Source organism: Burkholderia sp. AU44665 (assembly GCF_030504405.1).
In the GTDB taxonomy this organism is placed as follows: Bacteria; Pseudomonadota; Gammaproteobacteria; order Burkholderiales; family Burkholderiaceae; genus Burkholderia; species Burkholderia semiarida.
The window spans coordinates 1-56669 of the sequence record NZ_JAUJRI010000028.1 but is presented as its reverse complement, the minus strand read 5'-3'; the positions used below and the strand labels follow the sequence as shown (position 1 = coordinate 56669).

Sequence of the window (56669 nt, the reverse complement as noted above, 5' to 3'; positions counted from 1 at the left end):
CCCGTGACGTACGAATGGCTGGCCGAGCACAGCGGCCTGTCCGACGACGTGCTGCATGGCGCGCTGCTCGCGCTGGAACTGGCCGGCCGCGTCGCGAGCGTCGCCGGCGGACGGTTCGCGCGGCTTGACGCGGCGCCCACCCCGTCCGCGCGGAGCGTGCTACATTCCCCGCCATAGGGGCGGCCCGGCCGCCGACGCTACCCAAGGAATGCCATGCCCGCGCTGAATCTCGACACCGACGCAGATCGGATCGCCGAGCGCCTCGCCGATCCCGGCACGTTGCTGGTCGCCTGCCTGTGCGCCGAGTGGTGCGGCACGTGCCGCGACTACCGGACCGCCTTCGACCAGCTCGCCGACGCGCATCCGGATGCCTGCTTCGCCTGGATCGACATCGAAACCCATGCCGACCGGCTCGACGATCTCGACGTCGAGAACTTCCCGACCATCCTGATCGAGGATGCCCACACCGCGCGCTTCTTCGGCACGGTACTGCCGCACGCGGCGATCGTCGAGCGCATGCTGTCCGACCTGAGCGCGGTGCCCGGTGCGCCGCACGCACCGAAATTGCGCGACGTCCTGACCGTCGAAGCCTGAATTCGCGGGCCGGCGCGGCAGGTTTCGCGCAGGTTCGCGCGCTCCGCCGCGCCGGACGCTTGCCGCCGTTGCGGCCCCCCTCTATGATGAGCCGCTTTTTACACGCCGAGCCGCCGTCGCTGCCGCGTGTGCTATAAAGCGGTCGTAAAAGGGACCCACGCCGGCGAACCCGGTCTACCAACACACACCTGTCATGTCCAAAGCACTGATCATTGCGGAAAAGCCTTCTGTCGCGAACGACATCGCACGCGCTTTGGGCGGCTTTACCAAGCATGACGAGTATTACGAGAGCGACGATTACGTCCTTTCGTCCGCTGTCGGCCACCTGCTGGAAATCGCCGCCCCGGAGGAGTACGAGGTCAAGCGCGGGAAATGGAGCTTCGCGCATCTGCCCGTCATTCCCCCGCATTTCGACCTGAACCCGATCGCAAAAAGCGAGTCGCGCCTCAAGGTGCTCACGAAGCTGATGAAGCGCAAGGACGTCGACCGCCTGATCAACGCATGTGACGCGGGGCGCGAAGGCGAGCTGATTTTCCGCCTGATCGCGCAGCACGCGAAGGCGAAGCAGCCGGTCCAGCGTCTGTGGCTGCAATCGATGACGCCGCAGGCGATCCGCGACGGTTTCGCGAACCTGCGCAGCGACTCGGACATGCAGCCGCTCGCCGACGCCGCACGCTGCCGCTCGGAAGCCGACTGGCTCGTCGGGATCAACGGCACGCGCGCGATGACCGCGTTCAACAGCAAGGGCGGCGGCTTCTTCCTGACCACTGTCGGCCGCGTTCAGACGCCAACGCTGTCGATCGTCGTCGAACGTGAAGAGAAAATCCGCCGCTTCGTCCCGCGCGACTACTGGGAAGTGAAGGCCGAATTCGCGTGCGCGGGCGGCTTCTACGAAGGCAAGTGGTTCGACCCGAAATTCAAGCGCGACGAATTCGATCCGGAAAAGCGCGACTCCCGCCTCTGGAGCCTGCCGGCCGCCGAAACGATCGTCGCCGCCTGCCGCGACCAGATCGGCACGGTGTCCGAGGAATCGAAGCCGTCGACGCAACTCTCGCCGCTGCTGTTCGACCTGACGAGCCTGCAGCGCGAGGCGAACAGCCGCTTCGGCTTCTCCGCGAAAAATACGCTCGGCCTCGCCCAGGCGCTGTATGAAAAGCACAAGGTGCTGACCTATCCGCGTACCGATGCGCGCGCGCTGCCGGAAGACTATCTTTCGACGGTCCAGTCCACGCTCGAGATGCTCAAGGAGAGCCACAACTATCTGCCGCATGCGAAGCAGGTGCTCGACAAGGGCTGGGTGAAGCCGAACAAGCGGATCTTCGACAACTCGAAGATCAGCGACCACTTTGCCATCATCCCGACGCTGCAGGCGCCGAAGTCGCTGTCCGAGCCGGAGCAGAAGCTGTACGACATGGTCGTGAAGCGCTTCCTCGCGGTGTTCTTCCCGGCGGCCGAATTCCGCGTGACGACGCGGATCACCGAAGTCGCGGGCCATCACTTCAAGACCGAAGGCAAGGTGCTCGTCGAGCCGGGCTGGCTGCAGGTGTACGGCCGCGATGCCGAAGGCGCCGACGCGAACCTCGTGCCGGTGCAGAAGGACGAGAAGGTGAAGACGGACGAAATCGCCGCCGTCGCGCTCGTGACGAAGCCGCCCGCACGCTACTCGGAAGCGACGCTGCTGTCCGCGATGGAAGGCGCGGGCAAGCTGGTCGAGGACGACGAGCTGCGCGAGGCGATGGCCGCGAAGGGTCTCGGCACGCCGGCGACGCGCGCGGCAATCATCGAAGGCCTGCTCGGCGAGAAGTACCTGCTGCGCGAGGGCCGCGAACTGATCCCGACCGCGAAGGCGTTCCAGCTGATGACGCTGCTGCGCGGCCTCGGCGTGAAGGAACTCACCGCGCCCGAGCTCACCGGCGAATGGGAATACAAGCTGTCGCAGATGGAGCGCGGCAATCTCGGGCGCGACGCGTTCATGCAGGAAATCGCCCGCATGACGCAGCAGATCGTCAAGCGCGCGAAGGAATACGATTCCGACACGATCCCCGGCGACTACGCGACCCTTCAGACGCCGTGCCCGAACTGCGGCGGCCAGGTGAAGGAAAACTATCGCCGCTTCGCGTGCACGAAGTGCGACTTCTCGATCTCGAAGATCCCGGGCAGCCGGCAGTTCGAGATCCCGGAAGTCGAGGAATTGCTGCAGAAGAAGGAAATCGGGCCGCTGTCCGGGTTCCGCAGCAAGATGGGCCGCCCGTTCTCGGCGATCCTGAAGCTGTCGTTCGACGACGAGACGAAGAACTACAAGCTCGAGTTCGATTTCGGCCAGGACCAGGGCGGCGAGGAAGGCGAAGCGCCCGACTTCTCCGCGCAGGAACCGGTCGGCGCGTGCCCGAAGTGCAAGGGCCGCGTCTTCGAACACGGGATGAGCTACGTGTGCGAGCACTCGGTGGCGAACCCGAAGACTTGCGACTTCCGCTCGGGCAAGGTGATCCTGCAGCAGGAAATCACGCGCGAGCAGATGGGCAAGCTGCTGGCCGACGGCCGCACGGACCTGCTGCCGAACTTCAAGTCGTCGCGTACCGGCCGCAACTTCAAGGCGTTCCTCGTGAAGCAGCCGGACGGCAAGATCGGCTTCGAGTTCGAGAAGAAGGAGCCGAAAGCGGCCGCCGCGAAGAAGACGGCCAAATCGGCGACGAAGGATGCCGAAACCGTGACGGAAGGTGCCGAAGAGAAACCGGCGCCGGCCCGCAAGACCGCCGCGCGCAAGACGACGGCGCGCAAGACGGGTTCGTGACGGCCCGGCCGCCGCGCGCCGCTTGCGGCGCGTCCGGCTCCGGCGCGCACCCATAAAAAACGCGGATCGATCGATCCGCGTTTTTTCTTCGTGCCGGCCGTCTTGCTACCGGGCGGGCGCCGGGCCGTTACAGCGGCGACGGCATCGCCACGCGCGTGCGCGGCGAGCGCGCAAGACGCGGTTGCAGGTTCGGATCGGTCGTTTCGGGCTGCTCGGCACGCATCTCGACGCCGATCGGCGGCGGCGTCGCGCCCTGCGCGGCCCATTGCTCGCCCATCGTCGCGTCGGTCGAGTGACTGAAATGCTCGACGAGATGATCGATGAACGTACGCACCTTCGCCGGCAGATGGCGCCGGCTCGGGTAGGCGATGTTGATCTCGACCTGCGGCAGCCGGAAATCCGGCAGCAGCCGCACGAGCGCGCCGCGCGCGATGTCGCTGCCGATCAGGTAGCTCGGCAGGATCGCGACGCCCATCCCGAGCAACGCGAACTGGCGCAGCATCGCGGTGTTGTTCGCGACGATCACGTTGGTCGGGCGCACGCGCACTTCGCCGTCCGGCCCCGTGAACACGCGCTCGTCGCCCCAGTATTCGGTCGGCAGGCTCAGCGCCGGGTGCTCGGCGAGCTGTTCCGGATGCGTCGGCACGCCGTGCTTCTCCAGATAGCTGGGCGTCGCGCACACGGTCATGCAGCCGGTGGTCAGGCGCCGCGTGACGATGCTCGCGCTGCGCATCTGGCGCGTGACGACGATGCCGACGTCGAAGCCTTCCTCGACGAGATCGACCTGCCGGTCGACCAGCGTGAGATCCGGCACCACCTTCGGGAAATTCTCCGTGTACGACTGCAGCACGGGGGCGAGGTTGTGCAGGCCGAACACGACCGGCGCCACGATGCGCAGCGTGCCGACCGGCTCGTGATTGCGTGCGACGACCATCTGCTCGACGTCCTCGAGCTCGTCGAGGATCTGGCGGGCACGCTCCAGATAGACCTGACCCGACTCCGTCAGGGAGAGGCTGCGCGTGGTGCGGTTAAGCAAACGCGTGCCGAGCCGGCCTTCCAGATCGGCGACGTGGCGCGTCGCGACCGCGTTGGAGATATCCATTGCGCTCGCGGCCCGCGCGAAACTGCCGAGATCTGCAACCTTGACGAACACGCGCATCGACTGCAAATGATCCATAAACGACTCCTGCCGCTGTTACAACTTCAAAAAGATGAAGCAAATGCGTAATTCTCCTACGACAGCGGAAATGATGCAGAGTTGCTCAACAACGGGCCGGTTGACGATAAAAATAGTCAAAAATCCTCGCCTTTCGCGGATAGTTGATCCAATTATTCTGCTGCGAGCAACAATTGGGTGAACCTCGTCGAGTAAGCGGCCGAATCAGGAAGGACGTGTTTGATGCGACACAACAGCGCACCCTTGCGCACGGCGCGCGAGCAGTGCCGGGGGTGGCTGGCGCCCATTGCGGCGGAGCGTAACAACCTGTTAAAAAGACCCCACGAAGGCGGCCGGCGTAGCATCATGTCGGCCCCGGCCGGGCGGAACAGGTGCGCAGGATGCGCCGCCGCCCGTGCCCGCTTTCAACGCGCGACACCCCGTTCACCATGAAAATTGCCATCCTCGACGACTACCAGGACGCCGTCCGCAAACTGAACTGCTTCGAGATGCTCGCCGGCCACGACGTAAAGGTCTTCAACAATACGGTGCGCGGCCTGGGACAGCTCGCCAGCCGTCTGGCGGAAGTCGAGGCGCTCGTGCTGATTCGTGAACGGACCCCGATTACCTCGCAGTTGCTCTCGAAGCTGCCGAACCTGCGCATGATCAGCCAGACCGGCCGCGTGTCGAGCCACATCGATCTCGACGCGTGTACCGACCGCGGCATCGCGGTGCTCGAAGGCACCGGTTCGCCCGTCGCGCCGGCCGAGCTGACCTGGGCGCTCGTGATGGCCGCCCAGCGCCGCATTCCGCAGTACGTCGCGAACCTGAAGCAGGGCGCCTGGCAGCAGTCGGGCCTGAAGACGTCGGCGCTGCCGCCGAACTTCGGCCTCGGCCAGGTGCTGCGCGGCCAGACGCTCGGCATCTGGGGCTACGGCAAGATCGGCCGGCTCGTCGCCGGTTACGGCAAGGCGTTCGGGATGAACGTGCTGATCTGGGGCCGCGAGCATTCGCTCGAGGCCGCGCGCGCCGACGGCTACACGGCCGCTGAGAGCCGCGAAGCGCTGTTCGAGCAGAGCGACGTGCTGTCGCTGCACCTGCGCCTGCACGACGACACGCGCGGGATCGTGAAGCAGGAAGACCTGATGCGGATGAAGCCGACGTCGCTGCTCGTCAACACGAGCCGCGCCGAGCTGCTCGAGGAAAACGCGCTCGTCAACGCGCTGTCGCACAACCGGCCGGGGATGGTCGCGATCGACGTGTTCGAAAGCGAGCCGATCCTGCAGGGCTACAGCCTGCTGCGGATGGAAAACGTGATCTGCACGCCGCACATCGGCTACGTCGAACGCGAAAGCTACGAACTGTATTTCAGTGCCGCATTCCGCAACATTCTCGCGTTCGACGACGGCGACATGTCGAGCGTCGCCAACCCCGAAGCGCTGACGCCGATCCGCAAGCGCTGACCGCGCGGGCCGCGCGCGTCGCGTGGCCCCGTTGCCCGATTGCCGCCGTCAGGCGGCGACGCGGCCGCCCGTCATCGCGTCGACGCGCGTGAGGAAGTGCTCGCCGTCGCGCCGCCCGAGATCGTACGCATGCCGCATCTGCGACGGGCTCGTGTAATCCCAGCTCGAAATCGGCACCTTGCTCGACGGCTGCACGTACAGCCGCCGCTGGTCGCCATGCGCGACCGTGAACATCTGCGGACGCGGATACAGCCGCGTGACGAGCACCAGCACGTCGCCCGGAGACGGATCGAGCGCATCGACCGGCACGTTGTCGACCATCCCGCCGTCGAGCACCGGCCGGCCGCCGCGCCGCAGCACCGGCGTGAACGGCGGCGTGCAAGACGACTGGAGGATCAGGTCGGCGAGTTCGTCGACGTGCGCGCAGGCCTGTGCGCGCACGAATTCGGGCCGAAAGCCGAGCGTGCGCCCGAGCGTCGGGTGCAGCGTCTTGCGCACGTACTTCTCGATGTTGTACGCGACGAGGCCGGCCGCGACCGCGCTGCGCGCACCGAGCCAGCGCGGCACGTGCGACACGCCGATGCGGATTTCCGGCGCCGCGGCGAGCTTCGCGAACGGCTCGCCGTAGATGTCGAGCAGCGCCTGACGATAGATCCGGTAATGCGGAAACACCGGCTCACGCCCGAACAGGTTGCCCCAGTACGCATTCTTCCGGTTGTGGCGCAGCGCCTCCTCGTAATAGCGCATCACCCATGCGGCGTCGCGCGTATACAGCATGCAGGCGGTCGCCGCGCCGGCCGAGATGCCGGTGATCACGCGCGGGCGCAGGCCGAGGGCCGGCTGCGCGACGTCCCAGAAGCCGGCCTGCCACCAGCACCGATTGCCGCCGCCCGCAAAGACGATCTGGTCGAACATCGCGCCGCTCAGCTGACGAGCGCGTAGGTCGACGTCGCGTGGACGGCCATCTTGCCGTCCTCGTCGAACAGCTCGACTTCGCCGAACACGAGGTTGCGGCCCATCCGCAGCACGCGCGCGGTGACGAGCACGTCGCCCTTGCGCACGGGACGCATGAAGTTCGTGTTCAGCGACACCGTCGTCATCGGCCGGAATTCGCCGAGCGCAGCCGAGATCGCGACCACCATCGCGGTGTCGGCGGCCGCCGTGAACACCTGGCCGCAGATCACGCCGCCCGAATGGCGGAACTCGCCGGAAAACGGCAGGCGCAACGTGACGCTGTCGTCGCCGATCGACACGGGGACCAGACCCAGCGAGCGGACCCACGGGGCCAGCAGGCGATCCAGCAATTCGCGGACTGCGTTTTCGTCCATCTTCGAATGTCCAGAAAACGTTGCGCGACCGCCGCGCAACGCGTGTGGCGTCATCATACCGGGAGCGCGCAAACTGCGACCGCTCGTTACTGCGCCGGCAACCGCCGCCGGCGTGACGAAATATTTTCGGGAAATTCGCAGAAAGGGCTTGCCATGTCCCGAAAACCCCGGCATAATCTTTCTTCTGTTGGGGGCGTTAGCTCAGTTGGTAGAGCAGCGGACTCTTAATCCGTAGGTCGAGTGTTCGAGTCACTCACGCCCCACCAGGAATTTCAAAGGCCGGTCAGCGAAAGCTGACCGGCCTTTTCCGTTTTGGCGCGCCGTATTCGCAGCGCGCGCCTTTCGCGGTACGCCGCCGCACGTCCGTCGCGCATCGTTTCCGCTAGAATCGTCCGACAAATATCACACGACCGGCGCGGGGTTGGTCATTTGCCCGCCGGCACTGAGAGAACATGGGACGTCAGACATGGAAGCATGTGAACGAGACGCGACCATTCAGAGGGCATGGTTGCGCCGATATCGGCCTGTCCGTCGCGATGGGCCGCTCACCCGGACCGGCCCCGATCCGCGCGACGCCCGAACCGGATCGCGTCATGCCGGGTAAGGACGCGCTGGTCGCACTGATGATCGGTGTCGTGCTGTTCGTGCTGGCCGGCGTGCTCGCCGTCACGGCCGGCCGGGAACCCGACCGCCTGGTCCGCGCGCCGGGCACGGTCGTGCGCATCGTCCAGGACAGCGATGCAATGCGCGCGTACCGGCCGATCGTCGCGTATCTCGCGAACGACGGCCGGCGCCGCGAAGTCGCCGGCAATACTGCATCCGCGGTGCCCGCGTACGACATCGGCGAGAACGTCGACATCCTGCTCGACCCCGACCACCCGGAGCGCCCCGCGCTGATCGACGATTTTGCGCAACGCTGGCTTCCGGTGGCCGTGCCGGCGCTGCTCGCCGTCGCGTCGTTCGCCATCGGCGGCCTGCTGCTCGCCGGCGAGCGACGCCGCCGGCAGTCGGGCCCGGCGCCGCGCCACGTCGAACGCAAGCCGGCACGGCGCCGCTGGGATGTCGCGATCGCGCTGATTCCGATCGCGATCGGCACGGGTTTCCTCGCCGGCGCCGGCGCGGCCGGGCTGCGTCAGTGGCAAATCGTCCACCACTATGCGCGTTCGACCGGCCATGTGGTCGAGATCGCGAAAAACGGGCGGCCGTCGCGGTCGCGCACGTCGCTGTATTCGGCCATCGTCGCGTTCACGACCGACAGCGGGCGGCTGATCACATTCGCCCAGGGCTCGGCGTCGTCGCCGCCGGGCCTCCACAAAGGCGATGCGGTCGACGTGCTGTACGATCCCGTCACGCCCGAGCGTGCGCTCGTCGACCGCTTCTGGGATCGCTGGGGCCTCACGGCCATCCTGTTCGCGATCGGTGCGCCGTTCCTGGCGGCCGGGCTGTTCGCCGCCGCGACGTTATGGCCCGACCATCGGCCGCACGAAGCCGAGGCCGCTCGATGACCCACGCGCGGTGCGGCAACCGCCGCGCCGCGCGCGTCACCGCTCCCTGAACGCCTCTACCTTCGCGCGGTTCCCGCACGTGCGCATGTCGCACCACCGCCGCCCCACGCCGCGGCCGCGATCGACGAAGAACCACGTACACCGGCCGCATTGCCGCACGCGCGCGAAATCGTCGCTGCGCATCAGATCCTCGAAACCGAGCGCAGCCGCATCGATCCAGCGCGACGCAGCGCGCGCGTCCGGTCGCCACGCGAAGCGGCCGCCAACCGCATCGAACGCACTCCGCCCGATCGCCTCGCGGATCGCCAGCGCAAGCCGCTCGGCAGCGCGCGCGCCCGCGCCGCCGCCGCCCGCGGCCGTCAGGTGCACGATCGCGGCGTACGCGTCGTCGCGAAAGCGGTGCAGCGCCGCCAGCTCCTCGGGGCCATCCTGGCGCGGATGACGCAGCAGCCGCGCCAGATCGTCGGGCGCCAGCAACCCCGCTTTCCCGGCCCACGCACGCACGGCCGGCCAGTCGACGAGTTTGTCCTCGTCGCGCGTCTTGCCCGTGTCGGCCACCGTGTTGAGGAAGTCGAGCGCCGGATGGCCGCCGACGAAATCGGCCGCGCGCCATTCGTGCCCGTGCCGCGCCGGGTCGGATCGAGTAACCATTTATTTTCACCTATCGGTTTCATATCCGGAAAATCCGGCGTAACCTGTTAACAACCAAAACAGGTTAGCACGGAGAAGCCGATGCTCGAACTTCCGAACCGCTTCGATTTCGAAGGCCACCGGATTGCATGGGGTACGCTCGGCGAAGGCCCGCCGCTCGTGCTCGTGCACGGCACGCCGTTTTCGTCGCAGGTATGGCGCCGGATCGCGCCGTGGCTCGCGCGGCGCCATCGCGTGTATGTCTACGACCTGCTCGGCTACGGCCAGTCCGACATGCCGGACGCGGACGTGTCGCTCGGCCGCCAGAACGCGCTGTTCGGCGCACTGCTGAACGAATGGACACTCGCGCGGCCGCGTGTGCTCGCGCACGACTACGGCGGCGCCACGGTGCTGCGCGCGCACTTTCTCGACGGCATCGCGTATGCGGATCTCACGCTCGTGAACCCGGTCGCGATCGCGCCGCAAGGGTCGCCGTTCGTGCGTCACGTCGCGCAGCACGAAGCCGCGTTCACCGGCCTGCCCGCGTACGCGCACCATGCGCTCGTGTCGGCCTATATCGGCCAGGCGGTCGCGCGACCGCTGAGCGACGAAGCACTGTCGATCTACCGTGCACCGTGGCTCACGCCGGCCGGCCAGGCGGCGTTCTATCGCCAGATCGCGCAGATGCGCCAGCGCTACATCGAGGAAGCGGAAGCCCGCTACGCGCCGCCGGACTTTCCGGTGCGCATCGTGTGGGGCGAGGACGACGCATGGATTCCGCTCGAGCAAGGGCAGGCGCTCGCCGATCGCGTCGCGAACGGCAAGCTGATCCGCGTCCCGCACGCGGGCCATCTGGTTCAGGAAGATGCGCCGGAGGCGATCGTCGCCGCGGTGCTCGACGCGCACGCGCCACGCTGACCGCCAGCCACCTCGCGTCGCGTCGTCAGAACACCGGCACGCCTTGCGCGAGCGTCGCGACGAACTTCGCGGTACGCGGGTCGCGCGGCCGGCCGAACAGGTCGCGCGATGCGCCGGCTTCGACGATGCGGCCATCGGCGAGGAACACCGCGTCGTGCGCGATCGACGCGGCCAGGCGCAGGTCGTGCGTGGCCATCAGCATCGTCGTGCCTTCGCGCGCGAGCTGGCGCAGCACCTCGACCACTTCGACGGACAGCTCCGGATCGAGCGCCGATGTCGGCTCGTCGCACAGCAGCACCTGCGGAGACGGCGCGAGCGCGCGCGCGATCGCCACCCGCTGCTGCTGTCCGCCCGATAGCGTGGCCGGCCATGCGTCGGCCTTGCCCGCGATGCCCACCTTGTCGAGCAGCGCGAGCGCCCGCTGGCGCGCCTGCTCGCGCGGCCAGCGCTGCACGGTCACGAGCCCCTCCATCACGTTCTGCACGACGCTCAGGTGCGGAAACAACTGGAAGTTCTGGAACACCATGCCGGTCTGCCTGCGCACCGCGAATACCGCGTCGCGCGACGGCCGGCGCCCCGGCACGAATGCGATGTGCGCATCGCCGACCGCGAGCGCGCCCGCCTCCGGCACTTCGAGCAGGTTCACGCAGCGCAGCAGCGTGCTCTTGCCGCTGCCGGACGGGCCGATCAGCGCCGTTACGCTCCCCTGCTGCAATGCGAGGTCAATTCCGCTCAACACGCGATGCGAGCCAAACGACTTGTCGATGCGCTCGAGACGGATCATCGCAACTCCGCGTGGAACAGCGCATGCCGGCCGAAGCGGGTTTCGAGGCGACGTTGCAGCGTGGACAGCACCGAGCTGAACAGCAGATAGATCAGCGCGGCTTCGGTATAGAGAATCAGCGGCTCGTAGGTCACGGCCGCGATGCGCTGCGCGGCCTGGAAGATCTCGGGTACCGTCAGCACGGCCGCGAGCGACGTGTCCTTCACGAGCGAAATGAACGAATTCGACAGCGCGGGCAGCGCGACGCGCGCGGCCTGCGGCAGGATCGCGCGGCGCAGCGCCTGCGCGCGCGTCATCGACATCGAGTACGCGGCCTCCCATTGCCCCTTGGGGATCGATTCGATCACGCCGCGAATCACTTCCGCGTTGTACGCGCCGACGTTCAGCGAGAAGCCGATCACGGCGGCCGTCAGCGGATCGAGCACGATGCCGACGCTCGGTAGCCCGTAGAAGATCACGAACAACTGCACGAGCAACGGCGAGCCGCGGAACAGCCAGATATAGAAACGCACGACGGCCTGCGCCCAGCGCGGCCCGAACAGCCGCGCGAGCGCTGCGCCGAACGCGAGCAAAAGGCCGATCGCGAACGACGCGAGCGTGAGCGGAACCGTAAACACGAGCCCTGCAACGAGCAGGGGGCGCAGCGATTCCGCCATCAGGTGCAGCCAGGCCGGCATCGTTCAGCCTCGCGTCACGGCTGCGACACGTCGCGGCCGAAGTACTTCTGCGAGATCTTCGCGTAGGTGCCGTCCGCCTTGATGTCCGCGAGCGCCTTGTCGATCGCGGCCACCAGGACGGGGCTGCCCTTGCGCAGCAGCACGCCGGACGCGTCGCCCGCGCCGCTCGTGTCGGTCGCCGCGATCTTCAGTTTCGCGTCGGGCTTGTGCTTGCGGAAATCGAGGTACGACAGCGAATCGTTGATCGTCGCATCGACGCGTCCGGACGTCAGCAGGTCGATCGATTCGTTGAAGCCCTGCACGGGCACCACGTCGGCGCCGTGCGCGGCCGCGAGCTTGCCGAAATTGCTGGTCAGCGTGTTCGCGGATTTCTTGCCCTTCAGGTCGTCGAACGAGCGGATCGTCGTGTTGTCCGCGCGCACGATCAGCACCGCGTGCGACGTGATGTACGGCGTCGAGAAATCGTATTTCGCCTTGCGCGCGTCGGTGATCGACACTTCGTTCACGACCGCGTCGTAGCGGTTCACGTCGAGACCCGCGATCAGCCCGTCCCATTTGCCTTCGACGAACTGCGGCTTCACGCCGAGACGCTGCGCGATCGCGGTCGCGATGTCGACGTCGAAGCCCGTCAGCTTGCCCGTCTCGTCGTGGTACGTGAACGGCGCGTAGGTGCCTTCGGTACCGATGCGGAACACGCCGGCCGACTTGATCTGCGACAGGTCGTCGGCAGCCAGCGCGCTGGTGGCCGCGGCGGCCTGCAGCAGCGCGACGATCAGGATGGAGCGGAGGAATTTCATGGTGCGGACCCCGAATGATTGGAGAGAATCATCCCGCCGGCACGCCTGCGCCGTTCGAGAGGTCCGCGAATTCTACCGATGCGGGAAGGCCCGGCAAAAACGCAAATCGGCTAACGATATGAGCCGATCGAATAACGACCACGCCAACCTCGATGCCGACGCGGGCCCCTTACACGTCGCTTACCATGGCAACGAATACGTCTTCGTATTCGTGAAGCTCTTCATCGCTTCCTGCACACCCTCCTTGTATCCGAGCCCCGAATCCTTCACGCCGCCGAACGGCGTCAGTTCGAGCCGATAGCCGGGCACCTCGCGCACGTTCACGCTGCCGACTTCGAGCTCGGTGATGAAGCGCGTGATGTGGTCGAAGCGGTTCGTGCACACCGACGACGACAGCGCGTAGTCGGTGCTGTTCGACATCCGGATCGCTTCGTCGATGTCGCGAAAGCGCAGGATCGGCGACACCGGCCCGAAGGTTTCATGCTTGACCAGCGGCATGTCGGGCGTCACGCGGTCGACGACGGTCGGCGAATACAGCGCGCCGTCGCGCACGTTGCCGACCAGCAGCCGCGCACCGCGTGCGATCGCGTCGTTCACCTGCTGCTCGCAGAATTGCGCGGCCGCTTCGTCGATCACGGTGCCCATGTCGACCGACGGATCGGACGGATTGCCGTACGACCATGCGCGCGTCTTCTCGACGACGAGTTCCGTGAAGCGATCGGCCACTGCCTCGTGCACGAGCATCCGCTTGATCGCCGTGCAGCGCTGCCCCGAATTCCTGTACGAGCCCGACACCGCGAGCGTGCTCGCCTCGTCGAGATCGGCGTCTTCCATCACGATGATCGGATCGTTGCCGCCGAGTTCGAGCACCGCGCGCCGGTAGCCCATCCGCGCTGCGATCGATTTGCCGATCGACACGCCGCCGGTGAACGTGATCAGGTCGATCGCCGGGTTCGTGATCAGCTCGTCGGCGATCTCCTGCGGGTCACCGGTGATCACCTGCAGCATCTGCGGCGGCAAGCCGGCTTCGTACAGAATGTCCGCGAACAGGTAGCACGACAGCGGCACCTTCTCCGACGGCTTCACGACGATCCGGTTGTTGGTCGCGACCGACGGCACGATCTTGTGCGCGACCTGGTTCATCGGGTGATTGAACGGCGTGATCGCCGAAATCACGCCGAGCAGCGGGTCGCGCTGTGTGTACACGCGGCGCTTCTTGCCGTGTGGCGTCAGATCGCACGAGAAGATCTGCCCGTCGTCCTTCAGCACTTCGCCGGCGCCGAACGTCAGCACGTCGGCCACGCGGCCGGCTTCGTACGTCGAATCCTTGACGCACAACCCGGCCTCGGCCGTGATCAGCGCCGCGATCTCCGCGGTGCGCGCCCGCACGATGTCGGCCGCGCGGCGCAGGATCGCCGCGCGCTCGTGGCGCGTGAGCGTCGGCCGGTACGCCCGCGCGACCGCGAAAGCGCGGCGCACGTCGTCGAGCGTCGCCTTCGGCACGGTGCCGACCAGCGCGCCGTCGTACGGGTTGCGCACGTCGATCACTGCGTCGCGGTAGATCCTTTCACCATCGATTCGCAGTGCTTCACGACGAGGCGTGCGGACATCCGTCGATGCTGCGATGGCGTTCATCAGTGTCTCCTGGCGGATGCGTCCGCGTCACTGCAGATGGTTGAGCGCGATGTCGACGATGTCGAAGTTGCGTAGCCGCGCGCGACCCGCGACGGCGGTCGCGACCGGCTTGCTGAAGATCAGCGGCACGATTTGCTCGGAGATCCCGCCGTGCGAGCGCAGCGGCACGTCGAGGCCCGACAGGTCGTGCTTGATGCGGCGCGTGCCGAGCACGACGTCCTGCTTCGAGATCACGATCAGGTCGCCCATCCGCGCGGGCGGCAGCTCGAAGCGCGCGCAGCCTTCGGCGCCCGTCAGCACGACCTCGATGCCGTCGACCGCGGCGAGCCGTGCGCGCAGCGCATCGGTGTCGGCATCGCCCGGCACGTAGACGGTCGCGAACGAACCGAGCGCACCGTGGTGCACGACGTACGGATCGGTGATCGGCAGGATCACGCGCGCCGTATCGTGGCCGAGCCATTCGTCGAACAGCTCCTGCAGGTAGATCACGTTCGGCTCGCCGGTCGCGTCGTCGTGCTTCGCGTTCATCCCGTGATCGGCGGTGATCGCGACGATCGCGCCGAGTTCATCCAGACGCTTCAGGTACGTGTCCATCATCGCGTAGAACGCGTTCGCGCCTTCCGTGCCGGGCGCGCACTTGTGCTGCACGTAGTCGGTGGTCGACAGGTACATCAGGTCGATCGGGCGCGTCTCGAGCAGCCGCACGCCGGCCGCGAACACGAATTCGGACAGATCCGCGCTGTACACGCTCGGCACCGGCTTGCCGACCAGCTCGAGCACGCGGTCGATGCCGTTTTCCTCGACGCTCGCCTCGTCGGCCTTTTCCGACGAGAAGCAGATGCCCTTCAGCCCCTTGCCGAGCAGGCGGCGCAGCTTGTCCTTCGCGGTGACGACCGCGACGCGCGCGCCCCGCTCGGCGAAGGCCGCGAGCACGGTGGGCGCGACCAGGTACTTCGGATCGTTCATCAGCACCTCGGCGCCGGTGTCGCGATCGTAGAAGTAGTTGCCGCTGATCCCGTGGATCGCCGGCGGCACGCCGGTCACGATCGACAGGTTGTTCGGGTTCGTGAAGCTCGGCACCACGCATTCTCCCTTCAGTGCCGTGCCTGGCTTCAGCAGCGTGCGCAGGAACGGCGCGACGCCCGCCTCGGCGGCCTCTTCCAGATATTCATACGCGCAGCCATCGACGCAGACGACCACCACGGGCCGGCTCATCCAGTTGTAGCGGCGGCCGTTCACTTCCACGGAGACGGGCGTTTCAGTCATGACGTTCATTCCTTTCGGGGCGAAGCGGTGAGCCGTCGGCGCCCGTGCCGCGCCGAACGAGTGTTTCGATGCTTGACATTAAAATGGACGATTTGTAGATTGTCAACAACATGCAAAAAGCAGGAAGCAACGCGATGGCGCCCGGACGATCCGAATGACGACTTCAAGCGGTGTTATCAGGAGGTCAAAAAGCGCGCCTACATTCGGTATCCGGGCAAGCGGACCGAAGTGCAGACGCTCCGCGTCGGCTGCATCGGTCGCGTCGGCGAAGCCGGGATTCCGCGCGCTGTCGCGGCGATCGCCGACACGTCGAAGGCGATAGATGTGCGCCGCAGCCGCCTATCGGCCGAAGCGGCTGCATGACGATGTGGCGCGACGTACCGGCCGCATGTGCATGCGGCCGCCCGTTTTTCCGGCTGTGCGCCGCACGACCCTTTATCGACGAATGCTCCGATGCGCCCCTTCTGGATCGAACAAGCGCTGTTCAACGACGGCGATCTCGCCCCCGCGCTGCAAGGTGCGACGCGGGCCGACGTGTGCATCGTCGGCGGCGGCTTCACGGGCCTCTGGACCGCGATCCAGGCGAAGCAGCACAACCCCGCGCTCGACATCGCGATCCTCGAGGCCGACCTGTGCGGCGCCGGCGCGAGCGGCCGCAACGGCGGCTGCCTGCTCACGTGGTCGGCGAAATTCCTGACGCTGCGGCGCCTGTTCGGCGAAGCCGAGGCGATCCGGCTCGTGAGGGCGTCGGAAGCGGCCGTCCAGCACATCGCCGACTTCTGCCGCGCGCACGGCATCGATGCGGACCTGCGGCTCGACGGCACGCTGTACACCGCGACGTCGCGCGCGCAGGTCGGCACGCTCGCGCCGGTGCTCGACGCGCTCGCCGCGTGCGGCATCCACAGCTACGAACATCTGCCGCCCGCCGAAGTCGCGCGCCGCTCGGGCTCCGCACGCAATCTCGACGGCGTGTACTCGCCGATCGCCGCGACCGTGCATCCCGGCAAGCTCGTGCGCGGCCTGCGCCGCGTCGCGCTCGATATGGGCATACGGATATACGAGCGCACGCCGCTCGTCGACTTCACGCCAGGGCAGCCGGCCGTCGTGCAGACGCCGTCCGGCAGCGTGCACGCAGGCAAGCTGGTCTTCGCGATCAACGCGTGGATGGCGAGCCGCTTCCCGCAGTTCGAACGCACGATCGCGGTCGTGTCGAGCGACATGGTGATGACCGAGAAATGCCCGGCGTTGCTGGAGCGGACGGGGCTCGTGGACGGCGTGTCGGTGCTCGATTCGCGGATCTTCGTCTACTACTACCGCACGACGGCCGACGGGCGGCTGATGCTCGGCAAGGGCGGCAACACGTTCTCGTGGCGCAGCCGCATCGCGCCCGTGTTCGACCGGCGCTCGCCGTACGAGGCGCAGCTCACGCGGAGCCTGCGCGCGTTTTTCCCGTCGCTTGCGGGCGTGCCGATCACCGCAAGCTGGAACGGGCCATCGGACCGCTCGGTAACAGGCTTCCCGTTCTTCGGCCGCCTCGACGACGCGCCGAACGTGTTCTACGGCTTCGGCTATTCGGGCAACGGCGTCGGGCCGACCTACATGGGCGGGCAGATCCTGTCGTCGCTCGTGCTCGGCCTCGACAACGCGTGGACGCGCAGCCCGCTCGTGCGCGGCCCGCTCGGCCAGTTTCCGCCGGAGCCGATTCGCTATGTCGGCGCGCATGTCGTGCGCAATGCGATCCGCCGCAAGGAGCGCGCGGAAGACGAGAACCGGCAGCCGTCGGTCGTCGATACGTGGCTCGCGAAGTTGGCGAGTGCGGCGGGGAAGGCGGACAAGGCGTAACGGGCGGGGCGAATGCGGCGAGGAACGGGAGAGGCCGGCGGCTCGCCGGCACCATCATGTCGCCAGCCTCTGTCGAATCCGCACATCGACCGAACAACAGGTGAGGAAATCCCGCTAATAGAAAAAGTCCGATTCCAGGCGCCGCTTTTGTTTCGAAACGCAAAATCCCCCATGAGGACAATCACGCATCGACAAGACATGTCCCAGCTAAAATAAAACTTATAAAACGGCGCGCCAATCAATACGCTTTATTTTTGTCATTTCATTATCTCGATTTTATTATCAAAAACAGCATGACAGGATTCAAACGATCCGACAAATAGAATCCCGCTTTTTCTTTCATGCACTCATCAACAACCATTGAAATCTTGATTAGCGATTCCCGATCCGTCTCGAGAGGGTCGCAGTTCGGACATGTCGCGATTGCAGTCGATGGGGTCGTATATGGCCGAGCGCACCCGGGATGGGGCGCAGATAACATCCTGAACTACTTAAATCGCCAGCAGACCAAGATGCAACGCGATACGATCGGCTATCTCCTTCATACATCCAGGGATGAGAAAAGGATCATCGTTTCCGAGATAAAACGCCGGCTACACGAAAACAAACCATACTCTCTCGTCGACAACAATTGCTCCTCGAACATAGCCGAAGTACTTGGCAAAGCGGGAACTCTGGCTCACGACCCGAGATGGCAACTCCCGAGTATCATAGCGCCTGCGGATTTGATGACCGGTCTGCGCCATTCGAAACGCCTGATTGGAATCCGACGGTATCCGAAAAAATGACACGCCTGCTGCTACTTGTCGCGCTCACGATGATGATCGGTGCGTGCTCGAAATATAAAGACGAGAAATGGGCGGCACTTCGCGACATGCCGGCCTTCGCCGAGCCAAACGACGACAGAACGCATCCGATCTTCACGGTCAGGAAAGGCGAATCCTGCGTCCCGGTGGCGGATCGGGCTGCGAAGATTTACGCGTACACGCAAGTGCGCTGCGAATCCGGAACGGGTTGGGTGCTCGACGACTTCTTTGATAAGCAGCGCGGCAAATGATCGGCGGCGAGCGATCCCCGCATTCGAATGAATATCATCAATGTCCCGCGGAGCGCGCGCCTTCAGCGCTCTGCCATGCAAGCGGGCGATGCGCACCCACTCCGCGCCGCGTCACCGTGCGGTAACCGCGAACGCGGCAATTCACGCGCCCGCCTTCGCCCGCGCCGCCTTGCCCGTCGCGGGCAACCCCTGCTCATGCATGCGGCGCATCCGTGCGAGACCATGCGCGACGTGCTCGCGCACGAGCGCGACGGCCTTTTCCTCGTCGCCGGCCGCGAGCGCCTGCACGATCCTGTCGTGCTCGGCCGCCGACACCGCGATCGCATCCTCCTCGGCCTCGATCGCCGCCTGGCGCAGCAGGCCGAGCTGGCGCACGAGCCGCCGATAGGTATCGACGAGATGCGTATTGCCGACGCCGACGACCATCGCGTCGTGAAACTGCACGTTCAGCTCGGTATAACGCGTGACGTCGTGCGCCTTCGCGGCGTCCTTCATCGACTGGACGATGCCCTTCAGCACCTTCAGCGTGTCGGGCGAGATGCGCTTCGCGAGCGCGCGCGCGACCGACTCGTCGAGCATCGCGCGCACTTCGTAGATCTCCTCGGCCTCGCGCAGTGGCACGACGCGCACGGTCACGCCGCGGTTCTTCTCGTTGCGCAGCAGGCCGGCCTGTTCGAGCGCGCGGAACGCTTCGCGCACCGGGCCGCGCGACACGTTCAGCTTCGTCGCGATATCGACTTCGTTGAGCTTTTCGCCGGGCGCGTATTCGCCGGAGACGATCGCGCGCTCGAGCATGTCCTGAACGATCATCGCGAGCGACTGGCTTTGCAGGAGTTCGATGGCGCTGAGCGCGTTCGGGGCGGTCATGGTCGGGCAGGCGGCGGAGCTGTCGGTGAAAACGGGGGCGCCATATCGGCGAATGATCGTTGTATACCGTCGCCCCGGCATATTGTCCACAGTTTTCAGTCGCCAAAAGCCCATCCTGCGCGCCGGAGCGCAACCAACCTGCAACCGGCACGCCGCCGCCGTGCGGCACGCGGCGGGCGAACGCGCGCTGAGCCGCCGCGCGCTCGCCGTTCCCGCATGGTACGTGGCGCTTTTCCCGCGCCTTCCCTCGTTGTTTTCCTCGTGCCTTCCTTCTGTCGCGGCGCCGTGCGTCACTTCGGCAGCGCCGGAATCATCCATGTCAGCACGTGCTGCTGCAGGAACACCAGCACGCCGAGCAACAGCGTGAGAATCACGCTGTGCCAGAAGGTGCGGGCGAACACGACGCCCTCCTGCCCTTTCAGGTCCGTCGTCGACACACCCGTCGCGATGTTCTGCGGCGAGATCATCTTGCCCATCACGCCGCCCGACGAATTGGTCGCGGCCATCAGCACCGGATCGAGGCCGAGCTGCCGAGCGGCCACGACCTGCAGGTTGCCGAACAGCGCGTTGCCCGACGTGTCGCTGCCGGACAGGAACACGGCGATCCAGCCGAGCGACGCGGACACCAGCGGGAACAGCGCGCCCGTCGACGCGACGCCGGTGCCGAGCGTGTAGCTGATGCCCGAGTAGTTCAGCAGGTACGCGAGCCCGACGATCATCATCACCGTGACGATCGCGATCCACGTTTGCCGCCACGTCTTCACCACGCATTCGACGAACGCGCCGGGGCCGGTGCGCGTCAGCGCGGCCGTGATGATCGCCGACACGAGGATCGCGGTGCCGGTGCCGAGCGGCTGGAAATCCCAGATCGCCGCATACGGCTTGTGGTACAGCGACACGTACACGGCGTTGTGCAGGCCCGGCCACTTGATCTTCACGTCGCCGATCGCCGCGATGTTCGCGTGCACCCACACGATCACGACCACCGACACGACGAGCCACGGCAGCCAGCCGCCGAAGCCCGCGCGCGCGGCGCCGGCGGCGGCCGGCACGCTGCGCGCGAGCGCGTATTGCGGATCGGGCTGCGGCTTCCACACCTGCAGGAAGCCGATCGTCACGATCAGCGACGAGAGCGACGACAGCACGTCGGTGAGCTGATAGCCGAGGTAGTTCGACGTGACGAACTGCGCGAGCGCGAAACTGCCGCCGGACACGAGCAGCGCCGGCCACAGCTTCGAGATCGAGCGCAGCCCGCCATACGCGCCGACCACGTAGAACGGCAGCAGCAGCGCGAAGAACGGCAACTGGCGGCCGACCATCTGCGCGAGCGTCGCGGGCGGCAGCGACGTGACGGCGCCGAGCACGGTGATCGGCACGCCGAGCGCGCCGAACGCGACCGGCGCCGTGTTGAACAGCAGCGTATAGGTAAGCGCTTCGAGCGCGGGGAAGCCGAGCGCGATCAGGAGCGCGCTCGTGATCGCGACCGGCGTGCCGAAGCCGGAAATCCCTTCGAGCAGACAGCCGAACGAGAACGCGACGACGAGCAGCACGAGGCGACGGTCGTCGGGCAGGTTGTCGAGCATCCACTGCCGGAACTGATCGAAACGGCCCGACTTCACCGCGATGTTGTACAGCAGCAGCGCGTTGAAGACGATCCACATCACCGGCACGACCGCGAGCGCCATGCCGGCGCCGACCGCGTTGAACGCGAGGCCGGCCGGCATCCCCCACGCGCCGATCGCGACCGCGAGGCCCGCGACGAGCCCCGCGAGCGACGCCTGCCACGCGGGGCGGCGCAGCACGCCGAGCGCGATCAGCGCGACCGCGATCGGGATCACGGCGACGAGAAACGACAGGAGCAGCGAGTGCGCGACGGGCGTCAACGGTTGCGCGAAGACGATGCCGGGCGGTAGGGCGTCGGTGGGATTCATCGTGTCTCCAGAGTCGACCCGAATTCGCATGTCGATGCGCCGGGTTCGGTACAAGGCGATGTCCTGCAGTCACGGCCGCGATCGGGCGCTTGCATGCGCAACGACGTTGCGCGGCCAACCGATCGGTCGCTTAAAAGAGGTTAGGAGGCGCGGCACGCTTGTACAAGGGGGAGAAGCCCGATGCGGCGGGCCGATGCGGGCGGCCCGCCGCACGATGGCCGGCAGATGGCGCGCCGCTGTCGCGCGCGACAGGAAACCCGTCGTGACGACTCACCGGCGCCCGCAATGTTGCGCGAGCGGGAAAGGTGACTGCCGGCTACGAGGATGTTTCGTTGAGCATCCGAAGCCTAGACTGGCTGCATCGTTTCCGGCCGCGCCGGCGATGGCGCGGCGCCGGAACCTCACGGAGCCAAAACGATGAAGACGATGAAACACGCGGCATGCGCATTCGTGCTGATCGGCGCGGCGTTCGTCGCTCACGCGCAAGCCGCGTCGACGCTCACGCGCGCGCAGGTCCGCCAGGAACTCGTGGAGCTGCAGGCCGCCGGCTACCGGACGAGCCTCGCAAGCAGTCCCGACTTTCCGGGCAACATGCAGGCGATCATGCAGCGTGCCGCGCAGGCGCGCGGTGAAGGCGACGTGGCCGGTTACGGCGGCGCTGCCCGGGCCCGCACGGAATCGGGCAAGCCGGCGCTGCCGCACCTGGTCGATCGCGGCACGTACGCCCATCACTGATCGCCGATGGAACCGGATGGCCGTCGCATCGCGGCGTGGCGCAGCATTCTGCGCCGGCCGCGTGCGCGATCGTCACACGCTGAAGCGGTTCAGCGTATAGGCGCGATAGGCGGCGACGAATGCGTCGAACGATCCGGCCTCCTTCGCTTCGAGCTCGGCCTGCTCGGCGAGCGACTTCGCGGCGAGCGCCTGCTCGGTACGCAGCGTCTCGGCCGACGGCGGGCGCGCGCGGAAATGCGTGGCATGCGCTTCGCTCTGCGCGAGCGCGAACGCGAGGAACGACTGGCCGTTCTCGCGCATCGTGCGCAGCACGCGCGCGGATGGCGTGCGCTCCGGATCGGCGAGCTTCTCGCGCTGCGCGGCAATCGCGCGCGCATGCGCGTCGCCGCCGCGGATTTCGTCGAGCCGGCGGCCGACGATCTCGATATCGCCCATCAGCTCGTCGGCCCACTGCTGCAGCGTGATCGACTGGCCGTCGCGCGTCAGCGTGAGCCCCGGCTTGCGGCCGTCCAGCGTCACGCTGCCGAAGTTCGCGTTCGCTTCCTTGTACGCGTCGCAGTCGAGCGGCGCGCTTTCGTCGAGCGCGCACGCGAGCAGGAACGCATCGATGAAGCGCGCGGTCTCCAGCGCGATGCCGGTCGGTTCGAACGGATCGATGTCGAGGCAGCGCACTTCGATGTACTGCACGCCGCGCGACGCGAGCGCATGCAACGGCCGCTCGCCCGAATACGTGACGCGCTTCGGCCGGATCGTCGAATAGAACTCGTTCTCGATCTGCAGCACGTTCGTGTTGATCTGGATCCACTCGCCGTCGCGATGCGTGCCGATCGCCTCGTACGCGGGATACGGCTCGCTCACGGCCTTCGACAGCGCGTCGAGATAGCCGGGCAGCGTGTTGTAGTCGACGTGCAGCGCGGCCTGGGCCGTCGTATTCGAGTAGCCGAGATCGCTCATCCGCAGGCTCGTCGCATACGGCCGGTACAGCGTATCGGCGTCGAACGTGTCGAGCTTGTGCGGCTTGCCGCGCAGGAATTTCGTGTCGAGCACCGGCGACGCGCCGAACAGGTACATCAGCAGCCAGCTGCGGCGGCGGAAGTTGCGGATCTGCGCGAGATAGCGTTCCGACTGGTAATCGACGAGCGTCGCCGTCGATTCCTCTTCCGCATGCAGGCGCCGCCACACTTCCTCGTGCAGCGAGTAGTTGTAGTGGATGCCGGCGATGCACTGCATCGTGCGGCCGTAGCGATACGCGAGGCCGCGCCGGTACACCGTCTTCAGGCGACCGATGTTCGACGTGCCGTAGTCGGCGATCGGGATCTGGTCGTCGGCCGGCAGCAGGCCCGGCATCGAGTCGTTCCACAGCAGCTCGTCACCGAGCGACGCATACACGTAGCGATGCAGATCGTCGAGGCGTTCGAGCGTGAGCGCGGCGTCGCGCTCCGCGGGCGTGATCAGTTCGATCAGCGCTTCGGAATAGTCGGTCGTCAGCGCCGGATGCGTGAGCGCCGAACCGAGCGCGCGCGGATGTGGCGTGAACGCGATCATCCCGTCGCGCGTCACGCGCAGGCTTTCCTTCTCGATGCCGCGCAGGCCGTCGGGCAGATGCTTCCGCGTCGGGCCCGAGCTCAGCGCGTCGAGGCGTTTCAGCAGCAGTTCGGACTGGCGGTAAGTCATGGTGTTCGACATGGAGACGCAAGTGCGTGACGGCCGCGCGCAGAACGCCGCGCGCGGCCGGCTGGATTGTTGGTCGCTTCGTTGGTAGCGGGCACTTTAACATCTCGCCGGAACCCGCGCTTGAGGTGGCGCCGGGTCCGGCGCACGGGCCTGAGCGGGCCACCGGACGGGTCGGACGCGCCGGTCCCGGCCTCCATCTCCGGTTCCGGACAATGCCGGCCGGCACGCCGGTCAGTGGAATTCATCTGACGGAACGTGAACGGCGAACGGCTGGCGCGCGGGTGCAACCATGCCGCTGAATGGATCGGGAAGCGACGCGTGCGCGGGCGTCGCACGCGCAGCATCGAGGCGGCGCCGAAATGCGTGGCATCGCCATGACGGGCCGCGTCACGCCTGCGCTCGCCGCATGCCGGCATCGCGTGCGCAACGGGTTGCGGCACTGCCTGCTGGCGGTCGCACCCGGCCGGCCGCCGCAGTTACCCGCCGCGCGCGCCGCCCGCCCGGTCGGCCACTTCGTTCCACAGATGCAGCGCCGCATACGCGCGCCATGGCCGCCAGCCTTCGGTGCGGCGCTTCTGGCTGGTGAGCCGGTCGAGCGCCGGGTCGCGCGCGGCGATCGACTGCATCAGCACCAGATCGGATGCCGGCCACGCATCGGGGTCGCGCCATGCGCGCATCGCGATGTATTCGACGGTCCACGGGCCGATGCCGGGCAGATCGAGCCACGCGCGGCGCAGCGTCGCGAGATCGGCATGCGCGCGATCGACCGGCACGTCGCCGGCCGCCACCGCGCGCGCCACGCCGGTCAGCGCCGCCACGCGCTTGCCGGGCATCCCGATCTTGTCGAGATCGCACGCCGCCAGCGCGTCGGGCGTCGGGAAACGCCACGCGGGCGCGCCGTCGTCTTCATGAATCACGCGTTCGCCGGCCCGTTCGACGAGCCGGCCGACGATCGTCGTCGCGGCCTTCACGCTCACCTGCTGGCCGACGATCGCGCGCACGGCCAGCTCGAACCCCGACCACGCGCCCGGCACGCGCAGCCCCGGCGCGGCCTCGACGAGCGGCGCGAACCACGGATCGCGCGCGAGCCCGCCGCCGATCGCGGCCGGATCGGCGCCGAGGTCGAACATCGTCGCGACACGTGCGGCGAATGCGTCGTCGACGTGACGCGCGACCGCCCCTTCGACGGTCGCGATCAGGCAGTGCTTGCGCGGGTGCTTCGTGACGGTGAGCCGGCCGGCATCGCCGTGCAGATCGACGATGCGGCGATACGCGCCGCCGGCCACCTGCTCGACGCCCGGAATCGCGCGCCCGCTGAAGAAGCGCAGCACGCGCGCCCAGTCGTACGGCGCCTTGTAGCGCAGTTCCATCTGCGCGGACGGCGGCACCGGGCCGCCGTTCGCGACAGACGTGATCGTTATCGTGTCGATGCTCAAACCGCACTGCCCTCCGTCTCGGCTTCGGCTTCATCGTTGTGAACATGGCGCGCCTCGGCCGCGAGCAGGGTCGCCTTGCGGCGTACGCCCCAGCGATAGCCGGCGAGCGCGCCGCCCTTTTGCACGACGCGGTGGCACGGGATCGCGAGCGCAACCGGATTCGACGCGCACGCAGACGCGACCGCCCGTACCGCGCGCGGCGAGCCGAGCGCCTCGGCGATCTCCGAATAGCTGCGCGTTTCGCCGTACGGGATATGCGTCAGCGCTTCCCACACGCGCTGCTGGAACGCGGTCGGCGCGATGTCGAGCGGCAGGTCGAACGCGTGCCGCGTGCCGTCGAGATACGCGCGGATCTGCGCGACGAACGGCGCGAGCCGGGCCGACGATTCGACGAGTTCGGCCCGCGCGAACGCGCTCTTCAGCTCGACGACGAGCGACGCCGCGTCGTCGCCGAACGCGATCCGGCAGATGCCCTGTTCGGTCGCGGCGACGAGTACCGTGCCGAGCGACGTCGACGCGGTCGCGTAGTCGATCCGCAGGCCGGCGCCCTGGCGGCGAAACGCGGACGGCGCCATCCCGAGCTCGCGCGACACCGACGCATAGAGCCGCGACGGCGAGTTGAACCCCGCGTCGACGGCCGCCTGGGTGACCGGCTGGCCGTTTTGCAGCGCCTGCCGCAGCGCCGCGCCGCGCTGCGCGGCCTGATACTGCCGCGGCGACACGCCGACCACGCGCTTGAAGAGCCGCTGCAGGTGGAACGGGCTCACGTGCACGGCGTCGCTCAACTGCTGCAGCGTGAGCCGCTCGGCGTGCGCGTCGAGCACCGCGCACGCGCGATTGACGATTTCCAGCTCGCGCGGCAGCCCTTCCGGCTGGCAACGCTTGCAGGGCCGGAAACCGGCCGCGCGCGCGGCCGCCGGATCGGTGAAAAAGGACACGTTCTCGCGGCGTGGCTGCCGCGACGCGCAGGTCGGGCGACAGAACACGCCGGTCGTGCTGACGCCATAGAAGAACGCGCCGTCCGCGTGCGGATCGCGCTCGGTCACGGCGCCCCAGCGGGCATCGTCGGTCGGATAGGCGGTTTTCATCTGAACCTCGCACTCTCTAGTGTAGATGGTGCCTACTCTAGCCATCGGCACATGCCGTCGCGCCCTGGATCTTGCTCTGTGATTCGTGCCGGCGAATCGGGGCCACATCCATAGGGATAAATGCGACGAAACGCGCGCGGCGGCTGCTCGCGCGCCGTTTCCGTCATCGTCCCGTCACCGTTTTGCTGCAGTGCGGATGCGACAAATCGCCGTCCTGACGTTTTTTTGCAATCGGAATATTGCGTCGCACCATCGCCGTGTGTATAGTTGGAACTGTCTCCTCCATGTCTCCTCCTGATATGGATTAAGCCCGTTCCGCTCTGCGTGAACGGGCTTTTTTTCGTCCGTCGATTGTGCCGCGTTCCGGCCGGCAGCGCAGGCGCGATGCGTCTACACTCGATGCTCGTCGACTGCGAAGGAGTCCCGCCCATGAAGCCCACCATCCGCGGAATCGATCACATCGTGCTGCGCGTGACCGACATGGCGGCCATGACGCGCTTTTACTGCGACGCCGTCGGCTGCCATGTGGAGAAGGAACAGCCCGATCTGGGCCTCGTGCAACTGCGGGCCGGCGATGCGCTGATCGACCTGCTGACGGTCGGCGGCCCGATCGACCGCCCCGACAGCGGCCCGCCCGGCGCGGGGCGCAACCTCGACCACCTGTGCCTGCGCGTCGAGCCGTTCGATCCCGACGCACTGATCGCCCATTTCGCCGCGCATGGCGCGCGGCCCGGCGCGCCGGCCGAACGCTACGGCGCCGGCGGCTACGGGCCGTCGATCTACCTGTTCGATCCGGAAGGCAACATGGTCGAATTCAAGGGGCCGCCGGCCGCGCTCGGCTGAACGCGGCCGGCGCGCGAGCCGTTACGCGTCCGCGCGCGCCTTCAGCACGGTCCACTCGACCGCGACCGGATCGTGGTCCGCGCTCGAGATCCATGCGGCGCCGTCCTGCACCGTGCACTGCAGGCGCATCGTGCGCGCCGCGAGCCGCCCGAGCGCTGCCGCGACGCCGTCGGCGAGCGACAGCACCTGCACGTTGCGCAGCCGTTCGACCTTGCTGCGCACGCCCTGCCACCAGATATCCGACGTCTTGCCGCCGTACGCGATCACCGTGACCTGCCCGGCGCGCCCGGCCGCCTTCGAGATGCGCCGTTCGTCGGGCTGACCGGCCTCGATCCACACGTCGATCGCGCCCGTCAGATCCTTCTGCCACAGGTCGGGCTCGTCGACGTCCGACAGCCCCTTGCAGAATTCGAGCCGCTCGTGCGCGAACAGCGCGAACGCGACGATGCGCACCATCATCCGTTCGTCGGTTTCCGACGGATGGCGCGCCACCGTCAGCGCGTGATCGGCGTAGTAATGCCGATCCATGTCGGCGATTTGCAACTCGGCTTTGTAGATCGTGGATTTCAGCGCCATGCGGATACGGCCCGGGCGGGCATTCGGTTCGGTCGGGCCGTGATGATACCGAATGCGGGCCGTCCGGCGCGCGTCATGCGACCCACAGCGCAACGGCCCGGCATTGGGCCGGGCCGCGTTCGGTTCGCGCCGCCGGCTCGTCGGGCCGGCGCGCTCGCGCGTCGTGCGACTGCGCGGGGAATGGACGGTTACTGCTTGACGAAGCGCGAATCGGCCCAGAGGCCTTGCTGGTCGCTGTTGTCGGCGCTGACGAACTGCACGTCGCCCTGATCGACCGACACCACGCGGAAGCGCTGGCCTTCCGGCACCGACAGGCAGCGGAAGTCGTCGAAATACTGCTGCTTCGCCTGCGACTTGCCGTCACGTTCGTGACTCAGTACGGAGTCCAGATTGTCTTTCGACAGGCAGCCCCATGCGTTCTTCGTCAGCTGGATTTCCTGCTTCGGCTTGACGGCCGAATCGCCGCCCGCCTGGGCAATCGACACCGCGCAAAACGCGCCGACAAGGGCAAAAAGGACACCGGTACGCTTGATCATGTTCTGTCTCCAGGCTTGCGGGCACCAGGCTGGGTTAGCTATGTGTTTAAAGGTGATCGTGAACCCGCGTTTTTCACTTTAGAAGACCGGCAAACGATAGCAAGCACATTTGTTGTGCGACCGCAATAGCGGCGGATTGTCGCACCCCGTGCGCGGCCCGCTTTTCGCGGGCGGCGCGCGTCCGGCAAACGCTGCCGAATCGCGGACGGCCCCGCGCCGCCCTGCGGAAAGCGTTATCCGACAAGGCTTTCAGCGAAGTTACAATGCGGCGATTGAACGGTTTGGATAATCCATTTCGCTATTCGGCTCATTTTGATGCGTTGCACATAAAGTCATCCAAAATGATTCGACTTTTACCGCAGCGCGGCAGCGCCTTTACCCGATACAAGAAAAATGCCAGATTTAGGCGCATCCGTATTTATCCGTAGATCGCCGCCTCTATTCGGCGCGCTCGGTGCCCCGTCGCAAGCGCATTTCGTCCGTGTGGTGTTTACCCTGCATTATTCAATCCGGTTTGCTGGCGCTCGAAATAATCGCGCTGGAAGATGCACATGCGATAAGCGTTGTGATACGCGCCATTCCCGAAAAATTCTTCCTTCAATTCGGCTTCGTGCTGGAATCCGCATTTCTCGTACACGTGGATCGCGGCCGCATTCGACGTATCGACGATCAGGTACAGCTTGCGCATGTTCAGCACCTTGAACGCGTATTCGATCGCGAGGCGCGTCGCCTGGCCCGCATAGCCGCGCCCCTGGCACTGCGGCGCGATGATGATCTGGAACTCGCCGCGGCGGTGGATGTAGTCGAGCTCGATCAGCTCGACGAGGCCGACCAGTTCGTCCCGCGCATCGACCGCGACGAAACGGCGCTCGCGCTGATCGTGCACGTGACGGTCGTACAGTTGCGACAGTTCCGAGAAGGTTTCGTACGGCTCCTCGAACCAGTAGCGCATGATCTTCGCGTCGTTGTTCAGCTCGTGGACGAAGCGCAGATCCTGGCGTTCCAGCGGCCGTAGCGCGAGCGTGTGGGTATCGTTCTGAAGTTGCATGTTGGTGTCCTTTTTGATGTCGCCGCATGCGCGGAATGCCTGCGGCGCGGCCGCGTTCCGGCCCGTTTCGCACTGTAAGAAATTGAACGCGGGCGAAGTTCAGAGCCTAGAATGGGAACAAGGGTTCCTGCCACCGCAAGGAGGCTATCGTGATCGAGCAAGTCATCCTCGGAATTTTCCTCGTGCTGCCGCTCGTCATCGTGGCTGCGCTGTTTTCCGACGAACTCTGGCAGGAGCATCGTCGCCAGCATCCGCGCGACGAGAACGCACCGCACATCGACTGGAAGCATCCGTGGCGCCGCGTGCGACGCGGGCATTGACTTCGATCATCGTCGATCCGCCGCATGCGCAGGGCCGGCCACCCCAGGCCGGGTAACATGCGGGCACGACCCTTGCGCTTCGATCCGATTCCCGCCCCACCCGCGAGACACCGACGTGAACGACAAGCCCGCCCTTCCTCCGCACGATATCCCGAACGAAACGATCGACCTGCAGATCGCCGATGTGCTGGCGACCGTCCGCTATCCCGCGAACAAGGATGCGATCGTCGATGCCGCACGCGACGCCGGCGCCAGCAACGAAGTGCTGGCGATGCTCGACGGCCTGCCCGAACAGGACTACGCGGACGTCGACGCCGTCACGCGCTGGATTGCCGGCAACTTCGGCCCGGGGCTCGGCATTTGAGCGGATGCCAATAACGCGATAGGATCGGGCCGCACCGGTCGCGCCGCGATCGGGGAGCGCGCCGCCCGGCGCAAGATCGGGCGTTTCGCGCGCGTGCCCGGGGGACTCCATGGAAGGCATCCTGATCCAGCACACGACGCAACGTCAGCTGTGGTTCGGCGCGCTGACGGCGCTCGTCATCCTGCTCACGCTCGGGATCGCCGTGCCGCACGCGAACGTCGCGCTGCCGGCCGTCGAGCCGTTCATGCCGATGTGCGCGCTCACCGTGTTCACGACCGCGAGCATCGCGGCGTTCTTCCTCGGCGCGCAGTTCACCGTGACGCGCCAGCCCGTGCTCGGTGCGCTCGGCGGCGCCTATGCGTTCACCGCGCTCGCCGTCGCGCTGCAGTTGCTGACCTTTCCCGGCGTGTTCGCGCCGCACGGCCTGCTCGGCGCGCGCCCGCAAAGCGCCGCATGGATGTGGGTCTTCTGGCATGCCGGCTTTCCGTGCTTCGTGATGGCCGCGCTGCTCGCGCGCGAGCGGCTGACGCGCGCGCCGGTCGGTGCGAAAGAAACACGCCGCTGGACGCTCGCGCTCGTCGGCGGCCCGGCCGTCGCGGCGGCGCTCCTGTGCGTGCTCGCGCTGAACGTGTCGCTGCCGCCCGCGTTCCATCCGCCTCGCGACACGGCCGTGCTGCCCGTCAACGGCACCGCGCTCGTCGTATGGATCCTCAACGTGCTCGCGCTCGTGGCCGTGCTGGTCACCGGCCGGCTGCGCACGACGCTCGACCTGTGGCTCGCGATCGCGGTGCTCGCGTGCCTCACCGATACGACGCTGAACCTGCTATCCACCCATCGCTTCACGCTCGGCTGGTATGTCGCGCGCGTGTTCAGCATGTTCACGCCGGGCGTGCTCGTGTGCGTGCTCGCATGGGAAGTGACGATGCTGTATCAGCAACTGTTCGAAGCGCACGCGACGCTCATTCGCTCGTCCGCGCGCGACGGGCTCACGGGTGCGTTCAACCGCAGCCACTTCAACGACCATTTCCACACGCTGTTCCTGCAGGCGCGGCGGCAGGGCGAACCGCTGTCGCTGCTGATGGTCGACGTCGACCACTTCAAGGCGTACAACGATGCGTTCGGTCACGTGAAGGGCGATGCGTGCCTGATCGCCGTCGCGAATGCACTGGTCGGCGCGGTGCGGCGGCCCACCGACATCGTCGCGCGCTACGGCGGCGAGGAGTTCGCGATCGTGCTGCCGAATACCGGCGCGCACGGTGCGCGGGTGGTGGCCGACGAAGCGCGAGAAGCCGTATTGCGGCTCGACCTCGCGATGCCCGATTCGCCGGCCGGGCGCGTGAGCGTCAGCATCGGCTGCGCGACCGTGTCGGCCGACGACCTGTCGACGCCCGACGCGTTGATCGAGGCCGCCGATGCCGCGCTGTATCGGGCGAAGGACACGGGGCGAAACCGGGTCGTCGTCGCCTGAAACGTCTGCTGTTTGGCTAATTGTTACGGTCATTTTGACCGGAATAATCCGCCGTTACGGATTGCGGCGCGGGGATACGATCGCTTACAGCCTCGGCCGGAGCCGCTCGCTATGCTGGGTTTCATATTGAATCCGAGCAGGTGAACGCGATGAAGAAGGCCCTTTTGCTGATTGCCGGCGTCGCCGTGTTGTTGAGCGGCTGTATCGTGGTGCCTGACGGTGGCGGGTATTACGGTGGGGGTGGGTATTATCACCATCATCGTCATTGGGATTGAACGTCCGGCCTGGCTTCGACGGGCATCCCAACTTCGTCATCGGGCTTGCTGCCGACGCAGGGTCGGCCTAACGGCAGTGGGGGGGGTAAAGGCACTCTCTGCCTGTGTTAACATGCCCCGCTGCGTACCGATTCAGGGGCCCTCCACCGTGGTGAAATTTTCAAACAGCAATCAAACGCCTCGTATCGCAACACGCGATCGTGACGTTCGAACCGCTGTCATGAAAAAGGTCCTTGCGGAGCCGATGTCGAATCCCAACGTGCTCGTCGTGGAAGAGCTGGGGCTCGAGCACGGCGCATGCAGGGTCGACATCGCGGTAATCAATGGCGTCATTCACGGGTACGAGCTCAAAAGCGATACCGATACACTGCACCGTCTGCCGCTGCAGATCGACGCCTACTCGCGAGCGCTCGACAAGGCGACGCTCGTCGTGAGCGAACGGCACTTCGTCGAAGCGGCGAACCTGCTTCCACCGTGGTGGGGCATCAAGGTGTCGCATGTCGGCCCTCGCGGAGCGGTTCACATCGAGACCGAGCGCGCCGCGTCAATGAACCCGGACATCTCCCCGTTCCATGTTGCCCACCTTCTCTGGCGCGACGAAGCACTGGCCATTCTGGAAGCCCTTGAAACCGACAGGAAGGCGCTGCGCGGCAGCAGACGGGCGCTGTATACGCTGCTCACGCAACACCTTTCCCCTTCGTCGCTTCGCGCGCAGGTCAGGGAAGCGTTGAAGCGCCGAACAAGGTGGCGACATCCCTCACAACCTTCGTGACATGGTGGTTGCTCCCCACCATCGGCCAGGTTGATGCACCGCCGGTACTTCCAATGCCGCTCGCGCAGTCCTCGATGAATTGATCACCGTGTGAGTAGGCGCCTCCCATGAAGATCGGCGGCCTGGCGGAAACAATGCTCCGGCAGATGTCGGCGTACTGCGCACGCCCATGTTTCTTGACCTGCACACCCATCGCGATGAACCACTCATCGTCGATGGTGTACTTCACCTTTGCAGTCGGATCGAGCATGCGTGGATCGATGAGTTCGGTCTCCGGATGCGCCACGGCGTAGTCGCCGAAAGTCGGCACGCGTGTGCCGGCAGGTAGCATTCCGACAAGTGATTTGTAGCCAAGCCAATCATGACGCTTGATCAGGCCGGACGGTCGATACGACGCCGACGGCAACGTCTGCGGGAATGACGTCCCGGCAATCGTGACGGAACGCCAGTCTTCGAGCTTCGGCAACTCGTCGAGCAACCCTTTCCACACCAACGCCTGCATCTTCGGGCTGGTTGCGATGTCGGCCGCGCAATCGAGTACGAGATCGCACGCGCTTTCTGCTATCCCGATGGCGTCCAGCAACGTATCCACCTCCGCGCGCATCGAAATGCCGAAGTCGTCCGGCGTCAGTCGAAGACAGGCTCCCCGTCCATCGCGATCGACAATCGCCCTTACAGCAGCCATATACGCTTCGGAGCGCCCGACCCCAAACACCGGGACGGGCATGGTCCCGGCGGCCCGTGCCAAGTCGAAGATATGGGCCAGATGATGCGCGCCGCTCTCGACACATGCGTCGCCGTCGATAAAGGGAGAATCGACAAAACAACGTCGCGTGTCCCATTTTTGTTTGAGTCGCACGCCAAACTTGCTCAAGTGCTCGTCGAGGCTCTTGGCTGGCGCTTCAGCCTCAAAGTCCCACGCCTCCGTCGGCACCTCGAACAACGGTGTTACCCAATTCATGACGGTCGCCGTCAATCTGGACAACGCAAGGTATTCTCCCTGACGCCATTTCAATACTGGAACGTAGTGGTTGTGATCGAACATGCTTTCCTCAAAATAAAACTCGTCAAAGTTGAGCATTCCCGCCACTCCGAAACGAATGGCGTCATTTGAGGATTACTGTATCGATTCAATATCGCAAGAGCATGCAGGGGATTCGTCCGATCAGCACCGGATATCTCAATATACCGACACCGGAAATTGATGCATATTCCGCAACACCCGACAAAAAATGTTGAGAAAAATCCGTCTCGTCGAAAAGGCATGTTCGCCGTCTCCGCGCCGCATGTAGCGCCAGCCAAGGGAGATCGAGTGCATCGGCCCGATGATGCCCCTCCAAGAGATTGATCTTTGTCTCATGGATGATGCCGGCAAATATGCGATCAACCGATTGCAGCTGAAAATGTCATAAATCGTATATTTTTTAGCGCCTCTTCAAACGGACACGCTTCACGATCGACATCAGGGGAATGCGGCCTCTCCAGTGCTTTTTAGCTTCTGTAACAATGCTGCCTTTATTTCCCAATACAAAACCTGCTGAAAATCACCCCCAGCAGATCATCCGACGTGAACTCCCCGGTAATCGCATTGAGCTGCTCCTGCGCGAGCCGAAGCTCTTCGGCAAACAGATCGAGCGACTGCGCGCGCTGCTCCGCATGATCGGCCGCCTGCGCGAGATGTTCCTGCGCGGCCCGCAGCGCGATCAGATGCCGCTCGCGCGCGAGATACACGCCCTCGGCCCCCGCCTGCCACCCGGCGATCCGCAGCAGCTCCGCGCGCAGCATGTCGATCCCGTCGCCGCGCTTCGCCGACAGATGCACCTCGGTCAGATCGCCTTCCGCCGCCGGATGCTCGACGCACGCCGGCACGCCGGTCAGATCCGTCTTGTTCAGCACGCGCACCACCGGCACGCCGGCCGGAAACCGCGCCGCGATCGTTTCGTCGTCCGGCGTCATCCCCGTGCGCGAGTCGAGCAGATGCAGCACGACGTCCGCGCGCTCGATCTCGCTCCACGTGCGCGCAATGCCGATCCGCTCGACCTCGTCCTCCGTCTCGCGCAACCCGGCCGTATCGATGATGTGCAGCGGAATCCCTTCGACCTGGATCGTCTGCGCCACCTTGTCGCGCGTCGTGCCGGCGATCGGCGTGACGATCGCCAGCTCGGCACCCGCCAGCGCATTCAGCAGCGACGACTTGCCGACGTTAGGCTGCCCCGCGAGCACGACCGACAGCCCTTCGCGCAACAGCGCGCCCTGCCGCGCATCGCCGAGCACGTGCGCGAGCTGCGCGCGAATCTTCGCGAGCTTGCCGCGCGCGTCGGCCGCTTCGAGGAAGTCGATTTCCTCCTCCGGAAAATCGAGCGTCGCCTCGACCAGCATCCGCAGCGTGATCACGTCGTCGACGAGCGCATGGATCTGCCGCGAGAACGCGCCGTCGAGCGAACGCCCGGCCGAGCGCGCGGCCGCCTCGGTGCTCGCCTCGATCAGGTCGGCGACGGCCTCGGCCTGCGCGAGATCGAGCTTGTCGTTCAGGAACGCGCGCCGCGTGAACTCGCCTGGCTCCGCGAGCCGCAGCCCGAAGCCGCGCCCCGCGTCCAGGCAGCGCTGCAGCAGCAACTGCATCACGATCGGCCCGCCGTGCCCCTGCAGCTCGAGTACGTATTCGCCCGTGTACGAATGCGGCGCCGGGAAATACAGCGCGATCCCGCGGTCGAGCGGCGCACCATGCGCGTCGAGAAACGGCACGTAGCTCGCATGACGCGGCGCGAGCTTCTGCCCGCACAACGCGTCGATCAGCGGCAGTGCGGCCGCCTCGCCGCCGCGCCCGAACGACACGCGGACAACGCCAATGCCGCCCCGGCCGGCGGCGGTGGCAATGGCGACGATCGGATCGGAATCGGTAGCGAGCATGGGAATCGGACAAATCTGGGGAGTCTGAGAAATCGGCGAGTAGCCGGTGCGCCGGCGCAACAGTTCGCGGATCGGAACGCCGGCATTGTAGCGTGTCGGCACCCGCGCCACCGGACGCGACGCCGAATTCGGACTCGCCCGAATTTATCCCGACGGGGATAAGTCGAGTATCAGTACCCCGTGCTGGCATACTCTTCGTTTCGGACAAGTATGCCTGCTGGCGGGGGCGGACGATTTGCCCCTCAATTCCGCCAATGTGCCCGTACGAGGCCGGGATTCGTCTGAACAGGATACGTTTATCCTATATGGTTGTCTTAGAAACGTCGGCCGAATTGCACAATCTCTCCCATGCCGACACCCGAAGAAAAAGCCGCGTTCTCGGAACGCCTGAAGTTCGCCCTGCGGCGCAGCCCGGAGAAGGTCACCGGCGCGACGGAACTGGCGAACCGATTCAATCTGCGCCATCGCGGAGCCCAGCCCGTTTCGCCGCAAACCGCGCACAAATGGCTGACGGGCCGCACGATTCCGACGCCGGACAAACTCGCGACGCTCGCCGACTGGTTGCGCGTCGAAATCCACTGGCTGCATTACGGCCCGTCGCCGAGCGTGATCGAACACGCGACGCCGCAACCGCTGCCGCGCGACGAGCACTATCCGCCGACGCCCGAGACGATCGAACTCGCGTCGAAGATCGAAGCGTTGTCGCCGCATCATCGCTACCTCGTGCAGGAGTTGGTCGAGCAGTTCTACGGCGACGTGGGCGAATCGAAGAAGGGCTGAGCCGGGATCGGACCAGAAAAGCAAAAAGCCGCACGGTCATGAACCATGCGGCTTTTTTTGCGTGCATCGCGAGCGGCGAACCGCCCGCGAGTACGACTGGCGTCAGGCCGGCTTCTTCTTCACGCCGCCGAGCTTGCGCGTGATGTAGTACTGCTGCGCGATCGACAGCACGTTGTTCACGACGTAGTACAGCACGAGGCCGGCCGGGAAGAAGAAGAACATCACCGAGAACGCGATCGGCATGAACTTCATCATCTTCGCCTGGACCGGATCCGGCGGCGTCGGGTTCAGGCTCGTCTGCACGAACATCGACACGGCCATCAGCACCGGCAGGATGAAGAACGGATCGCGCTGCGACAGGTCGTGAATCCACAGAATCCACGGCGCGCCGCGCATTTCGACCGACGCCAGCAGCACCCAGTACAGCGAGATGAACACTGGAATCTGGATCACGACCGGCAGGCAGCCGCCGAACGGATTGACCTTCTCGGTCTTGTACAGCTCCATCAGCGCGGCGTTCATCTTCTGCGGATCGCTCTTGAAGCGTTCGCGCAGCGCCTGCATGCGCGGCGTGATTTCCTTCATGCGCGCCATCGACTTGTAGCTTGCCGCCGACAGCGGGAAGAACACGGCCTTGATCAGCACCGTCAGCAGCACGATCGCCCAGCCCCAGTTACCGACATAGCCGTGGATCTTCTCAAGCAGCCAGAACAGCGGCTTCGCGATGATCGTCACCCAGCCGTAGTCCTTCACGAGCTCCAGGCCCGGCGCGATGCCTTCGAGCATGCGCTCTTCTTCCGGACCGGCGAACAGGCGCGCCTGCACGTCGGCCGACTGGCCCGGCGCGATCGCGGCGACCGGCTGCTTCACGCCGACGCGGTACAGCGTCGGATCGATCTTTTCAGCGTAGATGTCGCGCTTCGCGCCCTGCTGCGGAATCCAGGCCGACGCGAAGTAGTGCTGCACCATCGCGACCCAGCCGTTGTCGGCGGACTTCTCGAAGTTCGCCTTGTTCTTGTCGAGGTCGCTGAAGTCGATCTTCTGGAAGTGCTTCGCGTCCGTGTAGACCGCCGGCCCGAGGAACGTGTGCGAGAACATCGGCGTTTCGACGGCCGTGTTGTCGCGCACCAGTTCCATGTAGACCGTCGGCGTGACGGGCGCCGTGCCGACGTTGTCGATCTTGGTGTCGACGCCGATCACGTAGCTGCCGCGCGTGAACGTGTAGGTCTTGATCACCTTCACGCCGCCCTTCACCGGCGATTCGAACGACAGCTTCAGCGTGTTCTGGTCGCCCGTCAGCGACGTCGAGCCGGGGTTCAGCTGCGTGTAGACGTCGTTGTGGTTCGGGAAATCGCCGCCGAGCAGGCCCGTGCGTGCGAGATACGTGTGGCCGGCCGTGTGGTCGAACAGCGTGATGTACAGGTCGGGCTGCTTGCCGTCGCCCTGCTTCTTCAGCGTCAGCTTCGCGAGCGTGCCGCCGCGCGTGTCGATTTCGCCGTCGTACACGTCGGTCGAGAACTTCACCAGCTGCGCCTGCGCGGCCGGAGCCGTCGTCGACGGTGCGGCGCCGGCCGCGGCAGGCACGTCACCTGCGGTCGTCGTCGCGCCCGTGCCCGATGCGCCGCCGGCAGCGGCCGGGGCCGTCTGCGTGGCGCTCGGGAAGAACATCGACGGGCGTCCATGGTCCCGCTGCCAGTTGTCGTACAGCATGACAGCTGACATGAAGAAGATCACCCATAGGACGGTGCGTTTGATATCCATGCGTTGTCTCAGAGTCGATGGGACCGCGCGTCGGCTTCGCCGCGAGCGCGAGTGTCGGAGTTGGGCGGCGGGACGAGGTCGATGCCGCCCGCGGAAAACGGATGGCATCGGCACACGCGCCTGACGGCGAGATACGTGCCGCGCGCGGCGCCATGATACTGGATTGCCTCGCGCGCGTAATCCGAACAGGAAGGATAAAAACGGCAACGGTTGCCGAGCATCGGGCTCACGGCAACCTTGTAGAAGCGCAGCAAGGCGATCAATACCGTTTCCATACCTTGGGCGGCGCCGTACGACGCCGCGTCAAAACCGGCCGGGCGGGCGCGAACGCCGCACCGGGCACGGATGCGTCACTCGGACGCGGGCTTCGACGCGCGGCGCGCGATTTCCCGGGCTGCCCTGTCGAGCAGCTCGCGGATCTCGCCCGCGCACATCGCCGCGAGCGGGGCGGAAGCCGCGCTCGGCAGCGCTTTCTTGTCGAAGCGCGTGTGCTGCCGCAGCAGCAGGTCGTAACCGGCGAATTCGGCGCGGCGCAGGCGAAACGCATCGCGCGCCAGCCGCTTCACGAGGTTACGTGTGACTGCCCGCGGCGCATACTTCTTGCCGATGACGAGCCCCAGGCGTGCGGGCTGACCGGTCGGCTTGCCGTAAATCACGAAGTGCGCGGAGCGCCGCCAGGGGCGCAAACGAAAAACGGATGAAAATTCATCCGTTTTCAGAAGTCGCGCAGCTTTCGGGAAGGCGGCTTTCGTCTGCGACGGATTCGCACCCGGCTCGACGGCACCTTCCGCAGGACTGCGGACGGCGGACACAGCGCGCAACCTGCCTTAGATGGCGAGGCGCTTGCGGCCCTTCGCGCGGCGAGCGTTGATGACCTTGCGGCCACCTGCCGTCTTCATGCGGACACGGAAGCCATGGGTGCGCTTGCGGCGCGTCACGGACGGTTGGTAAGTACGTTTCATGATGTTCTCACTTGTTCGAGAATGTCGAAATTCAGGGGACCGCGTGCCCTTAACCGGAGGCATTCGGGCGAACGCAATCGCCGGGAATACAGGATTGGTTTTCGCGGAACCCGCTATTTAAACCGTTTTTCCGTTGACGGTCAATACTTTACGCGTCGTTCGCCTGTGCCGGCCCGCCCCGATCCGGCCCCGCGGCCCACAAACACAGCCTGTGGATAAGTCCCGCTGTGGCCGCGTTTGGCGTTAGAATCTCGCCTTATCTCCAAGAATCCCGCACGCCGCTTCGGCTCGCGCCTGCCCCGCCAAGACTGTGACGCAGGCGTCCGACGCACGCTCGCACGACCGCTTCGGGCCTTGTTGCGCGACCGCGACAAGGGCGCCGGCGAGCCGCGCCGTGCACGCAAAAAACGACAGTTACTTGATGAACGATTTCTGGCAACACTGTTCCGCACTGCTGGAGCGCGAGCTGACGCCCCAGCAGTACGTGACGTGGATTAAACCCTTGGCCCCGGTGGCCTTCGATGCGTCGGCGAACACGCTGTCCATCGCCGCGCCGAACCGCTTCAAGCTGGACTGGGTCAAGAGCCAGTTTTCGGGCCGGATCAGCGATCTGGCCCGTGAATTCTGGAACACGCCGATCGAAGTCCAGTTCGTCCTCGACCCGAAGGCCGGCATGCGCAGCGCCGCAGCAGGCGCCGCACCGGCCGCGCCGCGTGCGCCGCTGGCGCCGAGCGGCCCCGCCGCGACGGTCGCCGCGATCGCCGCCAACCTGACCGCGAATGCCGCCGCCGCGCCCAGCGCGCCGGCCGACGTGCCGATGACGCCGTCGGCGGCCGCCGCACACCACCTGAACGCCGACGACGCCGACATCGACCTGCCGAGCCTGCCCGCGCACGAAGCGGCGGCCGGCCGCCGCACGTGGCGTCCGGGCCCGGGCGCCGCACCCGCCAACGGCGGCGAAGCCGATTCGATGTACGAACGTTCGAAGCTGAATCCGGTGCTCACGTTCGACAACTTCGTGACCGGCAAGGCGAACCAGCTCGCGCGCGCCGCCGCGATTCAGGTCGCGGACAACCCGGGCATCTCGTACAACCCGCTGTTCCTGTACGGCGGCGTCGGCCTCGGCAAGACCCACCTGATTCACGCGATCGGCAACCAGCTGCTGCTCGACAAGGCCGGCGCGCGAATCCGCTACATCCACGCCGAGCAATACGTGTCGGACGTGGTGAAGGCGTACCAGCGCAAGGCGTTCGACGACTTCAAGCGCTACTACCATTCGCTCGACCTGCTGCTGATCGACGATATCCAGTTCTTCTCCGGCAAGTCGCGCACGCAAGAGGAATTCTTCTACGCGTTCGAGGCGCTGGTCGCGAACAAGGCGCAGGTGATCATCACCAGCGATACCTATCCGAAGGAAATCTCGGGCATCGACGATCGCCTGATCTCGCGCTTCGACTCGGGCCTCACCGTCGCGATCGAGCCGCCCGAGCTGGAGATGCGCGTCGCGATCCTGATGCGCAAGGCGCAGTCGGAAGGCGTGAATTTGTCGGAAGACGTCGCGTTCTTCGTCGCGAAGCACCTGCGCTCGAACGTGCGCGAGCTCGAAGGCGCGCTGCGCAAGATCCTTGCGTATTCGAAGTTCCACGGCCGCGAGATCTCGATCGAGCTGACCAAGGAAGCGCTGAAGGACCTGCTGACCGTGCAGAACCGGCAGATTTCGGTCGAGAACATCCAGAAGACCGTCGCCGACTTCTACAACATCAAGGTCGCGGATATGTATTCGAAGAAGCGCCCCGCGAACATCGCGCGGCCGCGGCAGATTGCGATGTACCTGGCGAAGGAACTCACGCAGAAGAGCCTGCCGGAAATCGGCGAGCTGTTCGGCGGGCGCGATCACACCACCGTGCTGCACGCGGTGCGCAAGATCGCCGACGAGCGCAGCAAGGACGCGCAGCTCAACCACGAGCTGCACGTGCTGGAACAGACGCTGAAGGGCTGAGCGCGCGCACCGCGCTTGATAATTCGGCCTCCGCCCCAATTTAAGGGGGGCGGTTCGGTTTTGAGGCACAATACTGGTTTGACCGCCCCGGTGGTGGCGGGCCAAGAGCCCGGCCGGCGGGGCGCTGCGTGGCTGCTGCGCTGCAGGCCGTTACTCAACGAAGGAACTCTATGCAACTGGTCAAGACCGAACGAGACACCCTCCTCAGGCCGCTGCAAACGGTCAGCGGCATCGTCGAACGCCGCCATACGTTGCCGATCCTCGCCAACCTGCTGATCACCAAGAACGGCCCGGACGTTTCATTCCTGTCGACCGACCTGGAGCTGCAGATCACCACGCGCGCCGATTTCGGCGTCGGCGGCGACCAGGTCGCGACCACTGTCGCGGCGCGCAAGCTGCTCGACATCCTGCGTGCGATGCCTGACGGCCAGGTCACGCTGTCGCTCGCCGACAAGCGCCTCACCGTTCAATCGGGCAAGAGCCGCTTCGCACTGCAGACGCTGGCGGCCGACGAGTTCCCGACCGTCGCGCAGGCCAAGGATTTCGGCGCCACGCTCACCGTCCCGCAGAAGTCGTTCCGCCAGTTGCTCGGCATGGTGCACTTCGCGATGGCGCAGCAGGACATCCGCTACTACCTGAACGGCATGCTGCTCGTCGTCGACGGCGACCAGCTGATGGCCGTGGCCACCGACGGCCACCGCCTCGCGTTCTCGTCGATGAAGCTCGAAGGCGGCACGTTCGGCCGCCAGGAAGTCATCGTGCCGCGCAAGACGATTCTCGAGCTGCAGCGCCTGCTCGAAGACATCGACGACACCGTCACCATCGACATCGCGCAAACCCAGGCCAAGTTCACGTTCGGCCAGGTCGAGCTCGTGTCGAAACTCGTCGAGGGCAAGTTCCCCGACTTCCAGCGCGTGATCCCGAAGGCGCACAAGAACACGTTCGAGATCGGCCGTGAAGAACTGCAGCGTTCGCTGCAGCGCGCGGCGATCCTGACCTCGGACAAGTTCAAGGGCGTGCGCTGCATCATCGCGCCGGGCCAGCTGAAGATCATGTCGACCAACGCCGATCAGGAAGAGGCGCAGGAAGAACTCGAAATCGCCTACCAGGGCGATACCGTCGACATCGGCTTCAACGTCACGTATCTGCTCGACGTGCTCGCGAACCTGAAGGTCGACACCGTGCAGGTGAGCCTCGGCGACGCCAGCTCGAGCGCGCTGATCACCGTGCCCGAGAACGACGAGTTCAAGTATGTCGTGATGCCGATGCGCATCTGACGCGCTCGACATCGCGACACACACCAGGGGGCGGCAAGCCCCTTTGGCGTTTTTATGGCGAACCGACAACCCGCCCCTTTGATGCCGTTTCGGCACCTGGGGCGGGCCAGGAAACTGGAGCGGCCCGGCGATTTCTCTCGCTGAAACGCACCGCGCCGCCACGAGAGTGGCCCCGCAGAACCGGAAGATATCCATGAGTGAACAGCACAATTCGCAACCCGATAACAGCAGCTACGGCGCCTCGTCGATCCAGATCCTCGAAGGTCTGGAAGCGGTGCGCAAGCGCCCCGGGATGTACATCGGCGACACGTCGGACGGCACCGGTCTGCACCACCTCGTGTTCGAGGTGCTCGACAACTCGATCGACGAAGCGCTGGCCGGGTACTGCAACGACATCCACGTGACGATTCACGCCGACAACTCGATTTCCGTGGTCGACAACGGCCGCGGGATTCCGACCGACGTGAAGATGAACGACAAGCACGAGCCGAAGCGCAGCGCCGCCGAGATCGTGATGACCGAGCTGCACGCCGGCGGCAAGTTCGACCAGAACAGCTACAAGGTGTCCGGCGGCCTGCACGGCGTGGGCGTGTCGTGCGTGAACGCGCTGTCGAGCTGGCTGCGCCTCACCGTGCGCCGCGACGGCAAGAAGCGTTTCATGGAGTTCCACCGCGGCGTCGCGCAGGATCGCGTGATCGAGGTGGTGGACGGCGTGGAAGTGTCGCCGATGCTGGTGACGGGTGACACCGAGAACCGCGGCACCGAAGTGCACTTCATGGCCGATCCGACGATTTTCGGGACCGTCGAGTATCACTACGACATTCTGGCCAAGCGGATGCGCGAGCTTTCGTTCCTGAACAATGGTGTGCGGATTCGTCTTACGGACCTGCGCTCGGGCAAGGAAGACGATTTCGCATTCGCCGGCGGTGTGAAGGGCTTCGTCGAATACATCAACAAGACGAAGACCAACCTGCACCCGACCGTGTTCTTCGCCAACGGCGAGAAGGACGGCGTGGGCGTCGAAGTCGCGATGCAGTGGAACGACAGCTACAACGAGAACGTGCTGTGCTTCACGAACAACATTCCGCAGCGCGACGGCGGCACGCACCTGACCGGCCTGCGGGCCGCGATGACGCGCGTCATCAACAAGTACATCACCGACAACGAAATCGCGAAGAAGGCAAAGGTCGAAACGACCGGCGACGACATGCGCGAAGGGCTGTCGTGCGTGCTCTCCGTGAAGGTGCCGGAGCCGAAGTTCAGCTCGCAGACGAAGGACAAGCTGGTTTCTTCCGAGGTTCGTGCGCCGGTTGAGGAAGTTGTGGCGAAGGCGCTGGAAGAGTTCCTGCTGGAAACGCCGATCGACGCGAAGATCATTTGCGGGAAGATCGTTGAGGCTGCTCGGGCGCGTGATGCGGCTCGGAAGGCGCGTGAGATGACGCGTCGGAAGGGCGTGCTCGACGGCGTCGGCCTGCCCGGCAAGCTCGCGGACTGCCAGGAGAAAGACCCGGCGAAGTGCGAAATCTACATCGTCGAGGGTGACTCGGCAGGTGGGTCGGCCAAGCAAGGGCGTGATCGCAAGTTCCAGGCCATTCTGCCGCTGCGCGGCAAGGTGCTTAACGTCGAGAAGGCGCGCTACGACAAGCTGCTGTCGTCGGAGCAGATCGTCACGCTCGTGACCGCGCTTGGCTGCGGCATCGGCAAGGAAGACTACAACCTCGAGAAGCTCCGCTATCACCGCATCATCATCATGACCGACGCGGACGTCGACGGTGCGCACATCCGGACGCTACTGCTCACGTTCCTGTATCGCCAGATGCCGGACATGATCGAGCGCGGGTACGTGTATATCGCGCAGCCGCCGCTTTACAAGATCAAGGCGGGCAAGGACGAGCGGTATCTGAAGGATGACGTGGAGCTCAACGCGCATATGCTGCGGTTGGCGCTGCAAGGGTCGGAGCTGGTGCCGGGTGAGAATGCGGCGGCGATTTCTGGGGATGCGCTTGGAGAACTGGCGCGGTCGTATCTGCTGTCGCAGAGCGTGATCGATCGGTTGAGCCGGTTGTATGACCCGGCGGCGCTGGAAGCGGTCATGGACGGCGTGGTGATCGATCTCTCCAATGAGGCTTCGACCGAGGCTTCGGCTAAGGCTCTTCATGCCGCGTTGCATGATGAAGCGCTGAAGAACGAAGTGCGGGTTGTGCCTTCGTATGACCCGGTTCGCGAACAGCGGGCGCTGCATGTCGAGCGGACGCATCACGGCAACGTGCGGGTCTCGGTCATCGACCAGGAATTCCAGCACACGGCGGATTATCAGCAGCTCGTGACCACCGCGAATACGTTCAAGGGGCTCATCGGGGAAGGTGCGGTCATCAAGCGCGGTGAGCGCAGCATGGCTGTCGCGGACTTCAAGAGCGCGATGAAGTGGCTGCTGGCGGATGCCGAACGCAACGTCTCGAAACAACGCTATAAGGGGCTCGGCGAGATGAACCCCGAGCAGCTGTGGGAAACGACGATGGATCCGGCAGTGCGGCGATTGCTGCGTGTGCAGATCGAAGACGCGATCGCGGCGGATGGGATCTTTACTACCCTCATGGGCGATGACGTCGAGCCGCGGCGGGCGTTTATCGAGTCGAATGCGTTGCGGGCGGGGAATATTGACGTTTGATTTTGTAGGTTGTCAAAGATAGTGAAAAACGTGTCACTGAGATGAAAAACATCTCTCACCGTTCGTGAAAATTTGCTCAATGTTGTAGCCCGGTCGACTGCCCACGTCGCCCGGGCTATTTTAATTTTTGACGCCATAAATCCCGCCACTGCTGTGGGAACTGGTCGGTGAACGAACGGCCGGCTGGAAAGAGAAGCTCATCAGTTCGATGAATTGATCATGTCAAGAAGGAAAAATATTTCCAGGTGCATGGTGGTCGTCATCACGCTCTTCATGACGCCCGCGCAAACAGAGCTGCATACCGCTAGCAAGTGACAATGTCAAGGGTGGTTCTGTGGCCCTCTGCGATTTCGCCCACGTGAGTGGCAAAATTATGAACTTCGATACTTACCTCGGCCTCTTCGGCATCCGTAATGCACTAAAGGAGCTTATAGTTAAGCGCCGTCGTTTCCATACCCTGATATTTTCAAATGGACAATAGCCCTTCCATTAACAAAAACCGTGCCGACGTTCTGGTTCTCTGCGCACTTTCCGATGAATATCGTGAAGTGCTCAACGTAAGTGACGGTATCGTCTCGCCAGGATGGACGGAGAAAACAACTGACCAAGGTTGGCAAATCGCAGAGGCGTCGTTCTCTGCCACTGGCGGTCAGCAGATCCGTGTTGTCGCGTCTTTTTGTGTATTCATGGGTGGTGCGCATGCTCTCGCAACATTAAATCACCTCTGGGCCGAATACCCGGCACGATGCGTCGCTATGACGGGCATATGCGGCGGAAGACGGAACAAGGTATCGTTGGGAGACGTCATTTTCGCGGACCGGCTCTACACCTACGACGTTGGCAAAATTGTGGTCGAAGACGGGAAGCAGCACTTTCAAGGCGACCCAATCCAGTACCATCCGCCTGTAGTGTGGCTGCAGCGGATTCAGGCCGTCGCTTCCGGATCACCGGGTGCATGGATATCGTCCCGGCCCGCGCTTACACTAGAAGCTCAAGAGCACTGGGTACTGCAGTGCGTCCTTGACAATGTCAAACCGCAAACACATCCGGGTTTTGCATCGGCATGTCCGGACTGGTCGGAGACGGTATCGCGTCTTTGGCGACGCAAGTGGCTTGACAAGCACGGGCAACTCACGGATAGCGGCAGAGAACACGCGGAACAGGTTCGCTTTCAGTACGGTATTGGCGGCCGGCCATCCGGTCCATTCAAAGTACATGTCGCGCCGATTGCCACGGGCTCGTCGGTGATCGAGGACGCCGGTGTTTTTCCTCGCCTCGCGGAGTCGATGCGCAAGGTCCTTGGTGTTGACATGGAAGCGAGCGCCCTGGCCGTCGCAGGTGAGTTCATGTCCGTTCCTGTAATTGTGGCGAAGGGTGTTTCCGACTATGGCGATCCGTACAAAGACGATCGCTACCGGCACTTTGCGGCTCGGGCTGCTGCTGAGTACACAATTTCGCTGATGCGTCAATCTGTCGATTTACTGCGGAGTGGATTCAATGCAGCTTTGTCGGACGTCAAGCAGCAAAGCTCATCGACAGCTTCTCAGGGTGGTGTCCCGCGCGATTTGCTCGACTTGCTGGCGGATCAGTATCCGGACGCAAGCGATGCGCGCGCTTTGTGGGTGCGTGCTGGAGGCAAAGCTGGGCAGGTAGAGTCTGGTCGTCCTTTCGACATGTGGCAGCGCCTATGGACCTTAAGTCTGCAAGGGGCGGCCGCAAGACCTGCGGCCCTGCTTCGTGAGGTTTTGGTGGATATCCCCGGAAACGACATTGTGCTGCGATATTTTTCCGCACTTGAGTGATTGCGGAAGATGCAAGCGAGGCCCTTTAACAACAACAGGTTAATCGATGGCAAATTTGCTAAGTGAACTGATTGCTGCTGGATGGATCGAAAAGCTCGACGGTCAAGACGAGCGGCTTCAAAAACTTGAACGCGCGGCTGAGTCTCTTGCTGCAGAATTCAAGAAAGAACCACAACGGCTCATTCCCGCGATCCTCGCTGCGCTCGCTAGCGATGTGACCAGCGATGATCCTTCTATTCAGCAGGCTGAGCAGGCGCTCATCAGCCATTGGCAGACCGTGGAGTCGGTCCATACCGACAAGCCTATCGGTATCTATCGCGCATTGCTTCTCGCGGGTTGCGCCGGCGCAGCCGACGGCAGCAACGCCGCCATTCTCTGGCTGACTGCCGTCGACATGCTGCCCTTTTCCCGGCTCGGTCGCGCGGAGGCAAGCATACGCAAACTGTTGGAATCGTTTGCCGAGAGGGCGGAATCAGAGGCGATTTCACTGCTGCCGGATGCTTCTAGAAAGCGTAAGGCAGCCAGCGTGCCTGCGCTCGATTTCGGCGAGATGGAACCTTACAAAATCAAGCGAGAATGGCTGTTTACAGAGATCGGCGCAGCGACAGGGCCACAAAACTCGCAAAATGGAAATCAGCCGTTCAAGGCCGAGTTCAATCCGCATTGGTCGAATTCGCCGGCACCGTGGACCTACGAGTTCGCCAACCGGATGAAAGATGTGATCGGCGCGCTTTCGGATGCTATCTCGGAACAGGCACTCAAGCAGCAGCAGGTTATTGGGGGAATAATTGCCGAAGCATTCAAGGCGCAATCACAAATTTTGCAGGAAGCGATCACGTCTGCTCAGAACTTGCAGTCACGCGACCAAGTGCGACTGGATACGCTGTGGTGGTATGAGTCGCTCTATTCGCCTTCGATGCGCAAAAGTTATCGGGATATAGACCCGTTTCTGGCAATGGTTATGATGCCCCTCGACTTGCTCGCGATTACGCCGACCGTTACTCCCGCGAGCGTCGCATACGTCTTGTCCGAGGCCGTGGGGCGCCTTCCGGGAGCGGGTTTTGATAACGCACTTCCGTTGTCCGATCTGCTAACTTCTGTTTCGCGATTGCGCGGCGAGGTGCCCACCGACACTTTGCAGAATTTCGCGGCCCCAAGCGGCAGCGGTCGGCTGTCGTTGCGCGATTTGGTTCGCCTCGCGTTGAGCCAGGACAATCCTCCGATGGCCGAGCTGTTGAAACGGGCCTATATACCTGCCGAAGCAGCGATGACCGCTCCACAGATGGCGCGCGCTATCTTACGTCAGGAACAGGCGACCCGCCTTGCCGGGGTTAAAAAGTGAATAAGCGCCGTTGCTCCAATCAAAAGTGTCATGTCGACGACGGCGAAACCTGCCCGTTGGGAGCACTTACACCTGATGCATGTACGAGCTGGCACTCCGGCGGCGAAGAAGCGAGTCCTGAGACGGATTCAAGCGAACATTACGAGGCGCGCGTCCCTTGGTCTGGCAGTGCTCTCGGTTTGTCCGATCTGATGATACTCCTACCTCGTAGCCGACATTTGCTGATCGGTGTCCTCGGTGCACACGACGCAGGCAAGACGACCATGTTGACGGCGAACTACCTCCTTATGCTCCAGGGTAACCGTCTGGCCGAAGCTACATTCGCCGGCTCGCGAACGCTCGGCGCCTGGGAGTCGCTCGCGTCCTGGATGCGCTTCCATGACGCCGCTCTCGCTCCGATGTTCCCGCCGCACACTCCTCGCGGAAGCAGCCGGGTGCCTGGGTTGCTTCATGTGGCCTTGCGACGGAAGAGCGGCCAGCTCAGAGATCTCCTGCTGGCGGACGCGCCGGGAGAATGGTTTTCGAAATGGGCAATAGCGGAAAACGCGGCTCCTTCGGAGGGAGCACAGTGGCTTGTAGATCGCTCAGATGCGTTCATTGTTATCGCCGACTGTGACCGGTTAAGAGGGAAGGACCGAGGACTTGCTCGGGCAGAACTTCTGCAGTTGATTGAGCGCTTAGGCAACCACGTGGGTAGCCGGCCGACGATCCTAGTGTGGACAAAGAGCGAGTTCGAGATCCCGCCTGCGATTCGTGAATCGATACAGGCTGCAATAGCGCAAAATCTGCCTGGCGCCACGGAACATTGCGTCACGATCAGCGACCCGGAGACGTTTTCCGAAGCGCTCGGGGATATTGTTTCGGTCGCGTGGGACTCGCCACATTCCAAACCAATGATCGAGGCCGTGCAGCGCCACGACGTGTTCTTTGCGTTCCGGGGGCACCATGCGGATTCCTGAACTAATTTTGCTCGGTGGGCCCAACAGCGGCAAAACCCATTTTGCCGGGCAGCTTTACGGGCGGTTGCGGCGCAAGAGCGGCCGATTGCTGTTGCGTCGAGAGGGCGGAACGCCGGCCGATCTGTCCGCGCTGGAAGACGTCCTGCGTAGTCTTGCATCTGGGCATGCAGCCCAGCACACATCGGCTCAGACGTGGTCTGAAATCGTGTTGCCGATAGTTGATTCACGGGGGCAGGCAATCGAACTGCGTTGGCCGGATTATGGTGGCGAACAACTTAACACAGCCTTCCAGCAACGTGCCGTCAGCCAGGCGTGGCGTGAGCGACTCCGCAAAGCATCAGGATGGATAGTTCTTATTCGCCTGAACGCGGAGACAACCTATTCCGATGCGCTGAACCGTCTTCGAGAGGGTTCGATCAAGCAAGCTACGACCTCCGAGCGTGCAAGCAAGTGGGATGCAAATGCCCGTTGGACGGAGCTGCTCCAGCTTCTGCTTCACATAGCTGGCCACGGCACAGTCCAACAGGTCAACACGCCCAGGCTCATCGTGATGCTGTCCTGTTTCGACGAGCTAGGAACACAAGCTGCCCAGCCATGCGAAATTCTCGCATCGCGCCTGCCTCTCGTTTATTCGTTTCTCGAAAGCATCTGGTCTCCAGGTGCGTTCAGTGTTTGGGGACTTTCCGCGCTAGGGCGACACCTCGACGAACAGAGCGAGGACGAAGTCTTCATTGATCAAGGGCCAGAAAACCAAGGGTGGGTCGTGGCCCCGGATGGCAGTCGTAGTGAAGATCTAACTCTACCGCTCGATTGGCTTTTGAATCCTGTATGACGGCACCGGTAAATGCACCAGTGTATCCAGTTCGCGCGCGCTACGGCGAACGCGACAAGACGCATGCCTTGCTCAGCAGCACTGCGGACGAGACCCTGATACCCGCAACGTTACTTGAACTTACCGATAAGCCGCCTGGCTATACCCCGTCGGGCGAGCGGTGGTGGCCCTCCGTCGGGTGTGGACCGATCGGTCAATGGTGGGTACTGTGGTGGACCATGCCAGATGAGCGTGCTACGCGCGGAGGCATGGTCAGAAGCGAGGTCTCGCTATGGCCGCTCGACTGTGCCCCGGACATTCAAGACCTTGCTGCGGAAATGGCGGCTCTGAACGGCGGCGAATCGTTTTATCCTGCTCCGAGCGAGATGCTTGCTACGGTCGCCGAGTCGCTTATTGCTGGAAATGTAGGTACCCCAGTGCTCGGCGATCTCGATATGTGGCCCAGCATTCTTGCCGGCCTTTGGCATCGCCTTTGGCCCGACGCCCGTAAATGCTTCGCTGCGCGCGTCGCGATCAGTCCGCCGGCTGGAGGTGAGTCAGTCTCTCCTCCGTGGCTGTACGCCGTGTCGCCTGAACGTATCAATCAATGGCCCCATGCGTCAATCATCCCTATCGCGTCGGCAAAGACGGTCAATGCGAGCAGGGGTGCACGGTGGGTAAGCGGCGAAAACGATGCCATCATAGAAGAACTGATTGCTGCGAACGAAGGGATCGGACAGGATCTCTCAGGAATTCGCCGCATCTCACGTGCTGCTGAGCGCCTCGAATCACTGCGCAAAAATGCCGATGCGCCTGCCGCGACAGAGTTACTGCGTACTCTATGCGCCATTGCACCTGAGCGAAATTCTCTCGCACGATTTAAGTCTGAGGCACTTGCGATTTTGGATAAGACGCTGCCAACCGCGACGGCGAGTCTGGTCAATTCGCTTGCCAACATCCGTCTGTCTGAGCTTCCGGAGGGCGCAGATACGCTTCTGACAACCTCCGTCGAAAACTGGTCTACCAATCAACTCCCACAGATTCGCGGGGCTGAATCCGACCGGTTCTTGAGTTTGGCGCTCGCTGGCCAGGCTGAGCAATGGTGGGTGGTCTCGGCACGAGCCGGAATCAAGCGCGGTATTCGAAGTGACGCACCTGTGTGGCCACCGTTCCTGCTGCGCTGGCTGTCCTCTACCGTCGAGAAGTCGTTTTCGGAAGTGCTCGGAGTCAATCTAGGCACTTTGGAGGACAAGTTGCTCACCGCAGCTTCGGCGGCAACAATGAGCGACACTGAATCTTCTGTGCTGCGCCAAAACACACGCACTTTGCGCTGGTCGCGCCTGCATGCATTGGCCACCTTGTCAGTCCTGCCGCCAAAGGAGGCTTTGCAATCCCAACTTACGTTCACTCCAGACCCCATTCCTGGATTGAACTTCCTGGTCGACAGGATTTCCGGGCCCGTCCTTGTAGGTAAGGCTGTTGAAATCAACGACACGGCGCTGTTCTCTTTGGTAGCCAGACGCACGGTGACATGCCCCGAACTTCTCGGCAGAATGAAACTTTCCCAAAAGGCTTGGCGTACCTTGTGGGAGCTACATATCGAAGCAGGCGGAGTTCCTTGGCCGTCCAATGTTAGCCGGGATGATCAAGCCAAGGAGTATTTGGCCTTTGCGACGTCTGAAGGACAAGGGGCATCGCTAATTTCCCGCTTTGCATCGGATTTCGCTTCCGCCGCACTGGGGTTTCCAGATCGACGCTTACTTTGGGGAGCGCTCGACAAACGTGCCTCCGACTCGTTGGCCACAGAGGTCGCTAGCCTCATACTGCAAAAGGTGAACACCGGCGAAAATGTGGCTTGCCCGGAACCGATCTTGCTCGCCGCCGTTTGTCACATTGCTGCACATAGCGACCTGACGGCCTATGGCGCGACGTGCCTGTTGATATGGCAACCTCAGATATCCGAATACGCAGCCGAACGAATTGTCGATCGGATTTGTTACTGGCACGAGCCAGGGGTGACAAAGTTGGGCCGGCTTGTGCTGGACCGCGGTTGGCGGCGCATTGCTCGCTGGCTAATCAGTCAATTTCGGTTCGGCTCTACGTCGGTTTTACCCGCAATCCATGCCTGCGCCGATCTGTACAACTTTTGGGATCTGTTATTCATTCCAGCGGCTCCTGGAACAGAGCCGAGGAAAGTTGATCGTAACCAGCTGATCTTGCGTGTTGCGGACCTCGGGAGCGAGTTGGCCGCCGCTAGACTTGATGAGCTATGGCAACGCGCTGGCGGCAAGCGCGGCGTTCTTTTACATTCGGGTACCGCAAGCGAGCGCTGGCATGATGCAGCAACAAAGGCGGCGTCCGGAGCGTTGGGCGAAGGCTTGATGTCACTGGTCAGCGCGCTACTGGATGATCTGCCGAATAATCCGGACCTGAAAGCGCTGGAAAGAATCATCCAAGATAGCGTATGAGTCGCGCTCGCCAGAGCGCTATCAGCGTCCATCGCAGCCGCAACCGATGCTGGCTAGTGTAGTAGGCGATAGCCCATGGTTTCATCAGCGGCGCCGACTTCCGGCGGTGGCATCGGACCTTAGAAGGTCGTGCGCGGGGGCATCGATCAATGGAAATCCTCCAAACCATGATTGATCATCATCTTGGGCGTGGGGAGTAGGCCCCAAATCAGTCGCGCCGACCGATGCGAACTCCAAGACTAAGGCCATCGATGCAAACGCAGCGCGCGAAATCACGCCCCGGCCGCCCGCGCAACCAACTCGGCGAGCCGGCCGGATGGTTCAACTAGCGCGAGCCATCGCCTTGATCCAACGCCCGAGGCACAAATCGGCGGCTTTCCGCACATCGTCAACGACCACCGCCCTTTCATCTGAGTCGCGGATCAAGTGCGCTCGATGACTGAGCTCCGCGATCCGCTGATGCGCGGCATTTGTCGCGTCGTAAGGCGGCAACGTCATGTGCTTAAAGATGTCACCTACCTGAATGTCAACGTTATGCGCCTCCACGTATTGCCCAACGATGGTCGAGTTGAGCATGCCGCACAAATAGTGCGCTGCCATCTCGTCGTCGAACGCCACAAAAAACACCTTGTGGTCCGGGACGAAAGGCCTCGTCCCCACGAGTGGAACGCGCGCGCTGCCGGCCACCGCCGCGCAGAAGTTGCCGGGCATCTCCGCCCAGATCACCTTCCAGGGTGCAAACGTGTAGTCGCCAACGTTGTAAATGGTGAAATTTGGCGCTTTAGCCGACCGCATCCGCGATTTCCACGTTGATCGCTGTTCCAATACGTCTTTGAACGAATTGAAATATCGGCGCGTCGCGGGCAATTCGAGAACCCGCTCCCCCGCCGCGTCGAAATCAGACTTCTTGATGCCGACGTTGGGAACCAGCGTGTAGAGGTGTAGGTCCGGCTTCAGATAGCAGGGCTCAAAGTCGGAGGCTCCCTTGACCAGCGGAAACAGCCAATCGGGTTCGATCCATGCCCGCCTGGCGACACCGATGTCCTTGCGGCCGGATCCCGGCTGCGTCTCGATCTGCACAAGTCGGTCGGTTTTGTTTTGATCAATGACCGGCACGAAGTAAACGCCGTTGAGGTCGGTGGTGATCCCTTTGTGGCCCTCCACCCATTTGCAAGGACGGGCGATCTGGCTGATTTCCGAAAACCTCCCGATCGGCAGCACCGCCCACGGCGAGCCCACGCCCCCAACCGGCGTCGCTTCCCACGTGTCGCGCTCGACCCGCCCCAACACCTCGTCCAAAGTAAGCTCCGGCGGTATCCGCCGCGTATAGCCCTCGGCGGCATCCCAAACCTTGTAGGGCACCGGGTAGGAGGGGCTGGCCTCGCCCTTTTGAAACAAAGCGATAGCCGTTTTGTTGGCGGCATTGGGAAATGGCTTAAGCGCCTTGAGATCTTCGACCTCGATCGGCGCGAGATGGGAGCCACGGTCAATGCGGAAATTCCGGAAGCCGGCGGACGACGGATTCTGAAAGAGAATTTGGGTGATGACGAACGCCATGCGGCCACCCATCTTTAGCCATTTGTCAGCTGTCGTGTAGGTGATCATCGCCGAGATGTCGAGCTCGTTGCCGCCATGATGCCTCGTCTCGGAGAAGATGTCGTATCGTTCGCACGTGGGCTTGACGCGCTCCCGATAGGTTTCCGGAAGCCGCGACCACCGCACCCAAGGCGGGTTCCCGACAATCGCGTCAAAGTGGCCCGCCGTTGCCGACCAGAAGAAGTTTCGGACAATGCGGAACCAGATGCCGTTCCACTTCTGCTTATGCAGTTCCAAAACCTGTTCGTATGTTGTGCGCAAGGGTTCCGACCAGGCTTGCGCCTCCGCCCTGCTCAGCAACTTGGCGCGCACCAGGGCGGCGGACATGGTCGAGTATTCATGGCTTAGCTCGACGTGTTCGCCCATGAGGTCAAACACCGAATCGAGCCTAGGCCTGTTGAAGGCAAGCGCCGAGGGCAAGTGAATGTCCAAGCTGGCTTTGCGACTGCCGATTCGATATTGCACAACGTCCGCGTCGCCCTCTGGATCGGCCGCGGGCGAGTAGATCGCGTCTGCCAACAGAATGGGCAGCTCAATCCGCCGGCCGCGAGCGGAAGACAGCAGGTCTGCGATTTCCATCAGGAAATTCACGCGCGCGGTTTGAACCGCCAAGGGGTTGAGGTCGAAACCCCAAACCTCGTCGAGCACGGCGTCTACTGTGGCCCTATCATCCAACCCCTTTCGGACGGCCTCGGCGCGCTTGCGTCGGATCACCTCGACGAGGAAGGAGCCGGACCCGCATGTTGGATCGAGAAATCGCGTCCCAATCCACGCAGAGGGGGCGACCTTCGCGACGGTCAGCTCGACCAGCCAATCGGGCGTGTAGAACTCGCCCAGGCTCTTGCGCAGCGTCTCGGGCACAAGCCCCTGGTAGAAATCCCGCAAGGCGTCTCGCTGCCGCCCGAGGCGATCGGTCCTATAAAGCGCGAGCTTGCCGATCAGGGCGCGAAGCGCGGGAATCAAATCTCTCGCGCCTTCCGGCGTTCCGGCGGCATCGATATACCAACTGAAAATCGCTTCTTCCACGAAACCACCAAGCCCGGCGGTCTCAAACAACTGACCCCGCTCGATTTGCAGCCGAAGCTGGTCGATCAGTTGCGCGTCGTCCATCAGCGCAGAAAACGCTTCCGCCGGCCCCGCGATCGTCGTGAGCCCGTGCGTGGACACGATTTCCGCTGCGAGCAGCTTGATAATGAGGGAGTTGTAGGTGTGGATGACAAACAAGCGCGCCGACATCGAATGAAGCTTGGCCCCTCGCCATGTGAAGCGCAGCACCTTCTCGATCGTCTCAACCTGGAAGCCCGAAAGATCTGCCACCTGTCCGTAGAGCGCCCGCCACTCTTCGAACAACATCGAGATCTTACTTACCTCGGGCGCGTCAATAGCACGCTGAAGTGCATGGCAGAGGGCTTGCATGACGGCACACGCGGCCTCTGACGCATGCCCGAAGTCATCGAGCAAACTTTCCGCTACAACGGGGCGACGAAAATTATTTCTACATGCCTCAATCACCATTCCCACGGAAACGACTGAGAACGGCAAGAGATAGTTATGTCGAATCGCTCCTTCCACAACCTGGGCAAAGCACAAATGCTCGCCGTCGATGGCGATGCCGATGAAGTCCTCGGGCGGGATTCCGCTCTGCTCGGCTGATTTCAGGATGTAGGGGAGCAGGCGCTCGTTCATCGCCTCTCGAAAGCTCGCGCTCTTGTCACTGCCGTTGAAGAGGCCGGGAGCTTTAAACTCAATGACCACGTTGTTGAAGCTGAGGTCAAGGCGAGCGCGTTCGGCATCGAAGACGACATCGAGTGCGGATTCGAGCGCGGATATCCACGCCGTGCGGACCTCCTCCTCTCCACGCCACCTTCTGCGACGGCGATCAATATGGTTGTAAGCTTTGGTGGCGATGGCGTCTGCGGTCATCTCATGCGAAGTCAGTGGTTGCGGAGGCGCCCGGCGCGACCGAGTCCCGCCCGCGCACCTCACTGTCGCGGAGACCACGCGCTCGGCGCTTGATCGTCGGGTCCAGCCACGCATGGACGCGAGCGATTATAGAGGCTTCCATCGCTCGCTCGAACTTTGGAACCCCGCGAGCACACACGTTCACCGCAGGTCAGCCTTGCTTCGCAGGCGTCGTCGTTCATCGAGATCTAGACCTATGCCGTGATTTCCCGCGACTAAAACTCAAGAAGCTATGCCGATTAGCCACTCCTCGAATTTTCCATATTTCGAGATGCCCAGTTAGGTAGACTCAAACGGCATCACCGCAAAAAAGCGCGGGCCGCATGGGCCGCCACCCATACGACCCGCTGACCACCACCAACTCGTCCTAGGAGTCGGAAATGGCTAACGCCAATCATAAGTCACGCCCCGTCGTAACGGAACGCTTCGTCACCGTTCAAGAGTCAGCCCGCCATCATTCCTTGTCTAGGGTTCTCCGTGCCATCAGAGAGCACCGGAGGCTCAATACGACGTATTTCCCGTGGATCAAAATAGCGGGAGTATGGCTTGAGGACGCGGGATTCGAGGCTGGAGAACGCGTCCGGATTACCGTCGAGGACAAGCGACTCATCATCACGCCGATGTGATCGGCGCATTGGCGATGGTGGACGTCGCAAGTCACTATCCGTCTGGAAGACCCGTACCCGGTGCTCAATACCGTTAGTAACTGTGACAAGCGACGATTGTTCTGAAACTGCAGCGGGCCGATCACTCAGGTCCGCTGCCGCATAGCCTTTCAGGACGTGCTGCAACCCATGCCAGGCACCGTGCACATTTCCGTTGCGCCAATGCAAAAACCCCCGCCTTGTCGGGCGGGGGTTCTTGGCTTGAGGGAGCCTGACGATTACCTACTTTCACACGGGAATCCGCACTATCATCGGCGTAGAGTCGTTTCACGGTCCTGTTCGGGATGGGAAGGGGTGGGACCGACTCGCTATGGTCATCAGGCAAAGGGGG

General features: G+C 64.1%; 49 protein-coding genes, 1 tRNA gene, 1 rRNA gene and 1 pseudogene (1 of these 52 running past the window's edge). 27 read left to right on the top strand and 25 right to left on the bottom strand.

Translation table 11 applies throughout. From position 1 onward, the window contains the following. From dprA to QZM15_RS30770, 3 genes are all read left to right on the top strand, one after another. Nucleotides 1-177 carry the 3' end of a DNA-processing protein DprA gene (gene dprA, locus QZM15_RS30780; RefSeq protein WP_302107843.1) on the top strand. It extends 1137 nt beyond the left edge of the window, so 177 of the gene's 1314 nt are visible here — the last part of the coding sequence; its start codon lies beyond the left edge, outside the window; its stop codon occupies nucleotides 175-177. Nucleotides 178-213: 36 nt separating this feature from the next. Continuing rightward, on the top strand, nucleotides 214-594 hold the full coding sequence (locus tag QZM15_RS30775) for a thioredoxin family protein (protein ID WP_060312278.1): 381 nt from the start codon (nucleotides 214-216) through the stop codon (nucleotides 592-594). 193 nt (nucleotides 595-787) lie between these two features. Beyond that, a complete protein-coding gene (locus QZM15_RS30770; protein ID WP_059573606.1) occupies nucleotides 788-3385 on the top strand; it encodes a DNA topoisomerase III in 2598 nt (865 codons plus the stop codon). Between the two features lie 127 nt (nucleotides 3386-3512). Here the strand turns inward: QZM15_RS30770 and QZM15_RS30765 are convergent, their stop codons facing one another. Beyond that, on the bottom strand, nucleotides 3513-4562 hold the full coding sequence (locus tag QZM15_RS30765; protein ID WP_059573605.1) for a LysR family transcriptional regulator: 1050 nt from the start codon (nucleotides 4560-4562) through the stop codon (nucleotides 3513-3515). 428 nt (nucleotides 4563-4990) lie between these two features. Here QZM15_RS30765 and QZM15_RS30760 point away from each other — a divergent pair, with 428 nt between their 5' ends. Next, nucleotides 4991-6004 carry a D-2-hydroxyacid dehydrogenase family protein gene (locus tag QZM15_RS30760; protein WP_059573604.1) on the top strand — a complete coding sequence of 338 codons (1014 nt, stop codon included), beginning with the start codon at nucleotides 4991-4993 and terminating at the stop codon, nucleotides 6002-6004. 48 nt (nucleotides 6005-6052) lie between these two features. Here the strand turns inward: QZM15_RS30760 and QZM15_RS30755 are convergent, their stop codons facing one another. Then, complete coding sequence (locus QZM15_RS30755; protein ID WP_059573647.1) at nucleotides 6053-6919, bottom strand: patatin-like phospholipase family protein; 867 nt, start codon at nucleotides 6917-6919, stop codon at nucleotides 6053-6055. Between the two features lie 8 nt (nucleotides 6920-6927). Continuing rightward, nucleotides 6928-7332, bottom strand: coding sequence for a PaaI family thioesterase (locus QZM15_RS30750; RefSeq protein ID WP_027785770.1), 405 nt, complete (start codon nucleotides 7330-7332; stop codon nucleotides 6928-6930). Between the two features lie 190 nt (nucleotides 7333-7522). Here QZM15_RS30750 and QZM15_RS30745 point away from each other — a divergent pair. Both QZM15_RS30745 and QZM15_RS30740 read left to right on the top strand, forming a co-directional pair. Next, nucleotides 7523-7598: transfer RNA gene (locus QZM15_RS30745), tRNA-Lys, on the top strand. 186 nt (nucleotides 7599-7784) lie between these two features. Then, nucleotides 7785-8837, top strand: a complete 1053-nt coding sequence (locus tag QZM15_RS30740; protein WP_226094328.1) for a DUF3592 domain-containing protein — start codon at nucleotides 7785-7787, stop codon at nucleotides 8835-8837. 36 nt (nucleotides 8838-8873) lie between these two features. Here QZM15_RS30740 and QZM15_RS30735 read toward each other — a convergent pair whose 3' ends face one another. Next, the gene (locus QZM15_RS30735; RefSeq protein ID WP_060010894.1) at nucleotides 8874-9488 is read right to left on the bottom strand and encodes a CGNR zinc finger domain-containing protein; all 615 of its coding nucleotides are present in this window, start codon (nucleotides 9486-9488) and stop codon (nucleotides 8874-8876) included. 81 nt (nucleotides 9489-9569) lie between these two features. Here QZM15_RS30735 and QZM15_RS30730 point away from each other — a divergent pair, with 81 nt between their 5' ends. After that, complete coding sequence (locus QZM15_RS30730; RefSeq protein WP_226094327.1) at nucleotides 9570-10385, top strand: alpha/beta fold hydrolase; 816 nt, start codon at nucleotides 9570-9572, stop codon at nucleotides 10383-10385. A 25-nt stretch (nucleotides 10386-10410) separates the two neighbouring features. Here QZM15_RS30730 and QZM15_RS30725 read toward each other — a convergent pair whose 3' ends face one another. The 5 genes from QZM15_RS30725 to phnA all read right to left on the bottom strand — a co-directional run bounded on the left by QZM15_RS30725 (nucleotide 10411) and on the right by phnA (nucleotide 15544). Beyond that, nucleotides 10411-11169 carry an amino acid ABC transporter ATP-binding protein gene (locus QZM15_RS30725; RefSeq protein WP_302107842.1) on the bottom strand — a complete coding sequence of 253 codons (759 nt, stop codon included), beginning with the start codon at nucleotides 11167-11169 and terminating at the stop codon, nucleotides 10411-10413. After that, nucleotides 11166-11846, bottom strand: a complete 681-nt coding sequence (locus tag QZM15_RS30720; RefSeq protein WP_059573598.1) for an amino acid ABC transporter permease — start codon at nucleotides 11844-11846, stop codon at nucleotides 11166-11168. Before QZM15_RS30720 ends, QZM15_RS30725 begins: the two co-directional genes overlap by 4 nt. A 14-nt stretch (nucleotides 11847-11860) precedes the next feature. Next, complete coding sequence (locus QZM15_RS30715; protein ID WP_302107841.1) at nucleotides 11861-12643, bottom strand: amino acid ABC transporter substrate-binding protein; 783 nt, start codon at nucleotides 12641-12643, stop codon at nucleotides 11861-11863. Nucleotides 12644-12823: 180 nt separating this feature from the next. Continuing rightward, nucleotides 12824-14278, bottom strand: coding sequence for a phosphonoacetaldehyde dehydrogenase (gene phnY, locus QZM15_RS30710; RefSeq protein ID WP_302107840.1), 1455 nt, complete (start codon nucleotides 14276-14278; stop codon nucleotides 12824-12826). A 27-nt stretch (nucleotides 14279-14305) separates the two neighbouring features. After that, nucleotides 14306-15544 (bottom strand): phosphonoacetate hydrolase, encoded by a 1239-nt coding sequence (gene phnA, locus QZM15_RS30705; RefSeq protein ID WP_302107839.1) that lies wholly within the window; start codon nucleotides 15542-15544, stop codon nucleotides 14306-14308. 141 nt (nucleotides 15545-15685) lie between these two features. Between phnA and QZM15_RS30700 the strand changes: the two are divergent. The 3 genes and pseudogenes from QZM15_RS30700 to QZM15_RS30690 form a co-directional block, all read left to right on the top strand. Further along, nucleotides 15686-15907: pseudogene (locus QZM15_RS30700) on the top strand (2-aminoethylphosphonate--pyruvate transaminase); the annotation flags it as partial. 90 nt (nucleotides 15908-15997) lie between these two features. Next, nucleotides 15998-17386, top strand: coding sequence for an FAD-dependent oxidoreductase (locus QZM15_RS30695; RefSeq protein ID WP_302107838.1), 1389 nt, complete (start codon nucleotides 15998-16000; stop codon nucleotides 17384-17386). A gap of 691 nt (nucleotides 17387-18077) precedes the next feature. Further along, complete coding sequence (locus tag QZM15_RS30690; RefSeq protein WP_124658790.1) at nucleotides 18078-18443, top strand: hypothetical protein; 366 nt, start codon at nucleotides 18078-18080, stop codon at nucleotides 18441-18443. Between the two features lie 141 nt (nucleotides 18444-18584). On the opposite strand, the gene QZM15_RS30685 is transcribed toward QZM15_RS30690, so the two are convergent. Together QZM15_RS30685 and QZM15_RS30680 are read right to left on the bottom strand one after the other, a co-directional pair. Then, the gene (locus tag QZM15_RS30685) at nucleotides 18585-19310 is read right to left on the bottom strand and encodes a phosphonate utilization associated transcriptional regulator (protein WP_302107837.1); all 726 of its coding nucleotides are present in this window, start codon (nucleotides 19308-19310) and stop codon (nucleotides 18585-18587) included. A 290-nt stretch (nucleotides 19311-19600) separates the two neighbouring features. Then, nucleotides 19601-21241, bottom strand: a complete 1641-nt coding sequence (locus QZM15_RS30680; RefSeq protein WP_059573592.1) for an L-lactate permease — start codon at nucleotides 21239-21241, stop codon at nucleotides 19601-19603. Between the two features lie 417 nt (nucleotides 21242-21658). Here QZM15_RS30680 and QZM15_RS30675 point away from each other — a divergent pair, with 417 nt between their 5' ends. Continuing rightward, entirely contained in the window at nucleotides 21659-21976 is a 318-nt protein-coding gene (locus tag QZM15_RS30675; protein WP_302107836.1) for a DUF4148 domain-containing protein, read from the top strand. Nucleotides 21977-22048: 72 nt separating this feature from the next. On the opposite strand, the gene gshA is transcribed toward QZM15_RS30675, so the two are convergent. The 3 genes from gshA to ada all read right to left on the bottom strand — a co-directional run bounded on the left by gshA (nucleotide 22049) and on the right by ada (nucleotide 26174). Continuing rightward, nucleotides 22049-23662 (bottom strand): glutamate--cysteine ligase, encoded by a 1614-nt coding sequence (gene gshA / locus QZM15_RS30670; RefSeq protein ID WP_302107835.1) that lies wholly within the window; start codon nucleotides 23660-23662, stop codon nucleotides 22049-22051. A gap of 464 nt (nucleotides 23663-24126) precedes the next feature. After that, complete coding sequence (locus QZM15_RS30665) at nucleotides 24127-25086, bottom strand: DNA-3-methyladenine glycosylase (RefSeq protein ID WP_059573589.1); 960 nt, start codon at nucleotides 25084-25086, stop codon at nucleotides 24127-24129. Then, nucleotides 25083-26174: a bifunctional DNA-binding transcriptional regulator/O6-methylguanine-DNA methyltransferase Ada gene (ada, locus tag QZM15_RS30660; RefSeq protein ID WP_275934088.1), complete on the bottom strand. Its 1092-nt coding sequence runs from the start codon at nucleotides 26172-26174 to the stop codon at nucleotides 25083-25085. The genes QZM15_RS30665 and ada overlap by 4 nt, the downstream gene beginning before the upstream one ends. Before the next feature lie 429 nt (nucleotides 26175-26603). Between ada and QZM15_RS30655 the strand changes: the two genes are divergently transcribed. Then, entirely contained in the window at nucleotides 26604-27017 is a 414-nt protein-coding gene (locus QZM15_RS30655; RefSeq protein WP_059573587.1) for a VOC family protein, read from the top strand. 21 nt (nucleotides 27018-27038) lie between these two features. Here the strand turns inward: QZM15_RS30655 and QZM15_RS30650 are convergent, their stop codons facing one another. The 3 genes from QZM15_RS30650 to speG form a co-directional block, all read right to left on the bottom strand. After that, nucleotides 27039-27593, bottom strand: coding sequence for a YaeQ family protein (locus QZM15_RS30650; RefSeq protein ID WP_060312299.1), 555 nt, complete (start codon nucleotides 27591-27593; stop codon nucleotides 27039-27041). A gap of 188 nt (nucleotides 27594-27781) precedes the next feature. Further along, a complete protein-coding gene (gene sap1, locus QZM15_RS30645) occupies nucleotides 27782-28129 on the bottom strand; it encodes a surface attachment protein Sap1 (RefSeq protein ID WP_059573585.1) in 348 nt (115 codons plus the stop codon). 490 nt (nucleotides 28130-28619) lie between these two features. Continuing rightward, nucleotides 28620-29177, bottom strand: a complete 558-nt coding sequence (speG, locus tag QZM15_RS30640) for a spermidine N1-acetyltransferase (protein WP_060966489.1) — start codon at nucleotides 29175-29177, stop codon at nucleotides 28620-28622. A 149-nt stretch (nucleotides 29178-29326) separates the two neighbouring features. Between speG and QZM15_RS30635 the strand changes: the two genes are divergently transcribed. From QZM15_RS30635 to QZM15_RS30615, 5 genes are all read left to right on the top strand, one after another. Continuing rightward, nucleotides 29327-29497: a hypothetical protein gene (locus QZM15_RS30635; RefSeq protein WP_006489933.1), complete on the top strand. Its 171-nt coding sequence runs from the start codon at nucleotides 29327-29329 to the stop codon at nucleotides 29495-29497. A gap of 115 nt (nucleotides 29498-29612) precedes the next feature. Further along, complete coding sequence (locus tag QZM15_RS30630) at nucleotides 29613-29861, top strand: DUF2795 domain-containing protein (protein ID WP_226225803.1); 249 nt, start codon at nucleotides 29613-29615, stop codon at nucleotides 29859-29861. Between the two features lie 109 nt (nucleotides 29862-29970). After that, a complete protein-coding gene (locus tag QZM15_RS30625) occupies nucleotides 29971-31329 on the top strand; it encodes a sensor domain-containing diguanylate cyclase (RefSeq protein ID WP_302107834.1) in 1359 nt (452 codons plus the stop codon). Between the two features lie 149 nt (nucleotides 31330-31478). Then, nucleotides 31479-31604, top strand: a complete 126-nt coding sequence (locus QZM15_RS30620; protein ID WP_256097665.1) for a hypothetical protein — start codon at nucleotides 31479-31481, stop codon at nucleotides 31602-31604. Between the two features lie 220 nt (nucleotides 31605-31824). Continuing rightward, entirely contained in the window at nucleotides 31825-32376 is a 552-nt protein-coding gene (locus tag QZM15_RS30615) for a sce7726 family protein (RefSeq protein WP_060966486.1), read from the top strand. Here the strand turns inward: QZM15_RS30615 and QZM15_RS30610 are convergent. Both QZM15_RS30610 and mnmE read right to left on the bottom strand, forming a co-directional pair. After that, nucleotides 32321-33457, bottom strand: a complete 1137-nt coding sequence (locus tag QZM15_RS30610; RefSeq protein WP_302107833.1) for a beta family protein — start codon at nucleotides 33455-33457, stop codon at nucleotides 32321-32323. The two genes, QZM15_RS30615 and QZM15_RS30610, sit on opposite strands and share 56 nt — an antisense overlap. Before the next feature lie 434 nt (nucleotides 33458-33891). Beyond that, nucleotides 33892-35286 (bottom strand): tRNA uridine-5-carboxymethylaminomethyl(34) synthesis GTPase MnmE, encoded by a 1395-nt coding sequence (gene mnmE / locus QZM15_RS30605; protein ID WP_059646140.1) that lies wholly within the window; start codon nucleotides 35284-35286, stop codon nucleotides 33892-33894. Nucleotides 35287-35634: 348 nt separating this feature from the next. On the opposite strand from mnmE, the gene QZM15_RS30600 reads away from it, so the two are divergent. Further along, nucleotides 35635-36066 carry a helix-turn-helix domain-containing protein gene (locus QZM15_RS30600; RefSeq protein ID WP_226094316.1) on the top strand — a complete coding sequence of 144 codons (432 nt, stop codon included), beginning with the start codon at nucleotides 35635-35637 and terminating at the stop codon, nucleotides 36064-36066. 102 nt (nucleotides 36067-36168) lie between these two features. On the opposite strand, the gene yidC is transcribed toward QZM15_RS30600, so the two are convergent. The 4 genes from yidC to rpmH all read right to left on the bottom strand — a co-directional run bounded on the left by yidC (nucleotide 36169) and on the right by rpmH (nucleotide 38789). Next, nucleotides 36169-37827, bottom strand: coding sequence for a membrane protein insertase YidC (gene yidC / locus QZM15_RS30595; protein ID WP_302107832.1), 1659 nt, complete (start codon nucleotides 37825-37827; stop codon nucleotides 36169-36171). An 8-nt stretch (nucleotides 37828-37835) separates the two neighbouring features. Then, a complete protein-coding gene (gene yidD, locus QZM15_RS30590) occupies nucleotides 37836-38102 on the bottom strand; it encodes a membrane protein insertion efficiency factor YidD (RefSeq protein ID WP_006750110.1) in 267 nt (88 codons plus the stop codon). 75 nt (nucleotides 38103-38177) lie between these two features. Further along, complete coding sequence (gene rnpA / locus QZM15_RS30585; RefSeq protein ID WP_060966484.1) at nucleotides 38178-38639, bottom strand: ribonuclease P protein component; 462 nt, start codon at nucleotides 38637-38639, stop codon at nucleotides 38178-38180. A gap of 15 nt (nucleotides 38640-38654) precedes the next feature. After that, complete coding sequence (gene rpmH / locus QZM15_RS30580) at nucleotides 38655-38789, bottom strand: 50S ribosomal protein L34 (protein WP_004198824.1); 135 nt, start codon at nucleotides 38787-38789, stop codon at nucleotides 38655-38657. Between the two features lie 421 nt (nucleotides 38790-39210). On the opposite strand from rpmH, the gene dnaA reads away from it, so the two are divergent. The 8 genes from dnaA (at nucleotide 39211) to QZM15_RS30540 (ending at nucleotide 52115) form a co-directional block, all read left to right on the top strand. Further along, a complete protein-coding gene (gene dnaA / locus QZM15_RS30575; protein ID WP_053524377.1) occupies nucleotides 39211-40788 on the top strand; it encodes a chromosomal replication initiator protein DnaA in 1578 nt (525 codons plus the stop codon). A 170-nt stretch (nucleotides 40789-40958) separates the two neighbouring features. Further along, nucleotides 40959-42065, top strand: a complete 1107-nt coding sequence (gene dnaN / locus QZM15_RS30570) for a DNA polymerase III subunit beta (protein ID WP_006756934.1) — start codon at nucleotides 40959-40961, stop codon at nucleotides 42063-42065. 193 nt (nucleotides 42066-42258) lie between these two features. Continuing rightward, nucleotides 42259-44733, top strand: a complete 2475-nt coding sequence (gyrB, locus tag QZM15_RS30565; RefSeq protein ID WP_302107851.1) for a DNA topoisomerase (ATP-hydrolyzing) subunit B — start codon at nucleotides 42259-42261, stop codon at nucleotides 44731-44733. A 470-nt stretch (nucleotides 44734-45203) separates the two neighbouring features. After that, a complete protein-coding gene (locus QZM15_RS30560; protein WP_302107831.1) occupies nucleotides 45204-46535 on the top strand; it encodes an effector-associated domain EAD1-containing protein in 1332 nt (443 codons plus the stop codon). A gap of 46 nt (nucleotides 46536-46581) precedes the next feature. Further along, nucleotides 46582-47877, top strand: a complete 1296-nt coding sequence (locus tag QZM15_RS30555; protein WP_302107830.1) for a GTPase-associated system all-helical protein GASH — start codon at nucleotides 46582-46584, stop codon at nucleotides 47875-47877. A 191-nt stretch (nucleotides 47878-48068) separates the two neighbouring features. Beyond that, entirely contained in the window at nucleotides 48069-48836 is a 768-nt protein-coding gene (locus QZM15_RS30550) for a hypothetical protein (RefSeq protein WP_302107850.1), read from the top strand. Beyond that, nucleotides 48823-49668 carry a hypothetical protein gene (locus QZM15_RS30545; protein ID WP_302107829.1) on the top strand — a complete coding sequence of 282 codons (846 nt, stop codon included), beginning with the start codon at nucleotides 48823-48825 and terminating at the stop codon, nucleotides 49666-49668. The genes QZM15_RS30550 and QZM15_RS30545 overlap by 14 nt, the downstream gene beginning before the upstream one ends. Beyond that, a complete protein-coding gene (locus tag QZM15_RS30540) occupies nucleotides 49665-52115 on the top strand; it encodes an effector-associated domain EAD1-containing protein (RefSeq protein ID WP_302107828.1) in 2451 nt (816 codons plus the stop codon). Before QZM15_RS30545 ends, QZM15_RS30540 begins: the two co-directional genes overlap by 4 nt. A gap of 321 nt (nucleotides 52116-52436) precedes the next feature. Here QZM15_RS30540 and QZM15_RS30535 read toward each other — a convergent pair whose 3' ends face one another. Further along, on the bottom strand, nucleotides 52437-55634 hold the full coding sequence (locus QZM15_RS30535) for an N-6 DNA methylase (RefSeq protein ID WP_302107827.1): 3198 nt from the start codon (nucleotides 55632-55634) through the stop codon (nucleotides 52437-52439). Between the two features lie 419 nt (nucleotides 55635-56053). Here QZM15_RS30535 and QZM15_RS30530 point away from each other — a divergent pair, with 419 nt between their 5' ends. Further along, entirely contained in the window at nucleotides 56054-56299 is a 246-nt protein-coding gene (locus tag QZM15_RS30530; protein WP_060734070.1) for a SymE family type I addiction module toxin, read from the top strand. Between the two features lie 248 nt (nucleotides 56300-56547). On the opposite strand, the gene rrf is transcribed toward QZM15_RS30530, so the two are convergent. Further along, nucleotides 56548-56660, bottom strand: a 5S ribosomal RNA gene (gene rrf / locus QZM15_RS30525). Nucleotides 56661-56669 lie beyond the last annotated feature (9 nt).

What these genes read in the sequence shown, in the direction of transcription:
- QZM15_RS30545 (WP_302107829.1), top strand. Translation starts at nt 48,823, where the DNA reads ATGCGGATTCCTGAACTAATTTTGCTCGGTGGGCCCAACAGCGGCAAA.
- QZM15_RS30725 (WP_302107842.1), bottom strand. Translation starts at nt 11,169, where the DNA reads ATGATCCGTCTCGAGCGCATCGACAAGTCGTTTGGCTCGCATCGCGTG.
- yidD (WP_006750110.1), bottom strand. Translation starts at nt 38,102, where the DNA reads ATGGAAACGGTATTGATCGCCTTGCTGCGCTTCTACAAGGTTGCCGTG.
- phnY (WP_302107840.1), bottom strand. Translation starts at nt 14,278, where the DNA reads ATGAACGCCATCGCAGCATCGACGGATGTCCGCACGCCTCGTCGTGAA.
- QZM15_RS30615 (WP_060966486.1), top strand. Translation starts at nt 31,825, where the DNA reads ATGAAAAAGGTCCTTGCGGAGCCGATGTCGAATCCCAACGTGCTCGTC.
- QZM15_RS30715 (WP_302107841.1), bottom strand. Translation starts at nt 12,643, where the DNA reads ATGAAATTCCTCCGCTCCATCCTGATCGTCGCGCTGCTGCAGGCCGCC.
- QZM15_RS30620 (WP_256097665.1), top strand. Translation starts at nt 31,479, where the DNA reads ATGAAGAAGGCCCTTTTGCTGATTGCCGGCGTCGCCGTGTTGTTGAGC.
- QZM15_RS30625 (WP_302107834.1), top strand. Translation starts at nt 29,971, where the DNA reads ATGGAAGGCATCCTGATCCAGCACACGACGCAACGTCAGCTGTGGTTC.
- QZM15_RS30685 (WP_302107837.1), bottom strand. Translation starts at nt 19,310, where the DNA reads ATGACCGCCCCGAACGCGCTCAGCGCCATCGAACTCCTGCAAAGCCAG.
- dnaN (WP_006756934.1), top strand. Translation starts at nt 40,959, where the DNA reads ATGCAACTGGTCAAGACCGAACGAGACACCCTCCTCAGGCCGCTGCAA.
- QZM15_RS30650 (WP_060312299.1), bottom strand. Translation starts at nt 27,593, where the DNA reads ATGGCGCTGAAATCCACGATCTACAAAGCCGAGTTGCAAATCGCCGAC.
- QZM15_RS30675 (WP_302107836.1), top strand. Translation starts at nt 21,659, where the DNA reads ATGAAGACGATGAAACACGCGGCATGCGCATTCGTGCTGATCGGCGCG.
- QZM15_RS30535 (WP_302107827.1), bottom strand. Translation starts at nt 55,634, where the DNA reads ATGACCGCAGACGCCATCGCCACCAAAGCTTACAACCATATTGATCGC.
- rpmH (WP_004198824.1), bottom strand. Translation starts at nt 38,789, where the DNA reads ATGAAACGTACTTACCAACCGTCCGTGACGCGCCGCAAGCGCACCCAT.
- QZM15_RS30530 (WP_060734070.1), top strand. Translation starts at nt 56,054, where the DNA reads ATGGCTAACGCCAATCATAAGTCACGCCCCGTCGTAACGGAACGCTTC.
- QZM15_RS30690 (WP_124658790.1), top strand. Translation starts at nt 18,078, where the DNA reads ATGGCAACTCCCGAGTATCATAGCGCCTGCGGATTTGATGACCGGTCT.
- ada (WP_275934088.1), bottom strand. Translation starts at nt 26,174, where the DNA reads ATGAAAACCGCCTATCCGACCGACGATGCCCGCTGGGGCGCCGTGACC.
- QZM15_RS30695 (WP_302107838.1), top strand. Translation starts at nt 15,998, where the DNA reads ATGCGCCCCTTCTGGATCGAACAAGCGCTGTTCAACGACGGCGATCTC.
- phnA (WP_302107839.1), bottom strand. Translation starts at nt 15,544, where the DNA reads ATGACTGAAACGCCCGTCTCCGTGGAAGTGAACGGCCGCCGCTACAAC.
- yidC (WP_302107832.1), bottom strand. Translation starts at nt 37,827, where the DNA reads ATGGATATCAAACGCACCGTCCTATGGGTGATCTTCTTCATGTCAGCT.
- QZM15_RS30730 (WP_226094327.1), top strand. Translation starts at nt 9,570, where the DNA reads ATGCTCGAACTTCCGAACCGCTTCGATTTCGAAGGCCACCGGATTGCA.
- QZM15_RS30735 (WP_060010894.1), bottom strand. Translation starts at nt 9,488, where the DNA reads ATGGTTACTCGATCCGACCCGGCGCGGCACGGGCACGAATGGCGCGCG.
- QZM15_RS30755 (WP_059573647.1), bottom strand. Translation starts at nt 6,919, where the DNA reads ATGTTCGACCAGATCGTCTTTGCGGGCGGCGGCAATCGGTGCTGGTGG.
- QZM15_RS30680 (WP_059573592.1), bottom strand. Translation starts at nt 21,241, where the DNA reads ATGAATCCCACCGACGCCCTACCGCCCGGCATCGTCTTCGCGCAACCG.
- QZM15_RS30720 (WP_059573598.1), bottom strand. Translation starts at nt 11,846, where the DNA reads ATGCCGGCCTGGCTGCACCTGATGGCGGAATCGCTGCGCCCCCTGCTC.
- QZM15_RS30740 (WP_226094328.1), top strand. Translation starts at nt 7,785, where the DNA reads ATGGGACGTCAGACATGGAAGCATGTGAACGAGACGCGACCATTCAGA.
- QZM15_RS30655 (WP_059573587.1), top strand. Translation starts at nt 26,604, where the DNA reads ATGAAGCCCACCATCCGCGGAATCGATCACATCGTGCTGCGCGTGACC.
- sap1 (WP_059573585.1), bottom strand. Translation starts at nt 28,129, where the DNA reads ATGATCAAGCGTACCGGTGTCCTTTTTGCCCTTGTCGGCGCGTTTTGC.
- speG (WP_060966489.1), bottom strand. Translation starts at nt 29,177, where the DNA reads ATGCAACTTCAGAACGATACCCACACGCTCGCGCTACGGCCGCTGGAA.
- QZM15_RS30550 (WP_302107850.1), top strand. Translation starts at nt 48,069, where the DNA reads ATGATACTCCTACCTCGTAGCCGACATTTGCTGATCGGTGTCCTCGGT.
- QZM15_RS30760 (WP_059573604.1), top strand. Translation starts at nt 4,991, where the DNA reads ATGAAAATTGCCATCCTCGACGACTACCAGGACGCCGTCCGCAAACTG.
- QZM15_RS30750 (WP_027785770.1), bottom strand. Translation starts at nt 7,332, where the DNA reads ATGGACGAAAACGCAGTCCGCGAATTGCTGGATCGCCTGCTGGCCCCG.
- QZM15_RS30540 (WP_302107828.1), top strand. Translation starts at nt 49,665, where the DNA reads ATGACGGCACCGGTAAATGCACCAGTGTATCCAGTTCGCGCGCGCTAC.
- QZM15_RS30770 (WP_059573606.1), top strand. Translation starts at nt 788, where the DNA reads ATGTCCAAAGCACTGATCATTGCGGAAAAGCCTTCTGTCGCGAACGAC.
- mnmE (WP_059646140.1), bottom strand. Translation starts at nt 35,286, where the DNA reads ATGCTCGCTACCGATTCCGATCCGATCGTCGCCATTGCCACCGCCGCC.
- QZM15_RS30555 (WP_302107830.1), top strand. Translation starts at nt 46,582, where the DNA reads ATGGCAAATTTGCTAAGTGAACTGATTGCTGCTGGATGGATCGAAAAG.
- QZM15_RS30775 (WP_060312278.1), top strand. Translation starts at nt 214, where the DNA reads ATGCCCGCGCTGAATCTCGACACCGACGCAGATCGGATCGCCGAGCGC.
- gyrB (WP_302107851.1), top strand. Translation starts at nt 42,259, where the DNA reads ATGAGTGAACAGCACAATTCGCAACCCGATAACAGCAGCTACGGCGCC.
- QZM15_RS30560 (WP_302107831.1), top strand. Translation starts at nt 45,204, where the DNA reads ATGGACAATAGCCCTTCCATTAACAAAAACCGTGCCGACGTTCTGGTT.
- QZM15_RS30610 (WP_302107833.1), bottom strand. Translation starts at nt 33,457, where the DNA reads ATGCTCAACTTTGACGAGTTTTATTTTGAGGAAAGCATGTTCGATCAC.
- QZM15_RS30600 (WP_226094316.1), top strand. Translation starts at nt 35,635, where the DNA reads ATGCCGACACCCGAAGAAAAAGCCGCGTTCTCGGAACGCCTGAAGTTC.
- gshA (WP_302107835.1), bottom strand. Translation starts at nt 23,662, where the DNA reads ATGTCGAACACCATGACTTACCGCCAGTCCGAACTGCTGCTGAAACGC.
- dnaA (WP_053524377.1), top strand. Translation starts at nt 39,211, where the DNA reads ATGAACGATTTCTGGCAACACTGTTCCGCACTGCTGGAGCGCGAGCTG.
- QZM15_RS30765 (WP_059573605.1), bottom strand. Translation starts at nt 4,562, where the DNA reads ATGGATCATTTGCAGTCGATGCGCGTGTTCGTCAAGGTTGCAGATCTC.